The 56,798-nt window shown below is 71.8% G+C and carries 49 protein-coding genes and 2 tRNA genes; 23 read left to right on the top strand and 28 right to left on the bottom strand.

Translation table 11 applies throughout. The features are described 5' to 3' along the window. Positions 1-133: 133 nt before the first annotated feature. A complete protein-coding gene (locus tag GKQ77_RS00005; RefSeq protein WP_219686500.1) occupies positions 134-1,708 on the bottom strand; it encodes a S8 family peptidase in 1,575 nt (524 codons plus the stop codon). 299 nt (positions 1,709-2,007) lie between these two features. On the opposite strand from GKQ77_RS00005, the gene GKQ77_RS00010 reads away from it, so the two are divergent. From GKQ77_RS00010 to GKQ77_RS00020, 3 genes are read left to right on the top strand one after another with little or no spacing between them, the layout of a single operon-like run. Next, positions 2,008-3,156 (top strand): threonine synthase, encoded by a 1,149-nt coding sequence (locus GKQ77_RS00010; protein WP_219686501.1) that lies wholly within the window; start codon positions 2,008-2,010, stop codon positions 3,154-3,156. A gap of 50 nt (positions 3,157-3,206) precedes the next feature. Beyond that, complete coding sequence (locus tag GKQ77_RS00015; protein ID WP_219686502.1) at positions 3,207-3,788, top strand: RNA polymerase sigma factor; 582 nt, start codon at positions 3,207-3,209, stop codon at positions 3,786-3,788. Next, positions 3,785-4,747: a hypothetical protein gene (locus GKQ77_RS00020; RefSeq protein ID WP_219686503.1), complete on the top strand. Its 963-nt coding sequence runs from the start codon at positions 3,785-3,787 to the stop codon at positions 4,745-4,747. The genes GKQ77_RS00015 and GKQ77_RS00020 overlap by 4 nt, the downstream gene beginning before the upstream one ends. Here GKQ77_RS00020 and GKQ77_RS00025 read toward each other — a convergent pair. Continuing rightward, positions 4,669-5,391, bottom strand: coding sequence for an HAD family hydrolase (locus GKQ77_RS00025; protein WP_219686504.1), 723 nt, complete (start codon positions 5,389-5,391; stop codon positions 4,669-4,671). The two genes, GKQ77_RS00020 and GKQ77_RS00025, sit on opposite strands and share 79 nt — an antisense overlap. Then, entirely contained in the window at positions 5,378-6,601 is a 1,224-nt protein-coding gene (locus GKQ77_RS00030; RefSeq protein ID WP_219686505.1) for an acyl-CoA dehydrogenase family protein, read from the bottom strand. Before GKQ77_RS00030 ends, GKQ77_RS00025 begins: the two co-directional genes overlap by 14 nt. Positions 6,602-6,711: 110 nt before the next feature. Between GKQ77_RS00030 and GKQ77_RS00035 the strand changes: the two genes are divergently transcribed. Then, a complete protein-coding gene (locus tag GKQ77_RS00035) occupies positions 6,712-7,314 on the top strand; it encodes a TetR family transcriptional regulator (protein ID WP_308117490.1) in 603 nt (200 codons plus the stop codon). A gap of 53 nt (positions 7,315-7,367) precedes the next feature. On the opposite strand, the gene GKQ77_RS00040 is transcribed toward GKQ77_RS00035, so the two are convergent. Beyond that, positions 7,368-8,390, bottom strand: coding sequence for a ScbA/BarX family gamma-butyrolactone biosynthesis protein (locus tag GKQ77_RS00040; RefSeq protein WP_219686507.1), 1,023 nt, complete (start codon positions 8,388-8,390; stop codon positions 7,368-7,370). Positions 8,391-8,619: 229 nt separating this feature from the next. On the opposite strand from GKQ77_RS00040, the gene GKQ77_RS00045 reads away from it, so the two are divergent. After that, the gene (locus tag GKQ77_RS00045) at positions 8,620-9,273 is read left to right on the top strand and encodes a ScbR family autoregulator-binding transcription factor (RefSeq protein WP_258020631.1); all 654 of its coding nucleotides are present in this window, start codon (positions 8,620-8,622) and stop codon (positions 9,271-9,273) included. Positions 9,274-9,310: 37 nt separating this feature from the next. Here GKQ77_RS00045 and GKQ77_RS00050 read toward each other — a convergent pair whose 3' ends face one another. From GKQ77_RS00050 to GKQ77_RS00095, 10 genes are all read right to left on the bottom strand, one after another. Then, positions 9,311-10,864 carry an MmgE/PrpD family protein gene (locus GKQ77_RS00050; protein ID WP_219686509.1) on the bottom strand — a complete coding sequence of 518 codons (1,554 nt, stop codon included), beginning with the start codon at positions 10,862-10,864 and terminating at the stop codon, positions 9,311-9,313. A gap of 73 nt (positions 10,865-10,937) precedes the next feature. Further along, complete coding sequence (locus GKQ77_RS00055; protein ID WP_219686510.1) at positions 10,938-11,306, bottom strand: nuclear transport factor 2 family protein; 369 nt, start codon at positions 11,304-11,306, stop codon at positions 10,938-10,940. 61 nt (positions 11,307-11,367) lie between these two features. Continuing rightward, a complete protein-coding gene (locus GKQ77_RS00060; protein ID WP_219686511.1) occupies positions 11,368-12,324 on the bottom strand; it encodes a diacylglycerol/lipid kinase family protein in 957 nt (318 codons plus the stop codon). 97 nt (positions 12,325-12,421) lie between these two features. Beyond that, positions 12,422-13,615, bottom strand: a complete 1,194-nt coding sequence (locus tag GKQ77_RS00065; RefSeq protein WP_219686512.1) for a cytochrome P450 — start codon at positions 13,613-13,615, stop codon at positions 12,422-12,424. 233 nt (positions 13,616-13,848) lie between these two features. Further along, the gene (locus GKQ77_RS00070) at positions 13,849-15,357 is read right to left on the bottom strand and encodes an MFS transporter (protein WP_219686513.1); all 1,509 of its coding nucleotides are present in this window, start codon (positions 15,355-15,357) and stop codon (positions 13,849-13,851) included. Continuing rightward, a complete protein-coding gene (locus GKQ77_RS00075) occupies positions 15,354-16,115 on the bottom strand; it encodes a thioesterase II family protein (protein ID WP_219686551.1) in 762 nt (253 codons plus the stop codon). Before GKQ77_RS00075 ends, GKQ77_RS00070 begins: the two co-directional genes overlap by 4 nt. Before the next feature lie 35 nt (positions 16,116-16,150). Continuing rightward, the gene (locus GKQ77_RS00080; RefSeq protein ID WP_219686514.1) at positions 16,151-17,164 is read right to left on the bottom strand and encodes an LLM class flavin-dependent oxidoreductase; all 1,014 of its coding nucleotides are present in this window, start codon (positions 17,162-17,164) and stop codon (positions 16,151-16,153) included. Positions 17,165-17,211: 47 nt separating this feature from the next. Beyond that, positions 17,212-18,876 (bottom strand): long-chain-fatty-acid--CoA ligase, encoded by a 1,665-nt coding sequence (locus tag GKQ77_RS00085; protein ID WP_219686515.1) that lies wholly within the window; start codon positions 18,874-18,876, stop codon positions 17,212-17,214. A 12-nt stretch (positions 18,877-18,888) separates the two neighbouring features. Further along, on the bottom strand, positions 18,889-24,612 hold the full coding sequence (locus GKQ77_RS00090) for a type I polyketide synthase (protein ID WP_219686516.1): 5,724 nt from the start codon (positions 24,610-24,612) through the stop codon (positions 18,889-18,891). A gap of 33 nt (positions 24,613-24,645) precedes the next feature. Beyond that, complete coding sequence (locus GKQ77_RS00095; RefSeq protein ID WP_219686517.1) at positions 24,646-24,981, bottom strand: acyl carrier protein; 336 nt, start codon at positions 24,979-24,981, stop codon at positions 24,646-24,648. A 235-nt stretch (positions 24,982-25,216) separates the two neighbouring features. On the opposite strand from GKQ77_RS00095, the gene GKQ77_RS00100 reads away from it, so the two are divergent. From GKQ77_RS00100 to serS, 11 genes are all read left to right on the top strand, one after another. Then, the gene (locus tag GKQ77_RS00100) at positions 25,217-26,854 is read left to right on the top strand and encodes an aldehyde dehydrogenase family protein (protein ID WP_240659916.1); all 1,638 of its coding nucleotides are present in this window, start codon (positions 25,217-25,219) and stop codon (positions 26,852-26,854) included. Positions 26,855-26,891: 37 nt separating this feature from the next. Further along, positions 26,892-28,031, top strand: a complete 1,140-nt coding sequence (locus tag GKQ77_RS00105) for an acyl-CoA dehydrogenase family protein (RefSeq protein WP_219686518.1) — start codon at positions 26,892-26,894, stop codon at positions 28,029-28,031. A gap of 42 nt (positions 28,032-28,073) precedes the next feature. Further along, on the top strand, positions 28,074-29,396 hold the full coding sequence (locus tag GKQ77_RS00110) for an aspartate aminotransferase family protein (RefSeq protein ID WP_372459811.1): 1,323 nt from the start codon (positions 28,074-28,076) through the stop codon (positions 29,394-29,396). A gap of 2 nt (positions 29,397-29,398) precedes the next feature. Further along, the gene (locus tag GKQ77_RS00115) at positions 29,399-29,881 is read left to right on the top strand and encodes a type II toxin-antitoxin system RatA family toxin (RefSeq protein WP_219686519.1); all 483 of its coding nucleotides are present in this window, start codon (positions 29,399-29,401) and stop codon (positions 29,879-29,881) included. A 21-nt stretch (positions 29,882-29,902) separates the two neighbouring features. Further along, positions 29,903-30,445, top strand: a complete 543-nt coding sequence (locus tag GKQ77_RS00120) for a hypothetical protein (RefSeq protein ID WP_219686520.1) — start codon at positions 29,903-29,905, stop codon at positions 30,443-30,445. Further along, the gene (locus GKQ77_RS00125) at positions 30,442-30,996 is read left to right on the top strand and encodes a flavin reductase family protein (protein WP_219686521.1); all 555 of its coding nucleotides are present in this window, start codon (positions 30,442-30,444) and stop codon (positions 30,994-30,996) included. Before GKQ77_RS00120 ends, GKQ77_RS00125 begins: the two co-directional genes overlap by 4 nt. Beyond that, positions 30,993-31,976, top strand: coding sequence for a ferritin family protein (locus tag GKQ77_RS00130; RefSeq protein WP_219686522.1), 984 nt, complete (start codon positions 30,993-30,995; stop codon positions 31,974-31,976). Before GKQ77_RS00125 ends, GKQ77_RS00130 begins: the two co-directional genes overlap by 4 nt. Further along, positions 31,973-32,995: a beta-ketoacyl-ACP synthase III gene (locus GKQ77_RS00135; RefSeq protein ID WP_219686523.1), complete on the top strand. Its 1,023-nt coding sequence runs from the start codon at positions 31,973-31,975 to the stop codon at positions 32,993-32,995. Before GKQ77_RS00130 ends, GKQ77_RS00135 begins: the two co-directional genes overlap by 4 nt. 76 nt (positions 32,996-33,071) lie before the next feature. Beyond that, a complete protein-coding gene (locus GKQ77_RS00140; protein ID WP_030791443.1) occupies positions 33,072-33,302 on the top strand; it encodes an acyl carrier protein in 231 nt (76 codons plus the stop codon). After that, complete coding sequence (locus GKQ77_RS00145; protein ID WP_219686524.1) at positions 33,302-34,522, top strand: beta-ketoacyl-[acyl-carrier-protein] synthase family protein; 1,221 nt, start codon at positions 33,302-33,304, stop codon at positions 34,520-34,522. Before GKQ77_RS00140 ends, GKQ77_RS00145 begins: the two co-directional genes overlap by 1 nt. 133 nt (positions 34,523-34,655) lie before the next feature. Then, positions 34,656-35,933, top strand: coding sequence for a serine--tRNA ligase (gene serS, locus GKQ77_RS00150; protein ID WP_219686525.1), 1,278 nt, complete (start codon positions 34,656-34,658; stop codon positions 35,931-35,933). 81 nt (positions 35,934-36,014) lie between these two features. Here the strand turns inward: serS and fabI are convergent, their stop codons facing one another. From fabI to GKQ77_RS00180, 6 genes are all read right to left on the bottom strand, one after another. Further along, entirely contained in the window at positions 36,015-36,779 is a 765-nt protein-coding gene (gene fabI / locus GKQ77_RS00155; protein ID WP_219686526.1) for an enoyl-ACP reductase FabI, read from the bottom strand. After that, the gene (gene fdxA / locus GKQ77_RS00160) at positions 36,776-37,099 is read right to left on the bottom strand and encodes a ferredoxin (RefSeq protein ID WP_219686553.1); all 324 of its coding nucleotides are present in this window, start codon (positions 37,097-37,099) and stop codon (positions 36,776-36,778) included. The genes fabI and fdxA overlap by 4 nt, the downstream gene beginning before the upstream one ends. A gap of 37 nt (positions 37,100-37,136) precedes the next feature. Further along, a complete protein-coding gene (locus tag GKQ77_RS00165) occupies positions 37,137-38,537 on the bottom strand; it encodes an MFS transporter (protein WP_219686527.1) in 1,401 nt (466 codons plus the stop codon). Then, a complete protein-coding gene (locus tag GKQ77_RS00170; RefSeq protein ID WP_219686528.1) occupies positions 38,537-39,691 on the bottom strand; it encodes a fatty acid desaturase family protein in 1,155 nt (384 codons plus the stop codon). Before GKQ77_RS00170 ends, GKQ77_RS00165 begins: the two co-directional genes overlap by 1 nt. A 187-nt stretch (positions 39,692-39,878) precedes the next feature. Beyond that, positions 39,879-40,043: a hypothetical protein gene (locus GKQ77_RS00175; RefSeq protein WP_219686529.1), complete on the bottom strand. Its 165-nt coding sequence runs from the start codon at positions 40,041-40,043 to the stop codon at positions 39,879-39,881. A 51-nt stretch (positions 40,044-40,094) separates the two neighbouring features. Then, the gene (locus GKQ77_RS00180) at positions 40,095-41,087 is read right to left on the bottom strand and encodes a DUF2156 domain-containing protein (protein ID WP_219686530.1); all 993 of its coding nucleotides are present in this window, start codon (positions 41,085-41,087) and stop codon (positions 40,095-40,097) included. A 197-nt stretch (positions 41,088-41,284) separates the two neighbouring features. Between GKQ77_RS00180 and GKQ77_RS00185 the strand changes: the two genes are divergently transcribed. From GKQ77_RS00185 to GKQ77_RS00210, 6 genes are all read left to right on the top strand, one after another. After that, positions 41,285-41,379: transfer RNA gene (locus GKQ77_RS00185), tRNA-Val, on the top strand. A gap of 30 nt (positions 41,380-41,409) precedes the next feature. Further along, positions 41,410-41,507: transfer RNA gene (locus GKQ77_RS00190), tRNA-Val, on the top strand. A gap of 409 nt (positions 41,508-41,916) precedes the next feature. Further along, positions 41,917-42,708 carry an AfsR/SARP family transcriptional regulator gene (locus GKQ77_RS00195; RefSeq protein ID WP_219686531.1) on the top strand — a complete coding sequence of 264 codons (792 nt, stop codon included), beginning with the start codon at positions 41,917-41,919 and terminating at the stop codon, positions 42,706-42,708. A gap of 161 nt (positions 42,709-42,869) precedes the next feature. Then, complete coding sequence (locus tag GKQ77_RS00200) at positions 42,870-43,301, top strand: hypothetical protein (protein ID WP_219686532.1); 432 nt, start codon at positions 42,870-42,872, stop codon at positions 43,299-43,301. Positions 43,302-43,345: 44 nt separating this feature from the next. Further along, positions 43,346-44,890 carry an acyl-CoA carboxylase subunit beta gene (locus GKQ77_RS00205; RefSeq protein WP_219686533.1) on the top strand — a complete coding sequence of 515 codons (1,545 nt, stop codon included), beginning with the start codon at positions 43,346-43,348 and terminating at the stop codon, positions 44,888-44,890. A gap of 21 nt (positions 44,891-44,911) precedes the next feature. Further along, a complete protein-coding gene (locus GKQ77_RS00210; protein ID WP_125515311.1) occupies positions 44,912-45,106 on the top strand; it encodes an acyl-CoA carboxylase subunit epsilon in 195 nt (64 codons plus the stop codon). Between the two features lie 135 nt (positions 45,107-45,241). Here GKQ77_RS00210 and GKQ77_RS00215 read toward each other — a convergent pair whose 3' ends face one another. The 8 genes from GKQ77_RS00215 to GKQ77_RS00250 form a co-directional block, all read right to left on the bottom strand. Further along, positions 45,242-45,826, bottom strand: coding sequence for a GTP-binding protein (locus tag GKQ77_RS00215; RefSeq protein ID WP_030361923.1), 585 nt, complete (start codon positions 45,824-45,826; stop codon positions 45,242-45,244). Then, positions 45,807-46,397 (bottom strand): DUF742 domain-containing protein, encoded by a 591-nt coding sequence (locus tag GKQ77_RS00220; protein ID WP_219686534.1) that lies wholly within the window; start codon positions 46,395-46,397, stop codon positions 45,807-45,809. Before GKQ77_RS00220 ends, GKQ77_RS00215 begins: the two co-directional genes overlap by 20 nt. A 95-nt stretch (positions 46,398-46,492) precedes the next feature. Continuing rightward, positions 46,493-46,906: a roadblock/LC7 domain-containing protein gene (locus GKQ77_RS00225; protein WP_030787419.1), complete on the bottom strand. Its 414-nt coding sequence runs from the start codon at positions 46,904-46,906 to the stop codon at positions 46,493-46,495. A gap of 10 nt (positions 46,907-46,916) precedes the next feature. Further along, positions 46,917-50,144: a sensor histidine kinase gene (locus GKQ77_RS00230; RefSeq protein ID WP_219686535.1), complete on the bottom strand. Its 3,228-nt coding sequence runs from the start codon at positions 50,142-50,144 to the stop codon at positions 46,917-46,919. 340 nt (positions 50,145-50,484) lie between these two features. Next, on the bottom strand, positions 50,485-51,084 hold the full coding sequence (locus tag GKQ77_RS00235) for a GTP-binding protein (protein ID WP_125515316.1): 600 nt from the start codon (positions 51,082-51,084) through the stop codon (positions 50,485-50,487). Continuing rightward, positions 51,065-51,466, bottom strand: coding sequence for a DUF742 domain-containing protein (locus GKQ77_RS00240; RefSeq protein ID WP_030787427.1), 402 nt, complete (start codon positions 51,464-51,466; stop codon positions 51,065-51,067). The genes GKQ77_RS00235 and GKQ77_RS00240 overlap by 20 nt, the downstream gene beginning before the upstream one ends. 141 nt (positions 51,467-51,607) lie before the next feature. Further along, on the bottom strand, positions 51,608-52,021 hold the full coding sequence (locus GKQ77_RS00245) for a roadblock/LC7 domain-containing protein (protein ID WP_030787430.1): 414 nt from the start codon (positions 52,019-52,021) through the stop codon (positions 51,608-51,610). 9 nt (positions 52,022-52,030) lie between these two features. Beyond that, positions 52,031-55,924 (bottom strand): sensor histidine kinase, encoded by a 3,894-nt coding sequence (locus tag GKQ77_RS00250; RefSeq protein WP_308117491.1) that lies wholly within the window; start codon positions 55,922-55,924, stop codon positions 52,031-52,033. Positions 55,925-56,498: 574 nt separating this feature from the next. Between GKQ77_RS00250 and GKQ77_RS00255 the strand changes: the two genes are divergently transcribed. Further along, positions 56,499-56,699 (top strand): hypothetical protein, encoded by a 201-nt coding sequence (locus tag GKQ77_RS00255; RefSeq protein WP_030787436.1) that lies wholly within the window; start codon positions 56,499-56,501, stop codon positions 56,697-56,699. Positions 56,700-56,798: the final 99 nt, after the last annotated feature.

Consider the following 56,798-nt stretch of genomic DNA (forward strand, 5'->3'; position numbering starts at 1 on the left):
CCGCCACGCTCCCCCCACGCGTCTGGCCACGCGCCTCGCCACGCGCCCCGCCACGCGCCTCGCCCTCGCGGCCGGTCGGGTCGCTGACCCGGTGCCGTACGCGAGGGCGAGTCACATGCTCACGAGAGGCCGGTCAGAACTGCAGGCTCCACGTGTCGATCTTCCCGGTGTCCTGGGCCGCGTTGTCGCTGACCCGCAGTTTCCACGTGCCGTTGGCCGTCTCCGAGGAGGCGTTCACCGTGTACGTGGTGTTGATGTTGTCCGAACTGCCGCCGGTGCCGTAGCCCTTGAGGGTGTAGGCCGTGCCGTCGGGGGCGATCAGCTGGACCTGGAGGTCGCCGATGTACGTGTGCTGGATGGTCACCGGCACGCTCAGGGCGGCGGGCGCGTTGCCCGGTACGCCGGTCACGGTCACCGGGGACTCGGCGGTGGCGTTGTCCTGGATCGCGTAGTCCGTGTCGTTGGTGAACTTCGGGCCCGGCGGGTTGGTGGTGCCGCCCGTCACGTTCAGCAGGCGGTTGGGCGAGCCCGTGCCGGGGCTGGTGACGACGCCGGTCGAGGAGGCGTTGACGAGGGCGGTGGAGACCTGCGCCGGGGTCGCCGACGGGTTCTGGCCCACGTAGATCGCCGCCGCGCCCGCGACGTGCGGGGACGCCATCGACGTACCGGAGATGGTGTTGGTCGCCGAGTCGCCGGAGTTCCACGCGGAGGTGATCGAGGAGCCCGGGGCGAAGAGGTCGAGGACGCTGCCGTAGTTGGAGTAGCTGGCCCTGGCGTCGGTGCTGGTCGTGGCGCCGACGGTGATGGCCTCCTGGACGCGTGCGGGGGACTTCGTGGACGCGTCGGTCGACTCGTTGCCGGCCGCGACCGCGTAGGTGATGCCGGACGCGATGGAGTTGCGTACGGCCGTGTCGAGCGCGCTGTCGGCGCCGCCGCCGAGCGACATGTTGGCGACGGCGGGCTTGACCGCGTTCTTGGTCACCCAGTCGATGCCCGCGACGACCTGGGCGGTGGTGCCCGAGCCCTGGTTGTTCAGCACGCGGACGCCGACGATCTTGGCCTTCTTGGCGACGCCGTGCAGGGTGCCCGCGACGGTACCGGCGACGTGCGTGCCGTGGCCGTGGCCGTCCTGGGCGGTGTTGTCGTTGTCGATGGCGTCATAGCCGTAGGAGGCGCGGCCGCCGAAGTCGGTGTGGCTGATGCGGACGCCGGTGTCGATGACGTACGCCGTGACGCCCTCGCCCGCGGAGTCCGGGTAGGTGTACTTCTGGTCCAGCGGCAGGTTCTTCTGGTCGATGCGGTCCAGACCCCAGGAGGGCGGGTTGGTCTGGGTCGCGGAGGCAGTGAACGTCCGGTTCTGGACGACCGCGTCGACCGCGGGGTCGGCGGCGAACTTCTTCGCCTCGGCCTCCGTCAGCTCGACCGCGTAGCCGTTGAGGGCCTTGTCGTAGGTCCGCTCGATCTCGGCGCCGTACTCCTTGGCGAGGGCCCGGCCCTCGGCGGAGCGGGCCTTCGGGGCGTCCTTGCCGAGGCTCACGATGTAGCTGTTCTTGATCGTGCCGGGGGCGCCGGCGTTCTCGATCCTGCCTTCCGCACGCTCCGGCTGGGCGTTGGCCGGGAGGGCGGAGACGACGCCGAGGGCGAGGGCCGCGACCGCTGTCGCGCTGATCCCGGCCAGTCTTCGGCGGGTATGACGCATCACTGCCATCTGAGGGGTCCTCCTCAATAGGTGGTGCGCTGGTGGGGGATTGGTGCTGGTGGTGCCCACACATGCGGAGGCGTCGCCCGACAGGGGTACTCGACAGGGACATGTCAATATGTACGTACATCTGTACGCGTACATTCACATGGACGTGCCCTGCCGTACGGGATTCCGCCTCCGTCGGGACGAAAGATTGGCTGATCCATAGGAATCCCACAAGAGTCACGACCGGACGTAACACGACCGCCACACACCCTCCATGGAGTGCGGCCTGCTCGATCCGCCCGTCCGATTAGCCTGCGCGCATGACCGTCACGACCGCCGCCACGAGCGCCCACGCCCTGCCGGACCGCTACTGCCCCGCCGACGGGGCGCGCGTCCCGGCGGGCTCGCTCGAATGGGCCTGCCCCGTCTGCCGAGGCCCCCTCGACCTGGACTTCTCCCCCACTCCCGGACAGCTCAAGTCCCTTGCCGGGCGCGTCAATTCGCTCTGGCGGTACGCGGAGTGCCTGCCGTTGCCCGCCCCCGCGATCTCGCTCGGCGAGGGCCGCACGCCGGTCGTGGAGCTGGCCGACGGCATCCGCGCCAAGCTGGACTTCCTCATGCCGACGCTCTCCTTCAAGGACCGGGGCGCGGTCGTGCTCGCCGCCCTCGCGCAGCGCCTCGGGCCCGCGCGCGTCATCGCCGACAGCAGCGGCAACGCGGGCACGGCCGTCGCCGCGTACTGCGCGCGGGCCGGGCTCCCCTGCACCGTGTACGTACCCGCCGGTACGTCGCCGAAGAAGCTGGAGCAGATCGGCGCGCACGGGGCGCGGCTCGAAGTCGTCGACGGCGGGCGGGAGTCGGCGGCCCGCGCGGCCCGCGCCGCCGCCGACGAGCACGGCACCTTCTACGCCTCGCACGTCCACAACCCCTACTTCCTCCAGGGCACCAAGACGTACGTGTACGAAGTCTGGGAGGACCTGGGCGGCCGGCTGCCCGACGTCCTCGTGGTGCCCGTCGGCAACGGAACGCTGCTGCTCGGCGTGGCCCTCGCGGTGCGCGAGCTGTACGCGGCGGGGCTCATCGCGAAGGCGCCCGCCCTGTACGCGGTGCAGTCCGCGGCGCTCGCCCCGCTCGCCGAGGCCTGGCGGGCGGGCGCGGACGATCTGCTCCCGGCCGGCGGGAGCGAGCCCACGCCCACCCTCGCCGAGGGCATCGCGATCCCTCGCCCGCCCCGCGCGCGGCAGGTCCTGCGGGCGGTACGGGAGTCGGGCGGCGCCTTCCTGACGGTGACGGAGGAGCAGATCGCGGCGGCCCAGCGGGATCTCGCGGGGCGCGGCCTGTACGTCGAGCCGACCGGCGTGGCCTGCTGGGCGGCCGTGCGGGACGGGGCGCTCGGCGAGCGGACCGCGGTGGTTCCGCTGTGCGGGGCGGGGGCGAGGACGGGGCTCGCGAACGGCACGGGCGGCTGATGCCAAGTAGGGGGTGAGACCGCCGTCCGGCGGTCGGAGACGGAGGGCTCGTGACACCGGATGAACGGGACGGCCCCGGTACGGCCGGCGCGGCGACGGACGAGGAACTGCTTGCCCGCGCCGGACGCGACGCGTCGGCGTTCGAGCCGCTGGTGCGCCGCCACTCGGGCGCCCTGCACGGCTACTTCGCCCGGCGGGCGCCCGGCGCCGCGGACGATCTGCTGGCCGAGGCCTGGCTCCAGGCCTACGCCACCCGGCACGGCTTCGACGCGGCCCGCGGGCCCGTGCGGGCCTGGCTGTTCGGAGTGGCCAGAAACGTCCTTTCCGCGCACTGGCGGCGGACCGAGCGGCAGCGCCCCGGACGGCCGGGCGACGGCCGCGAGGACCCGTGGGAGGCGGTGGACGCGCGGCTCGACGCGGCGGCGGTCGCCCCGCGACTGCGCGCCCTTCTGACCGAACTCCCCGACGTGGAGCGCGAGTTGCTGCAGCTCGTCGCCTGGGAGCAGCTGACGCCCGGCGAGGCCGCCGCGGTCGTCGGCATCCCGGCGGGGACGGCCAGATCACGGCTGCATCGCGCCCGCAACCGGCTGCGCGCCGACGCACCCCTCAAGCTGACAGGAGACCTGGCATGACCGAACGCACCGAGCACGGTGGCGCTTCCCGCGCCGAGCACGCCGACCTTCTCGACTTCCCCGGCGCCGCACAGCTGATCACCGCCGGTGACGTGCCGCCGCCCCGGCCGGGCGCGGTGGCCGCGGCACAGGCCGCCGTCGCCTTCGCGGCGCAGGAGGCGCGGGAGACGCGGGAGACGCGGGAGACGCGGGAGCGGACGCGTTCCGTACCGCGCCGCCGCAGGCTGCTCGTCGCCACCGCCGCCGTGGCCGCGATCGCCGCGGGAGCCGTCGCCTACCCCGTCCTCGACCTGGGCGGGAAGCCCGCGGCGACCGCTTCGGCCTCGGCGGGCCGGTTCCTCGACGACATGGCGGGGGTGGCCGCCGAGGCGCCCGCGTCCGATGCCCAGTACTGGAAGGTACGGGTCGAGACGGACAACCAGGACGACGGGAAGCGGACCTTCACCACCTACTACGCCCGCTCGGGCGGGCCGGGCGAGGTCAAGAAGTGGCCGGTGGGCGAGGAGTGGCTGACCTGGCCGCAGCTCGACGAGCTGCCCACCGACGAGAAGGCGCTCGCCGCGCTCTTCCCGAAGGACGCCGAGAGCCGGTCCGAACAGATCCTGATCATGCTGGAGGACTCCCCCGCGAGCCCGCGGCTGCGCGCCGCGCTCTTCCGGATCCTCGCGGACACCCCCGGCATCGAGCTGATCGGTGAGGTGAAGGACAGCAAGGGCAGGCCGGGTGTCGCCGTGGAGATGACGCGCGAGGCGCGGTACTCCACGGGCCCGGGCGAGGACGTGACGTACTGGACGAAGGACCGTTACGTCGTCGACCCCGGCACCGGCCTGCTCCTTGAGAACACCCACAGGATCCGGGGCCAGTCCACCCCGGCGGACCGCTACACCTGGCTGGAGGTGGGCCCGGCCGACAAGCCGACGGGCAAGTCGGCGAACAAATCGGCGGACAAGAAGCGCTGAGGAGTTCCGGCGGACGGCGCCCCGACCAGCACCGCGTGCCCCACCTCGGAGAGCATCGGCAGGTCGGTCGGGTCGTCGCCGTAGCCGTAGCAGTCCGCCGGGTCGATGTGCGCGTACCGAGCCAGCAGTTCGCGCACCAGGCGGCGCTTCTCGTCGCCGATGACGGGGGCGCCGAGGAGCGCGCCGGTGTAGACGCGGCCGCACCGCTCCAGGCGGGCGCAGAGCACGTGCTCGGCGCCGACCGCCTCCGCGAGCGGGGTGAGGAGCGGCCGGAAGGAGCCGGAGACCAGGGCGATGCTCGCGCCCTCGGCCCGGTGCCTGCGCAGCTCCGCGGCGACCTGGCGTACGTAGAAGCCCTCGGCGGCGCTGCGTTCGGCGAACCAGCGGCGGGCCCACTCCTCGACCGCCGCCACCGGTTCGCCCCGCCAGGCGCGGTAGTAGGCGCGGTTCGCCTCGGCCCGCGGCAGGCCCGCGGCCACCCTCGCGCGCAGCTCCTCGCGGATCCCGGCGGCGCGGCGCTCGCCCTCGGAGCCGTACCGGCCCGCCAGGTAGTGGCCGAGGAAGTCGAGGAGGCTCTTGCAGGTGATCAGGGTCTCGTCGACGTCGGAGAAGACCAGACGGGTGGGGCGCTCAGACGTCGGCATGGGGAGCCTCCAGGGCCAGGTCCCGCTCGGTCGCCCGCACTTCGGAGGGCGTCGGTTCACAGAAGGCGGAGAAGACGCTGCGGGCGTAGTCGACCGCGGCCTGCTCCCGGCGCAGCATGCGGTGGCCCGCCACGGTGCGTACGTCGCGGCGGCACCGCCCGACGACGTCCCGGCCCGCCGGATCGGGGCGTACGCCGGTGCGGTGCAGCCGCTCGACCGCGCGCGCGAGCAGCCCGATGGCCGAGGCGGCGATGCGCCGGTTCCGCGCGACGTCCCGCTCGGTCCAGGCGCCGGCGTCGGCGGTCTGCGCGGCGTCCCGCAGCAGGAGCTGGGCGGCCTCGATCTCGTCCGCCGACACGGCGAGGACCCGGTGCAGCCGCAGCGCGTCGGCGTCGGAGAGGTGCGGGGCGCTGCGCGCCGCCCGCCGGGACCACGCCTCAAGGGCGTGGCGGGCGGCGCCCAGGGCGGGGGCGCAGAAGAGGAGGCCGCCGCCGAGCTGGGCGGGGACGGTGTGGCATCGGGAGCGCCCGGGGCCGGGGGTGCCCGCGGTCAGGTCGGCCATGAGGAAGGAGCGGTGGCGGGGCACGAGCACGGAGTCGACGACGACGGTGTGGCTGCCGGTGCCGCGCATCCCGTCGGCCGCCCAGGTGTCGAGGACGGTGACCCGCATGCGGGGGACGGCGAAGACCCGGCAGCGGCCGCCCTGTTCGGCGGGCTCGGTGGAGGTGAGCAGCAGCCAGTCGGCGAAGGCCACCCCGCTCGCGTACGCCCAGGTGCCGCTCAGGAGCCAGCCGTCCCGGGTGGCTCTCGCCTCGCCCGACGCGCTCATCACGGCGGTGATCCGCGTGTCGGGCGAGGCCGCCCAGAGGTCGCGCTGCCCGTCGGGAGGCAGATAGGCGGCGAATCTGCCGTGCGCGCCCCACAGGACGCCGCACCACGCGGCGGACGTGCAGCCCGCGCCGACCGTGGCGGCCGCGTCGATGAGGGCGCCGAAGGTGCCCTCGGTGCCGCCCCAGGCGCGGGGGACGAAGTGCCGGGCGAATCCGGCGCGGGTGAGCAGCCCCACGGTCTCGTCGTGCAGCCGCCGTTCGCGCTCGGCGCCGTCCGCGTGGACGGCCGCCGACCTGGCGGCGCTCGCGACCGCCGCGGGCGGCAGCGCGTGGCCGCCGGTGCGCTGATGTCCTGCGGGTGAACTCTGTGACTGAATCATCTGTGGCATACACCTCTCTCGCCGATTAGAATTCGTTCTTGAACGTATCTTTCTCACCGTCGGTCCCGCGCCGCTCGATCCACAGTGAAGCTCGATCCCCAGTGAAGGAGGTGTGCACCTTGCCGAAGCAAGCACGGGCCTTGCGCACATACGACGCCGTCCTGGACGCCGCCGCGTACGAGTTCGCGCGGTACGGCTACGCGAACACCAACCTGCAGAAGATCGCCGACCAGATCGGCCTGACGAAGGGCGCCCTCTACGGCCACTTCTCCAACAAGGAGGAGCTTGCCGCCGTCCTGTCCTCCCACCTGACCGCCGCGGTCGAACTCCCCCTGGGTGAGGCGAAGGCCGCCACCGGACCGGCGCTCGACCGGCTGCGGACCCTCATGCTCACCCTGGGCGAGCTCTTCCAGTGCGATGTGCGCGCCCGCGCCGCGCTCCGGCTGACGCTGGAGACCGCTCAGGCGTCCGGGGTGACGGCGACCTTGCTGGAGGGCACCCACACGGCCGTGTACGACCTGGTGGGCGAGGTGCAGCAGGAGGGGCACTGGGACGCGTCGGCGTCCGCCAAGGCCGTGGCCGACCTGCTCGTGGCCGCGTTCTTCGGTGTGTTCTGGATGGGCTCCGCCCACGAACGGCCGGAGTCCGGCAGCCGGGTGGCCGCCATGTGGAACGTCCTGTCCCACGCCCTGCGGGGCAGACCAGGGCAGTGAGGCGATGGGGCGGGCCCGCAGGGTGGGCTACGGGGCCGGCCCGCATGGCGGGGTTACGAGGTGAGGCCGGTCAGTGAGGCCGGCTCGGGCAAGTGGCCCGCCGCCTCCCGGAGGCCGGGCGCTCCGGTGCCCGCCCACGTCATGTCGGTCCTGGCCAGCAGGGTGTCTCCCTGGAGGGCCGCGACGCGCAGCCGGTAGGCGTCGGCCGGGGTGAGGCCGGGCACGCTCTGTTCGACGACGAGCCGGATCGGCGCGTTCAGTTCGGCGAAGGCCGCGCACTCCACCTCCATGCCGACCAGCGTGAACGCCCGGTCGCCGAGCGGTTCCTCGACCGTCTCGTGCACACAGAGGTGGCCGAGCTGCCGGAAGCCCTCCATCAGGACCATGAGCGGCACGTGGTCGGTGGGGTGGTCGAAGAGCACGGCGTGGTCGCGGTCGAGGCGCAGCTGCCAGTCCCCGTCCGGCCAGCAGCGCTCCAGGACGCAGTCCTTCCAGCGCAGCCTGCCGACCCGGCGCGGCGGCACGAGCGGCGCGGCGTCCGCGCGGACCACGGCCGGGGCGGGCGGGGTGTCGCCGCCCCACGCCATCCGTCGCAGCAGTCCGTACCGCCTGTCGTCCATGACGTAGACCCGGATCGTGCCGCTGCCGCAGAGCCTGGCGCCCGCGAACAGCCGTACGTCGAGCCGGGCCCCCCTCGGCCGGCCCTCCTCCCAGGTCCACTCGGTCTCGAGGACCACGGGCACGGGGACGCCGACGATCCGCAGCGCGGCCGGGTCGGTGATCTCGAAGGACAGGTCGCGGCCGACGAACCGGTGCCCGATCGGCACCTCGAAGTGCTCGTGTGCCACATAGAGCATGGCCTGGCGGATGGTCTCCGCGAAGAGCATGGGGTCGCTGAACCCCCGCTCGTCGGGGTGGTAGAGCGCGTGGTCGCGCGGCCACTGGGCCGCGACGGAGAAACGGCTGTCGCTTACACGACAGCCGTCCGTGACGAAGACCTCCGCGATCGAGCTGCGGTGCACCAGCTCGCGCGGGACGGGTCTGAGGAACGTGAGGCCGGGCGCGGTGGAGGCCATTGATGAGGCATCCCGGTTTCTGGAATCATCGATGAGCACGACCGAATTCTGAGACAACGCTTCCCCCAAATCAGGACGAACTCTTGCCGGAGATCAGACGTGTGAAGCCTTGCGGCGTGGGAATTAATATACCTGCGAGAAGGTATATTTCAAGAGCCGTAACCACGTGCCATCACCACCAACTCACCCTGCGTACAGTCACGTTGGCGCACAGCACGATATGGAAGCCATGAGCAACGAACGCAAGGCACCGCTGCCCCCTCTGTCGACCGCCACCCCGTCCGACGACACCTCGCACCTCAAGCAGGAGCGGGCCATCCACACCCGCAGGACGATCCTCCGCGCGGCGGCCTCGGTCTTCGCCGAGTCCGGCTTCCCCGCCGTCACCATCAAGGACGTCGCCGACAAGGCGGAGCTGACCAAGGGGGCCGTGTACTTCCACTTCGCCAACAAGGAGGCGATCGCCGCCGCCGTGGCGGACGAGTTCTACCGCAGGCTGAACGAGATCATCGCCCCCGTCCTGGAGGGCGACCAGTCCTCGCCCGCGACGGTCGCGGAGGTCATGACGGCGGTGGCCGGCGGCTTCCGTGACGACGACTTCATCAAGGCGGGCTCCCGGCTCCAGATCGAGCGGCCCTACATCAAGGTCGAGATGCCGGTCCCCTACGTCGCCTTCACCGACCTGCTCACCGAACTCCTGGAGAACTGCCGGAAGGCGGGCACCCTGGAGACCGCCGACCCGGCCGCGCTGGCGCGCGTGCTGCGGTCCGCGCTCTTCGGCGCGCAGCACATCTCCTGGGTCCAGGCCAACCGCCAGGACGTCGTCGAGCGCGTGCAGGAGATCGTGGACGTCTTCCTGCCGGTGTACGGGCAGCCGGGCTGACCAGGGCGGCCGGTCCAGGGCAGCCGGTCCAGGGCGGTCAGTCCAGGAAGGCCGCCTCTATCCACCGCCGCACGCCCCTCGGCCGCATGCGGTGCAGCGCGCCCACGGTGTCGGCCACCTGCTGCGCGCCGCCGACTGCGAGGAACTTCTCCCGCACCATCTCCGAGTGGCGCGCCCGCGTGTCGGGACCGGCGGCGCCGACCGGGATGAGACGGCCGCGCGTCACGGTACGGCCGTCGGTCAGCCGTACGGTGACCCGGGCGCCGGTGGCCTTCGTCGAGCGGGTGAAGTCCTGGCCCGCGGTGCCGAGATCGCCGATGAGGCCGACCAGTTCGTCGCCGCCGAAGCCGCGCAGCCAGGGCGCGGCCAGCGGGCCCGCCTCGCGCACGGCCTCCCCGAACGGCGCGTCGGACAGGAACAGTTCGCGGGTCATGCCCGTGTCGTGCTCCAGGCGTACGCGGCCTGCCAGCTCCCAGCGGTCGGGGTCGTCCAGGCGCGGCGAGGAGAAGTCGTCCACCGAGAACTCCCCGGTCAGCAGCGTGGTGGCGACCGGGTAGGGCACGTCGAGGACGAGGGCGCCGAGCGGGGAGCCGGGGCCGTTGACGTACTGGGCCGCGCGCTCGCCCGCGAAGAGGGTGTAGAGGGACGCCTCGACGACGATCTCCGCCACGTCCCGCGGGCGGAGAGGGCCGAGCTCCCGGTGGATCTCCGCGGCGCAGTCCACCGCCGCGTCGATGCCGGGGCCGCCCGGGTGCATCTTGAAGGAGAGCGTGTCGGTGTGCCAGCGGCGGCCGAGCCCCTTGGCCACCGCCTGGGGCAGCGGCACGGTCGCGAAGCGGGCCAGGAAGCCGTCCTGGTGCTCGATGATGTCGGGGGCGCCGCGCAGCCCGGCGGCCGCCGCGTCACAGGCGTCCATGGCGGTGCGTACGGGCGTGAAGGTGTTGAAGAGCCGGGCGTCACTGGCGAGGAAGGCCCGCATCAGCGGCCAGTTGGGCATGGCGAAGGCCAGGCCGAAGGCGTTCTCCCACTGGGCGGCGGGGGCGCGGTCGCAGTGCAGCCGGCCGGCCACCGCGCCCGCGAGGTGGGTGTGCACGGCGCTCTGCCCGCGCAGCGGACCGAGGGTCGCGGAGGCGGTGATGCGGGCCGCGCACTCGTTGGCGGCGACGACGGCCGTCAGGAGTGAGAGCCCGTCGAGCTTGCGGGCGTACGCGAAGGCGAGGGGCACCGCGACCGTCGAGTTCGACAGATGACCGGCGTACGCGGTGTCGTCGAGGTTGAGCCAGGAGCCGAGGGCGGCGAAGACACCGGCGGCGGCGCGCGGGTCGCGCTGCATGGGGTGGCCGAAGGCGGCGACGAGCTTGCGGCCGAGCGGGTGGGCGAGGCCCGCCCTAATGGAGGCGATCTGCGAGAGGACCTGGCTGGCGGCGAGCTTGAGCACCCGGCAGGGGACGTCCTGGGGGCGCAACCGCGCGGCCCACGCGGACAGTTCGCGCAGCGGGGTGTCCGTGGCGGCGCGGGTCGCCGGGGGCCGGGGCCTCTCCCACTGTTCGCAGAGCGTCCGGGCCACGCGTTCGGCGAGGACTGCCGGCATGTGCCGCACCCTTCCTTTACCGGTGTGGTCCGGGGCGGCGGTACGCCGGTGGCGCACGGCCGCCCCGGGGTGATCAGGCCGCGGGGACCTTGTCGAGGAAGCCGTAGACGCCCTTGATGCGGCCGTCGTCGGCGGTGACCGCGACATCGAAGCCGATGGCGATCGGCTCGGCGCCGGGCTCGGTGACCAGGCCCCACTGGAAGCGGGCGATGTTGTGGTGGGTGTCCACCGTGCCGATCAGTTCGAAGCTGAGGCCCTTGAACTGGTCGCGGGCGCCCGCGATGACCGCGCCGACGCCCTCGTGGCCCTCGACCGCGGCGAGCGGGTCGATGTAGGGGGCGTCCGCGGTGAAGAGTTCGGCGATCGCGGCGGCGCGCTTGTCGGCGTCGGCCTCGTTCCAGATGGCGAGGTAGCGGGTGACGGTGTGGGTGAGGTCGCTCATGAGGGCTCCTTGGCCGTAAGGGTCGTAGCTGTAAGGGTTGTAAGGGTCGTACGGGGGCAGGTCAGGCCGGGTCCACCGGCGCCCAGGCGGCGAGCGCTCCCGCCAGCACCTCGAAGGTGGCCGAGGCGCCGATGGTGTGCTGGTACTCGCCGTCGTGCTCCAGGGGCAGCCGCTCGCCGTCGGTCCGCTCGACGGTGATCGAGCGACCGCGCGCGTAGACGGTCGCCGGATGGCCCATGTGCGCGGCTTCCAGGGTCAGTCCGGGCACCTCGGTGGCGGCGACACCGCCACCGATGACGCAGACGTCGAGCAGTCCGTCGTCGAGCAGCGATTCGGGCAGCACCAGGAACCGGCCGCCCCGGTAGCGGCCGCCCCCGACGTTGGCGAGGACGGTCGGCCCCTCGTGCACCACGCGCCCGTCGACGACGACCCGGCCCGGGTAGGGGACGTAGGTCGCGGCGGTGTCGGTGAACGCCTTGGCGTACCGCTCACGTCCGTGGAGCGGGCTGTCCTTCGCGGTGATGAGCGCGTTGGCGATCACACCGCTGCAGGCGCCCAGGTAGACGCGGTTGCCCGTCTCGGCGAGCCGCGCCAGGTCCAGCCGGCGCACGCGGGCGCTGCCGCCCGCCCCGGAGTCGGCGAGCACCGCCTTGAGCGACTCGGTCCAGGGCCGGTCGCCCCAGAGCATCTTGTATCCGGAGTTCCCGGTGCCGCCGGGGACCACCATGAGCGCGGCCCGCCCCGCGGTCCCGTCGAGGCCCTGGACCACCTCGCGGACGGTGCCGTCGCCTCCGATGGCCACGACGAGGTCGGGCGCCCCCTCGGGCCGTTCCAGGGCGCGGCGCACGTAGGCGGTCGCGTCCCCCCGGGCGGTGGTGAGGTGGAGTTCGGTGCGGGAGAGGTGGGCGGAGCACATCTCCCGTACTTCGCGCACCAGTTCAGGGCTGTGGCTGCCGGATGCGGGATTGGCTATGACCAGGGCCCTGGTGGGGCCCGCGGCGTCGCTGCTGTCGGCCATGTCGGGCGTACTCCTTGATCTGGTAGCACCTGCGGAAGACTCTTCCACCGGGCGCTGACGCCGGTCTGACGTGCGGCTGACTCCGTCGCCGGGTGCGCTACCAGGTCACGAGCAGCGAGTCGAGGCCGTAGTTGATCGTGTTCTCGCGGAACGACACCGCCCCGGGGGCGTCCGCGACGCGCAGGCCGGGGAAGCGGCCCACCAGGGCGCGCAGGGCGACCTCCAGCTCCATGCGGGCCAGCGAGGCGCCGGGACACAGGTGCGGGCCGTGGCCGAAGGCGATGTGCCGGCTCGCGTCCCGGTCCAGGTCGAGGCGGTCGCCGCCGGGGAAGACGGTCTCGTCGTGGTTGGCGCTCGGGTAGGCGAGGATCACGCCGTCGCCCTTCGCGATGCGGGCGCCGCCGATCTCGGCGTCGTCGACGGCGACGCGGACCTGGTTGTCCTGGGTGATGGACCAGTAGCGCAGCAGCTCCTCGACGGCCGGGGCGAACAGGTCCGGCTCACGGCGCAGCCGGTCCCACAGGACCGGCTCGCGCAGCAGGCTGAGGACGCTGAGGCTGAGCTGGTGGGCGGTGGTCTCGTGGCCCGCCACCAGGAAGAGCCTCGCCATCGCCACCAGGTCGTCGTGGGACAGCTCGCCCGTGGCCACGTACCGCGTGGCGAGCCGGCTGAGCATGTCCTCCTGGGGGTCACGGCCCTTCCTGCGGATCAGCTCGTCCAGGTAGCGCGTCATCTCCACGAAGGCCGCGTAGATCTGCTCGGGCGTGGCGTCCTGGGAGAGCACGGCCTGGCTCAGCTCGGTGAAGTCGCACTCGTCGGCCTCCGGGACGCCCAGCATGCGGGCGATCACCAGGGACGGCAGCCGGACGGAGAAGGCGGCCACCAGGTCGACCGGGCGCGGCCCCCGCTCCAGCTCGTCGACGAGGCGCTCCACGAGCAGCTCCACCGAGGGCCGCAGCGCGCGGGTGCGGCGGGCGGTGAACTCGGTCATCGCCATCCGGCGCAGCCGTCCGTGCTCGGGCCCGTCCATGCGCGTGAACGACATCACCCGGGGCGCGGGCGGCAGTTGTATACGGACGGGGAAACCGGGCCGGGTGTCGTCCGAGCTGAAACGCGCGTCGGTCAGGACCGCGCGGACATCGGCATAGCGCGTGATGAGCCATGCTTCGCCTGTCCGGATCCGCACCTTGACGGGCCCGCCCCCGCGGAGCCCGGCGTAGGCGTCCGGCGGCGAATAAGGGCAGGTGCGCGGCATGGGCCAGGCAGCGAGCGACGGTTGAATCTCGGACATGACAGGAGTGACCAGCATGACATTCCCCCCCTGGGATATGGCTGATTCCTTTCCGTCATGCTGGCCGAAAGGCCTGATGCTCCCCTGACGCCCTGCTGATCCTCTCCGCGGCCGTCCGCACCACCTCTGACCAGCGCGGGAAACATGGCCGCCACACGCGAAAAGGCGGGGTCCCCGGAGCTTTTCGCTCCGGGGCACCCGCCGTCCGTGCCGCCCGTCCTCCGGGCCTTCGGTCAGCCCTTTTCGGCCTTGCGTGGCAGGAACTGCACCAGGACCGCGACCAGGAGGCAGATGCCGGCCTGGACGTACAGGCTGAACCCGAACCCGTCGGTGTAGCCCTGTGCGGACGGATGCTCGCCGACCTGGTCGAAGAAGACGACGCCGATGACCGCGATGCCCAGCGCGTTGCCCATCTCCTGCCCGGTGGAGAAGACCCCGGAGGCCGCCGCCGCGTGCCCGGGCGCCACCCCCTCGAGGACCAGTGAGGTGAGCGGGGCGACCACAAGGCCCATGCCGAAGCCGCAGACCACCATCGCAGGGACGCACCAGCCGACCGAGCCCGTGGTGCCGAGGGCGGAGGCCGTCTGGGCGAAGGCGACATCGCCCGCCGCCACCACGAGGGCGCCCAGCGCGAGCGCCTGGCGGCCCAGCTTGGCGGCGAACTTGGGCGCCATCGCCGAGGCCACGAAGAAGCCGAGGCCGAGCGGCACGAAGAGCAGCCCCGACTCCAGGGCCGAAGTGCCGTGCCCCTGCTGGAGGTAGAGCGCGAGGACCAGGAAGAAGGAGGCCATCACCGAGAAGTAGACGAGGATGGTGACGGACCCGATGCCGAACGCCCTGTCGTGGAAGAGCGACGGGCTCACCAGCGGCGACTTGCCGCCCGCCGCGAGCCGCCGCTGGCTGAACCAGAACGCGGCGAGCAGCGGCACCGCGGCCGCCATGCACAGCCAGGTCCAGGCGGGCCAGCCCTCCTCGCGGCCGATGACCAGCGGCAGCACGACGGCGGTGAGCCCGGCGGTGACCAGCAGGACACCGATCAGGTCGAGCCCGGTGCGGCCCTCGGACTTCGACTCCGGCACCAGCTTCGGGGTGAGCACGAGGACGAGCACGCCGATCGGCACATTGATCAGGAAGATCGTCCGCCAGTCCATGCCGAAGACGTCGGCCCTGATCAGCAGGCCGCCGATCAGCTGGCCGAAGACCGCGGCCGCGCCGAGCGCGATGCCGTACGCGTTGAACGCGACCGCCCGGTGCTTGCCCGAGTACGTCGTCGTCAGGATGCCGAGCACCTGCGGGATGACCAGGGCCGCGGCCGCGCCCTGGAAGCCTCGGGCGACGATCAGCTCGCCCATGTTCTGGGCGATGCCGCAGGCCAGCGAGGCGAGCGTGAAGAGCGCCACGCCGATCGAGTAGACCCGGCGCCTGCCGTAGATGTCACCGAGCCGGCCGCCGGTGATGAGCAGCGCGGAGAGGCCGATGGTGAAGGTGACGGCGATCAGCTGGATCTCCGCCGCCGTGGCGTGCATGTTCGTCTGGAGCGAGGGGATCGCCACGTTGACGATGAAGAAGTCGAGGTTGGTGATGAAGAGGCCGGCCAGGACGACGAGCAGCGCCCCGTAGGAGGGCTTGGCCGCCGGGGCCCCGTCCGGCGGCGCGGCCTGCGGCACGCCGGGCGGGACGTCCGCGCCCTTGACGCCGGTGTCCGCTCCGGCCTTGACGTCGAGGTCCGCTTCGGTGGTCATGAGCGGCCCGCCAGTCGTCGCAGCCGCTGGGCGAAGTGCGTGGTGACGGCCTCGGCGTGGCTGTCGATGTAGAAGTGGCCGCCCGGGTACTCGCTGTGGCCCAGGTAGTGCGGGCTGCGTCCGGCCCAGTGCGTCATGGCGTCCGGGCTCTCCATCAGCGGGTCGGACGCGCCGCCGTAGGAGACGAGCGGGCAGGCGGTGCCCGCGCCGTCGTCGACGTACTGGGCGGCGACGCGCAGGTCGGCGCGGAGCGCGGGGACGACGAGGGCGAGCATCTGCGGGTTGTCGTAGATCTCGGCGGGGAACGACCCCAACTTCTTGATCCACTCGACGAGTTCGGCGTCCGGCATCCGGCTCTGCTCCTCCGTCGGCTGGAAGAAGCCCTCGGGCGACCAGCCGGACATCCCGACGAGCACCGGCGAGGGCCCGCCCTCCGCCTCCATGCGGATGGTGAGGCGGAACGCCAGCTGCGCGCCGAGGCAGTGCCCGAAGAACGCGAAGGGCCGCTCGTCCAGGTCGTCGACGACCGCCTCGTGCAGCGCGTCGAGCAGCGGGTCCCAGTCCTCGTACGTCATCTCGTCACGCCGGTTGTGGCGGCCGGGCAGGGTGACGGCCTGCGGGGCGATGTCGCCGGGCAGCAGCCGCTCCCAGTCGCGGTAGATGATGGCGCCGCTGCCCGCGTGCGGCAGCATGAACAGCCGTACGGAGGCGTCCTCGGAGGGCACGGCGGGGTGGAACCACTCGCCCGCGGCGGACATCTCCTGGCCCAGGGCGGCGGTGGCGGTGGCGGTGGTCACGACTGTGTTCTCCCAACGGTTGTCTGCTCCCCGATGGCGCGTACCGCGGGCAGCAGCACCTCGGCGATCTCCTTCAACTGCGGCTCCGGGTCGAGCGATCCGACGCGGATGACCAGATGGCGGGCGCCGGCGCGGACATAGGCGCCCAGCCACTCGGCGCAGCTCTCGGCGCTGCCCCAGCCGTAGGCCTGGATGGCCGACATCTGCTCCAGGGAGCGCCCGTAGTAGTGCTCGATGTAGTGCTCGAGTTCGGCCTTGGCCGCCGCCTCGTCGCGGTCGACGGTGACCGTCGCGTACAGCGCGGGGGTCACCGCGCCGGGGGCGCGGCCCGCCGCATCGGCGAGTTCGGCGATACGGGCGCGGGCCCTGCCGTACGCCTCGGCGTCGGGCAGGAACGGCAGCCAGCCGTCGTACTTCTCGGCGGCCCTGGCGAGCACCTTCGGGGTGTCGCTGCCGGCCAGCCAGAGCGGCGGGCCGCCGGGCGAGGCGGGCTTGGGCAGCCGCTCGAGGCGTTCGGCCTGCCAGAACTTTCCCTGGAAGTGGGTGGGTTGGTCCTCCTCACCGGAGCGCCAGGCGGTGCGCCACAGCGCGGTGATCTCGTCGAGCCGCCCCACCCGCCCGGCGAAGGACGCGCCGACGGAGGCGAACTCCTCCTCCGTCTCGGGCATCGGGAAGCCGGAGCCGAGCCCGAGGACGAGACGGCCGGCGGCCACGTGGTCCAGGCTCGCGATCATGTGGGAGCCGATCAGCGGGTGGCGCAGGGCGGGTGTGAACGCGGCTGTGCCGACGGTGATGCGCTCGGTGGCGGCGGCGGCCGCGGAGAGCACCACCAGCGGGTCGAGGCGCGGCCGGGCGGTCAGCGAGTCGCCCGCCCACAGCGAGTCAAAGCCGAGCGCCTCGGCCTGCCGGGCGAAGTCGAGCAGCGGGGCGGCCGCGTAGGTGCCGTTGATGGCCTGTTCCCGGGTGGGCAACAGGATGCCGATGCGCAGGGGCCCGGCAGAGGGCTGCATGGGGTGCTCCGTTTCGTCTGGCGGAGAGGCGGGTCGGATGGCGTGCGTCAGGCGTGCTGGCGCTGCGGCGGCAGCGAGGCCGTCCGTGCCGAGTCGCGGCGCTGGACGGGCAGGGTCAGGCGCTCGGCCGACGGGGGCGCGTCGGCGGTCAGCCGGTCCCGCACCTCGCGGCGCAGGATCTTCCCCGAGGGGTTGCGCGGCAGCTCGTCGGCGAAGTGGAAGGCGCTCGGGATCTTGTAGTCGGCGAGGTGGGCGCGGAGGGCGACGAGCAGTTCGCGGGGCTTGACGGTGGCGCCGGGCCGCAGGACGACGACGGCGTGCACGGCCTCGCCCCAGTGCGGGTCGGGCACTCCGACGACGGCGGCGTCGGCGACGGCCGGGTGGGCGGCGAGCGCCTTCTCGACCTCGGCGGGGTAGATGTTCTGCCCGGCCACGATGATCGTGTCGTTCATGCGGTCGCGCAGGTACACATAGCCGTCCTCGTCGAGGTAGCCGGCGTCGCCCATGTGCAGCCACTCCCCCACGACGGTCCGCTCGGTGGCCTCGGGGAGGTTCCAGTAGCCGAGCATGCGGGAGGGGGTGCGGACGCAGATCTGGCCGGTCTCGCCGGGCGGCAGGCTCTCGCCGTCCGGGCCGATGACCTTGACCTCGTTGCCGGGGCAGGGCCTGCCGACCGACTTCAGGAGGCCGGTGCCGGGGCGGTGGGCCTCGGGCGGCAGGCAGACCGCGACGCTGCCGGTCTCCGTACTGGCGTAGATCTGCGCGAACTGGCAGCCGAACACCGCCAGGCAGCGCTCCAGCAGCGTCTCCGACATCGGCGCCGCCCCGTAGGCGATCTTGCGTAGTGAGGCGAACGCGTCCGGTCCGGCGCCGCGTTCGGCCATCAGCATCTGGAGCATGGCGGGCGCGGCGAAGGTGATGGTGACGCGGTGCTCCCGGATGAGGCGTACCGCCTCCTGGGGGATGAACTGCGGCATGACCACATTGGTGGCCCCGGCGTTGAAGGTGTGCATGAACCAGCCGATGCCCGCGATGCCGAAGCCCGGCAGGGAGATCAGGCTGACGTCGTCCGGCAGCCAGTCGAGCCAGTCGGCGCTGTGTTCGCGCATCGCGGCGGGCAGCGTGAAGAAGCTGCGGTGGGCGAGGACCGCGCCCTTGGGGAGCCCGGTGGTGCCGCTGGTGTAGATCTGGACGACCGCGTCGTCGGGTCCGGTGCCCGGCTCCAGGTCGGTGTTGGGGTGGTTGGCGTACCAGGCGGGCAGGCCGGTGCCGCGCGCCGGTTCGCCCTCGCTGTCGGTGCCGTCGACGCGGACGACCGTACGCAGCCCCGGGAGCAGCGGTTTGACGCGGTCCGCGGTCTCCCAGAACTCGTCGTCGACGAAGAGGAGCACGGCGCCGGAGTCGCGCAGGATGTGGTCCACCTCGCCCTGGGTGAGGCGCCAGTTGACCGGGACGAGGACGGCACCGGCCTTGGCGCAGGCGAGGATCGTGAGGTAGTAGTTCTCCGATTCGCGGCCCAGGTAGGCGACGCGGTCGCCGAGCTTGATCCCGGCGTCGCGCAGGGCGTGGGCCGCGCGGTTGCTGTCCCTGTGCAGCTTCCCGTACGTGGTGGTGCGGCCCTCGCAGATGATCGCCGCGTGCTCCGCCCGGCCTCCGGCGTGCGCCCTGGAGGTGCGGGTCAGCGTCCAGTTGGTGGTCGTGTGGTTCTCCACTGTGGTCTCCCGTCAGGGGTGCTGCTGGGTGGCCGGGGCGAGGCGCCCGTCGAGGAACTCGGTGAGCCTGCGGACCGTCGGGTGGTCGAAGGTCAGCGAGGCGGGCAGCGGCAGCCGGAACAGCGTCTCCAGGCCGCCCTTGACGGTCTGGGCCATCAGCGAGTCCAGGCCGAGCGAGACGAACTCGGCGTTCGGGTCGAGGTCGTCCTCGGCGTCCATGTGCAGGGCGTCGGCGACCTTCTCCCGCACGGCCGCGGCGATCAGGGCCGTACGCTCCGGCTTCGGCAGGGCGGTGAGCGCGGCGAGGTCGAGGCCGGTGCCGTCCGCGCCGCCCTGGTCGTGCCGGGCGAGCCGGTCGTAGAACGCGTCGTCCACGCCGCCGCCCGCCACATACCGCGCCCAGTCGAACTCGCCCACCACCCGGCGGCTGCCGGGCCGCTGCCAGAGCCGCGCGAGGGTGTCGAGCGCCCGGGTGGGCGAGAAGAAGCGGACGCCGCTGCGGTCGATCTCCTGGGCGAGCTGCTCGTCGAGCCTGGCGGACATGCCGACCCTGGCCCAGGCGCCCCAGTTGACCGAGAGGCCGGGCAGCCCGCGCAGGCCGCGCCACTCGGCGAGGCCGTCGAGTCCGGCGCTCGCCGCGGCGTAGTGGCCCTGGGTGGCGCCGCCGAGCACGGAGGCGATCGAGGAGTACGTCACGAAGAAGTCGAGGTCGGGGAAGAACTCCTCGGCGGCCTCGTGCAGCAGCCAGCCGCCGTACGCCTTGGGGGCGAGCTGGGCGTCGATGGACTCCCAGGTCAGCTCGGCGATCAGCTTCTTGTCGAAGGAGCCGGCCGCGTGCACGACACCACCGACCGGGTGCGGTCCTGCCGCGAGGCCGGCGGCCAGTCGGCGCACGTCGTCGGCGCTGCTCACATCGGCCCGTATGACGGTGACCTCGGCCCGCTCGGACAGTTCGGCGAGGACCGGCGCCGCCTCCTCGGTGGCGCGTCCGCCGCGGCTGACCAGGGTGAGGTGCCGGGCGCCGAGCGAGACCAGTTTGCGGGCGGTGACCAGGCCGAGGCCGCCGAGACCGCCGGTGACCAGGTACGTGCGGTCGGGGCGGACGCGGGCCGGGGCGGGCTCGGCCTCCGGTCCGCCGGGCACGTCCACCCACACCTCGCGGGCTCCGGAGGCGGCGGTGCGCAGCGCCTCCCCGATCTCCTCAAGGCGGAACGCCGTGGCCCCGCCCCTCCCCTTGCCGCCTGCCCTGCCGCTCGCCGCGCCGGGGGCGAGGGCCACCTCGGTGGCGGGGACGGTGAGGGTGGCGCACAGGGCGCCGTCATGACGTACGTACACCTCGTCGCCCGCCGTGAACGCGGCCTCGGCGCCTGCCGCGAGGACTGTTCCCGCGGCCAGTGAGCCGAGCACGGGGCCCGCCCCTGCGGGCTGCTCGCCGTCCAGGGCGGCCCGGGCGTCGGCGGCGGTGAGGGCGACCGACGCGACCCGCACCTGGACCTCGCCGGCCGCGGGGGCGCGGTCGTCGGCGGGGGCGAGGGCGAGGTCGGAGAGGTCGCCGGAGTCCGGGGTGCGCAGGGCGAAGCCGCCGGGCCAGGTGCGGGCGGCGTCGCCGGGCAGCAGCCTGCGGACGTGGCGCCGGCCCGCGCGCAGGGCGACCTGGTACTCGCCGGGTGCCTCGGCGCGGACCTCGTCGAGCAGCGCCGAGAGGTCGCCGCCGGGCTCGATGTCGACGAGCGTCGCGCGGTACTGGGGCGACTCGGTGAGCAGCACCCGGCCGAAGCCCCACAGGGTGGCGGCGCCGAGGTGCGCGCCGGTGCCCGCCCCGTCGCCGGGCAGCCGCTGGGCGCCCTCGGTGACCAGCCACAGCCGGGGCGGGCGCTGCTGGGCGGCGGCGTCCAGGACGGTCAGCAGGCCGAGCAGGTCGCGGTAGTTGTGCTCGCACTCGGCGCGCATCAGCTCGGCGGACATGGCGCCGGGCAGCTGCCGCCAGCTCCAGCAGACGTCGGTGACGGAGGTGTCCTCCAGGGCGGCCTTGAGGGCGGCGGAGTCGGCGACCGGGGTGACGCGCGGGCCGCCGTCCGCCGTGGGGGCGCTGTCGGTGCGGCCGAGGAGCAGGAGGTGCCGGGGTGCCGTGCCGGAGGCGAGGGCGGGCAGGGCGCGGCGCACCCACTCCGGGCGGTGCAGGAACTGGCGGCGGCCCGAGGGGACTTCGGGGCGGGCGAGGGTGACGCCGCCGAGTTCGAGTACCGGGTTGCCGTCCTCCAGGACCAGGATGTCGGCGAGGCGCCGGTCCCGTTCCGTGGCGACGCGGGCGACGACGGTCAGCCGCTCGGCGCGGGGCTTCTTGAAGTGCCGTACGGAGGCGATCTCCCGGGCGAGGAAGACGGGGCCCTCGGGGTCGAGGGCGATGGCCGCCGCCACGGCCGCCTCGATCAGCTCGGCGGGCATCTGCTCGACGGCGGTGGTGCCCCGGCAGCTCAACTCAGCGCTGTGGCACCCGTCTTGGTGGCGGGCGGCGCTCACCAGGGCGCGGGCGCGCGGGCCGTGCGGGCGGCCCACCGAGGCGAGGTCGGTGTAGAGGTCCTCGGCGTCGCTCTCCAGCACGACGGGCCCGAGACCGAGCCCGGCCAGCACCGGGTCGTCCTGGGTCTGGCCGGTACCGGCGGCGAACACGGCGGTGGCGTGCACCAGTTCGGTGCCGTCCTCGCCGTCGGCGGCCTTCTCCGGCACGCTCAGGACCGTCACGTCTGCGCCGCCGTCCGCGCGCGGCCGCAGCCGGGTGGTCAGCGTGCAGGGCGTGTCGGCGGTCAGGGTGAGCGGTTCGCGGAGCCGCAGCTCCTGGAGGGCGGTGCGGGTGTGGCCGTGCACGGCGTCCTGGAGCGCGAGCAGCAGGTCCACATAGGCGCTGGCGGGCAGTGTCGTACGGTCGCCGTCGGCGAAGTCGGCAAGCGCGCCCAGCTCTTCGGCGGTGAACTCGGCCGTGAACTCCCGTACGTCGCCGACCGGTTGGCTCTCGGTGCCGAGCATCGGGTGGTGCGCCACGCCGCCCCGCGCGCCGCCCTTGCGGGGGGTCGCGGTGGGCAGCCAGTAGCGCTTGCGCTGGAAGGCGTACGTGGGCAGCGCCGTCTTGGCGGGGACGATACGGTCCTCGTGGTAGCCGGACCACGAGACCGGCAGGCCCGCGGTGTAGTACTCCGCGAGCGCCCGCAGCGTGGTGTCGCCGCCCCGGTCGCGCCGCCGCAGGCTGGCCAGCCAGAGGTGGTCGGCGACGGGCAGCGAGCGCTGGGCGAGGGCGGTCAGCGCGGTGGAGGGGCCGATCTCGACGAGGGCGTGGCGGCCGCGCCGGGCGACCGCGCGGATCCCGGAGAGGAACTGCACGGGCTCGCCGATGTGCCGCACCCAGTAGTCGGGGGTGCCGATCTCGGCGAAGCGGGCGAGCTTGCCGGTGACGTTGGAGATGAGGCTGATGGACGGCTCGCGGAAGGTGAGGCCGTCCAGGGCGGCACGGAAGTCGTCGTACACCTCGGCCATGAGCGGCGAGTGGAAGGCGTGCGAGACGGCCAGCTGGTCGACGCGCAGCCCCTGGGCGCGCAGTTCCTCGGTGACCTGCGCGAGCGCTTCCGCGCCGCCGGAGATCACGCACTGGTCGGGGGCGTTCGATGCGGCGAGCGCCAGGTCGGGGTGGGGCTCGAGGAGCGGCAGGACGTCCTCGGCGGGGGCGCCGATCGCGGCCATGCCGCCCTCGGCGCGCACGGCCTGCATGAGGCGGGCGCGGGCGGCCACCAGCGTCACGGCGTCCGGGAGGCTGAACAGGCCCGCCACGGCGGCGGCCGAGACCTCGCCGATGCTGTGGCCGATGAGCACGTTCGGGCGCACGCCCCAGGCCATCCAGAGCTGGGCGAGCGCGTACTCCAGGGTGAAGAGGGCGGGCTGGGTGTACTCGGTGCGGTCGATCGCCTCGGGGTCGTCGGCGGTGCCGAGCACCAGGTCCCGTATGGAGCGCCCCAGATGCTCCGCGAAGAGGCGGTCGCATTCGTCGACGTGGCGGCGGAAGACCGGGAAGCGCTCGTACAGGTGGGCGCCCATGCCCGCGTACTGCGAGCCCTGCCCGCTGAACATGAACGCGACCTTGCGGATGCCGGCCGGGCCCTGGTGGTCGTGGTCGGCGGCCTTGTCCAGAAGCTTGGTGAGCGCGGCGCGGTCGGTGACCGGGCCCGCGACGCGGTAGGGGTGGTGGGTGCGCGAGACGTTGCCGGTGTAGCAGAGGGCGTCGACCGGCAGGTCCGGGTCCTCGTCGAGCAACCGCCGGTAGTTCGCCACCTGTTCGCGGAGGGCGGCGGCGGTCTTGGCGGAGAGCGTGAACATGGGGGTCGCGGGCGCCTCGCCGGTCGCGGTCTCCCGCTCCTCGGCGGCCGGGGGCTGCTCCAGGACGACCGCGCCGATCGTGCCCGCGAAGCCGAAGCTGTTGACGACCGCGCGCCGCACCGGCGCCTTCCACGGCTCGCAGGCGGTGGGCACCCGCACCGGGTACAGGTCCCAGGGGATGCGGCCGGAGGGCGTGTCGAGGTTGAGGTGCGGGTAGATCGTGGCGGACCGGATCTGCAGGACCGCCTTGATGACGCCGACGATGCCGGAGGCGGGCTCCATGTGGCCGAGGTTGGTCTTCACCGAGCCGACGAGCAGCGGGTCGCTCTTGGTGTGCGAGTCGGCGAAGGTGTCCCCGATGGCGCCGAACTCGATGGGGTCGCCCAGCGGGGTGCCGGTGCCGTGCGCCTCCACGTACTGGATGTCCTCGGGCGCGAGCGCGGCGGCGGCGAGCGCGGAGCGGATCACCTTCTCCTGCGCGGGGCCGTTGGGCACGGTCAGGCCCGCGCTGTCGCCGTCCTGGCCGACGGCGGTGCCCCGGACGAGGGCGAGGACGGTGTCGCCGTCGCGGGTGGCGTCCGAGAGCCGCTTCAGTACGAGGATGCCGCACCCCTCCGCGCGGGCGTACCCGTCGGCGGACTCGTCGAAGGTCTTGCACTGCCCGTCGGGGGACAGCATCTGCGCGTTGGAGAACATCACCGGGATGCGCGGGTGGTGCAGGGCGTTGACGCCGCCGCACAGCGCGATGTCGGTCTCGCCCGCGCGCAGCCCCTGGACGGCGACGTGCAGGGCGGCGAGCGAGGAGGAGCAGGCGGTGTCGACGCTCATGCTCGGGCCGCGCCAGCCGAGGAAGTACGACAGGCGTCCCGAGAGCGGGAACATGGTGATGCCGGAGGCGAGCAGGCCGTCCAGTTCCTCGTAGGGCAGGGAGTCCAGTTCGAGGGCGTAGTCGATGGAGCTGGCGCCGATGTAGACGCCGCCGTTGCCCCGGCGCAGCGGCGCGGGGTCGATGTTGGCGTGTTCGAGGGCCTGCCAGGCGGTCTCCAGCAGCATGCGCTGCTGGGGGTCCATGTACTGGGCCTCCTTCGGGGAGATGTTGAAGAAGGCCGCGTCGAAACGGTCGATGCGGTCGAGGAATCCGCCGGACGTCGTATGGATCTTCCCCTTGTCGTCCGGGCTCTGCGGGGTGAACGCCTCGACGTCCCACCGGTCGCCGGGAATGGGTCCGATCCCGGACCGTCCTTCGCGCAGGAAGGCGTCGAATTCATCCAGGGAATTGCTGCCGCCGGGGAATCGCAGGCCCACGCCGACGATCGCGATCGGCTCCGGCGTCCGGTCGGACACCTGATTCTTCTCTGATTCCTCGCGCGGCATACCGCGTCTCCTTCTGTCCGGGACCCTGGTGGATCAGTTGGTGCTGGGTATCGCGCCGGTCACTGCGTGGGACGGGTCGGAGACCGCGTCGACGAGATAGTCGAGGAGCCGGCCGACCGTGGGCTCGTTGAAGAGCACGTTCGCGTTGATGGAGAGGTCGAGGATCCCCTCCAGGGTCCGCCTCATCTCGGTGAGCTTCAGCGAGGTGAGGCCGAGGTCGAAGTAGCTGATGTCGAGCGGCAGTTCCTCCGCGTCGTCCATGAGCAGGGTCGCCCTGAACTGGCTGACGAGGAGCTGCTCCATTTCCTCGGCGAGTTCCGCCCTCGGAAGTTCGCGAAATTGCTGAAGAGTCATGTGTTCGGGAGACATGCGGCCATGAAAGCAATGCGGGCTGACGCCTCACTGACATCGCGCGCGTACCCTGCGGGCGCGCCACTCAGTCACCTCTTTCCGTAACTTGCCGCGGGGTTGTCTCAATCAATTCGTCCGGGCCAATCAGTACGGCGTCAGCGCCGGGTCAGATCCCGCTGTCAGGATCGAGATGCTTCGCAAGGGCTCACCAGATCGGAATCCACTCGGAGATACCCCACCCGAAAGGCTGATAATGCGCGGCGCCATACAGGAGGAAAGTGCTCCGGCACATTCCGGACTCAAGAGCTACGACCTCTACATCGCTGGCAAGGACGTCGCGGGTGACGGGTGGGTCTACACCGTCAGCGGGCGCTCCCTGCTGGAGGACGTCTTCACCAGCGTGAGCCTCAAGCGCACGCTGGAGCAGGACCCCGAATCCGACGCGGCCAACCACCCCTATGTCGTGGGGCGGTGCGCGATCGCCGACGACTCCGCCATCGACCTCGCCACGCAGGCCGCCGCCGCGGCCGCCCCCGACTGGGCGGCGGTGCCGCAGGAGCGGCGGATGCGGCTCGGCACCCGGTTCCGCGAGGAACTGATCAAGCACCAGGACGAGTTCCTGGAGATGCTGGTCGCCGAGTCCCACCCGGTGAAGCTGGCCCGCTGGGAGCTGAGCTGCCTGCTCCAGATCTACGCCCCCGGCTCCCTGCGCTGGTACACGAAGCAGATGCGGGTCGAGAAGGAGTACGGCGGCCGCAAGCTGATCCTGCAGCGCCAGCCGGACGGCGTGGTGGCCTTCAACCCGCCGCAGAACGCCCCGCTGCCCAGCGCCGCGCTCTCCGTCCTCGCCCTGATGGCGGGCAACGCCGTCGTCGTCCGGGCACCGCGCAGCATCGCCCTGTCCACCATGTGGCTGCTGCGGGACATCGTGGCGCCGCTCCTGGAGGAGTTCGACGCCCCCGCCGGTGTCCTGAACGCGGTGTGCAGCAATCCCAAGCAGACCCTGGACCGCTGGGTCGCCGATCCGCTGATCAACGACATCTTCTACATCGGCGGCAGCCAGGAGGGCCTGCGCTTCGAGCAGGCGTGCGTGGCCAACGGCAAGAAGCCGATCCTGGAACTCGCCGGCAACGACGGCATCGTGGTGTGGAAGGACGCCGACGTGAAGTGGGCGGCCGAGGCGATCACCGAGTCGTTCTTCGGCTCCGGCCAGATCTGCATGGTCCCCAACTACGTGCTGGTCCACCCGGCGGTCGCGGACGCGCTCATCGCCGAGGTCAAGGAGCAGGTCAAGGCGATCAAGCCGGGCTTCCCCGAGGAGGAGGACGTCCTGCTCTCGCCGGTCCGCCGCAGCGAGCGCTTCTTCCGCCTCCTGCGCCAGGCCCTGGACAACGGCGCCGAGCTGGTCACCGGCGGCCACCGCACCGAACTCGACGGCACCCCCTCCGAGACCGGTGTCTTCCTCCAGCCCACCGTCGTACGCGTCGACGGCCTCGACCGGGCCCGCACCTACGACGTGGTGCGCGAGGAGACGTTCTTCCCGCTGATCCCCGTCATCGTGCCGGAGGCCGACAACGACGACGCGCTCCTCGAGGACTTCCTGCGCTTCGTCAACTCCAACGAGTACGGGCTGCGCAACTCCCTCTGGTCGCGCTCCGACCACGTCATCGACACCTTCGTGCGCCGCGTCGTCAACGGCGGCCTTCTGAAGGTCAACGACTCCCACATCGGCTTCCTGCCCTATCTGCCCAGCCACGGCGGCACCGGCCGGACCGGCGGCGCCTTCGGCGAGGCCAACTACCCGATGCTCAAGACCTCCCACGTGCAGGGCGTCAGCATCGCCCGTGACGTCAGCCCCTACGACGCGGTCTTCGGCGCCTTCGACGACTGAGCCGCACCCATCCCCACGGACCCACGGAGGTTCTGACGTGCGTTCCCTCGATGCCGCTCGGGCCGTCTGCGAGCGCTACCACCCCGGCCTGCTCAAGGAGCTCGAACAACTCCCCTACACCGAGCGGGAGAAGCCCGGCAGCCCGATCATCGACCTCTTCCGCATCCACGGCGGGGTCGGCCTGCTGATCCCCGAGAGGTTCGGCGGCCACGGCGCGGCCCCGCTCGACGCGCTCCACACCCAGCTGGCCCTCGGCGCGCTCTCGCCGTCCCTCGTCGCGGCCGTCTCCATGCACCACTTCACCGTCGCCATGCTCTACTCGCTGGCCACCGAGAAGGGCCGGCTCACCGACGCCCAGACCGAGCTGCTGCGCCGGGCCGTCCCCGAGCAGCAGGTGATGGCATCCGGCTGGGCCGAGGGCCGCACCGAGCAGAACATCCTCACCCCGGCGGTGACCGCACGCCCGGTCGAGGGCGGCTATCTGCTCTCCGGCTCCAAGAAGCCGTGCAGCCTCTCCCGCTCCATGAGCCTGCTCACCGCGAGCATCGCCATCCACGGCCTGGAGGGCGACCCCGAACTGGCGCTCGCCCTGGTGCCCGCCGACGCGCCCGGCCTGACCGTCCACCCCTTCTGGGGCAACGAACTGCTCGCCGCCGCCGAGAGCGACGAGGTGCGCCTGGAGGACGTCTTCGTACCGAAGGACATGGTCGTCCGCGCCGGGGCCGACGATCCGCGCCGCCTGGACGACCTGCAGACCGCCGGGTTCGTCTGGTTCGAGATGCTCATCACCGCCGGGTATCTGGGCGGCGCGGCGGCCCTTGTCGAGCAGGTCCAGGAGCGCGAGCGCGGCAGCGTCCATGAGCGGGCCGCCCTCGCGGTCGAACTGGAGGCCTCCCTGGCGCTGCTCGAAGGAGTGGCCCGCGCGATCGGCCCCGAGCCGGGCGACGAGGCCTCGGTGGCCCGGGTGCTCGTCGCCCGCTACGCCGTGCAGAACGCGCTGCCCCGCATCACCGCGCGCTCCCTGGAACTCCTCGGCGGCCTGGACTTCATCCGCTCGTCCGCCCACGCCCTCGAGGCCGCCGCGTCCACCGCGCTCGCCTTCCACCCGCCGGGCCGCGGCGCCGCCGCCGAGCCGCTCCTTCGCTACTTCGACGGAGGCCCGCTGGTCCTCGCCTGACCACCGGCCCCGACCGCACCGCTTCTTTGGAGTGAGAAAACCGTGACCGTAACCCAGGAAACCCCGGCAGCGACCGGGGCGCCGGCGGCCTCCGGCGCCTCCGCGGCCGACACCGAGGCGGAGATCCTCGGCCTGTACCGCGCCCACCTGAGCAAGGGCAGGGCCACCCTCGCCGAACTCTTCGGCAGCCACATGGAGGTGGCATCCGAAGGCGCCTGGCTCACCACGAGCGACGGCGAGCGCTTCCTCAACACCGGCGGCTACGGCGTCTTCATCATGGGCGCCCGCCACCCCATCGTGATGGAGGAGGTGGAGCGCCAGCTGCGTACGCACCCCACCGCCACCCGCATCCTCCTCGAACCGACCGTGGCCCGCGCCGCCGAGGCGCTGGTCTCCGTGATGCCGGAGGGCCTTGACCGAGTGCACTTCGCGCTGTCCGGCGCCGAGGCCGTGGAGACCGGCCTGAAGCTGGCCCGCGCCGGCGGCTTCAAGCGGACCGTCTCGATGCGGGGCGGCTACCACGGCAAGACGCTCGGCGCGCTGTCCGCCACCGCGAAGGAGGTCTACCAGAAGCCGTTCCGGCCGCTGATCCCCGACTTCCAGCACCTGCCGTTCGGTGACGCCGACGCCCTGGAGGCGGAGTTGTCCGCCCACCCCGGCGAGGTCTGCGTCATCCTGGAGCCCGTCCAGGGCGAGGGCGGCGTCATCCTGCCGCCCAAGGGCTATCTGAAGCGGGTCGAGGAACTGGTCCGCGAGCACGACGGGTTCCTCATCCTCGACGAGGTGCAGTCCGGCTTCGGCCGCCTCGGCGAATGGTGGGGCGCCGACATCGAGGGCGTACGCCCCGACGTGCTGCTCGCGGGCAAGGCGCTCGGCGGCGGTGTGCTGCCGGTCTCCGCGGCGATCGCCACCCGCAAGGCGTTCCGCCCCTTCGACAAGGACCCCTACGTCCACACCGCCACCTTCTCCGGCCAGCCCGTCCTGATGGCCGCGGTCCAGGGCGCGGTGCGGGCGATGAAGGAGGAGCGCCTGGTCACCCGGGCCACCGACCTGGGCGCCGTGCTGCTGCCGCGGATCGCCGAGATCGCCTACCGCAACATCCCCGAACTCGTCGTCGACGTACGCGGCCAGGGGCTGCTCATCGGAGTGGAGCTGGTCGAGGCCGGTCTCGCCGGCGAGCTGCTGATCGAACTGTTCAACCACGGGGTGGTCGCGAACCACTCCATGAACGGCAGCTCGGTGGTGCGGTTCACGCCGCCCGCCGTCCTCAGCGACACCGACGTGGAGTTCCTCCTCAACTCCTTCGACCTGGCCACCCGCGACCTCGTGCGCGGCGCGGCCACCATGCCGGAAGGCGGTAACTGATCGTGCGGCACGTAGAACTGGAAGCAGTGGTCCCCGCGGTGCAGGTCTCCACGGTCTTCGACGCCGTGATGCGCTGGGAGAAGTACCCGGACCTGGCCCCCCACGTGAACTCCACCACCGTCCACGCCTCGCTGCCCGAACCCCGGTGCAGTTCCAGCTGGGAGCTGCACTTCCGCAGCGGCCTGCTGCGCTGGACCGAGGACGACACCTTCCTGCCGGAGCAGGGCGAGATCCGCTTCGAGCAGTCCGAAGGGGACTTCGACTCCTTCACCGGCACCTGGGCGCTGACGCAGGCCGGTGAGGACGTCGCCGTCCGCTTCGACGCCGAGTTCGACTTCGGCATCCCGAGCCTCGAGGGCATCCTCGACCCGATCGCCGAGCGGGTCATCAAGGAGACCGTCGCCTGGGCGCTGACCGGTCTGTTCCCCCAGACGCGGATCGCGGGCGGCATCGAACTGTCGCAGCCCGCCGCCGTCGGCGCCTGAGACCTTAGCCAGGAGCTGACCATGGACCAGGCCAATCCTTTCGAGACGCCGAAGACGTTCTCCCTGCACCGCGCCGAGTACCTGGTGGGCTTCGCGGTCTCCACCGGGCTGCTCCTCGCGCACATCGACGAGATCCGCTGGATCCCGGCGGTCGCCCTCTTCCTCTACATCGACCTGATCGGCTACATCCCCGGCGCGATCGCCTTCAAGCGCAGCGGCGGGAAACCGATCTCCAAGGTGTACTACGTCCTCTACAACGTGATGCACAGCCTCATCACCCAGGCCGCCGTGGCCGCGCTGTGGTGCTGGCTGATCGGTCCCGAGTGGGCGCTGCTCGTGCTGCCCTTCCACCTCTTCGGCGACCGGGGCCTGTTCGGCAACTTCATGAAGTCGTTCGCGCTGCCCTTCGAGCCCGTGCGGCAGACCGGCTATCTGCGGCTCCTGGACGACCTCGGGGTCGCCCACCCCAAGCCGGTCGGCCACGCGCAGGACCCGGAGCCGGTCGGGCACATCGCCGAGGCGCCGCGCCCCGCGGCCCGGGCCCGCGAGGAGGCGCTGCGATGAGCACGCTCACCCCGCTGCGCCGCCCGGTGCGCCAGGACCCGGCGGAGCGGCGCCGGGCGCTGTACCACCTGGCCTCGCCCGTGTCGGTGCTGACCGTCGGCCACGCCGGGCTGCTGCACGGCACCACGGCGAGCACGGTGACGCTGGTCTCGCGCGAGCCGCTGCTGATCGGGGTGGCGCTGCGGCCCGGATCGTCGTTCGCGCGGCTCGCCGCCGCCGAGGGGCGGTTCGTCGTCAACGTGCTGGACGGCGGGCAGGGCGATCTGGCGCGGTGGTTCGCGGACAGCTCACGGCCCGACGGCAGCGCCCAGTTCGACGGGGTGCCCTGGACGGCCGACGCCTACGCCGGTGCCCCGCGGCTGACCGAGGCGCTCGCCCACTACTCGTGCCGGCTCCACTCCTCGCACCGGGCGGGCGACGGCGAGGTGCTGCTCGGCTATGTCGTGCGCGCCACCGCCGAGAGCGGCCCGCCGCTGTTCAGCTACGCGGGCGGCCTCTTCGCAGGCTCCCTGCATCCCGCCCGCACCACGAAGGAGACATCGGCATCATGACCGGTTCTGTGGCCCCCGAGGCCGACTGGGACAAGGCACCAGGACTGCTCGACGGCGCGAAGGAGCTCACCCTCGGCCCCGACGACTGCGACCTCGCCTACTGGTTCACCTCCGTCGCCCAGGGCACCCTGCGCGACCGAGGAGCGACCGGCCACCACGAGAACGCGACCGTCCCCGACTTCCTGAAGGCACCGGGGCCGCTGCGCGACGCGCTGGTCCTGGAGTTCGGCTTCCGCGGGCTGTCCGAGGAGATCGCCACCCGGCTGCTCGGCCACTATGTGGCGCTCGCCCCGGGCGTGCCCGAGATGGAGTTCTACGCCACCCAGCTCATCGACGAGGCCCGGCACGCCCGCGTCTTCCGCAACCACCTGGTGGAGCTGGGCCACCCCGCGGACACGCTCCTGAAGGACATCGACGAGATGGCCGCGGACTACCGCGAGCGGGTCCTGAACCCGGTCGTCGACTTCACCCTCGACATCGTCCGCGACCAGGGCGACTTCGCGGGCGGCGTCGCCGTCTTCGCCATCGTCATCGAGGGCGTCCTCGCCCCGGCCGCCGAGCTGAGCGAGCGCAAGTGGACCCCGCTCTCCCCGGCCACCGGGGAGATCTCGCGCGGCACCGCCATCGACGAGATCCGCCATCTGACGGTGGCCAGCACCATCCTGCGCGACCACGTCGTCGCCCACCCCGAGTACCGCCCGCGTCTGCTGGAGATCCTGCGGGCCGGGGTGAAGCTGTGGGACGAGATCCCCGACAGGGAGTTCGTCATCCACCGCGAGGAGCTGTTCCAGAAGGGCATGGCCGACCACGCGGACAAGATCGGCGACTACGAGATCTGGCCGGGCGTACGGATGCTCGACACCACGCCCGAGCAGCGCTACGACATGGCCGAGCGGTGGACCGACGAGATGGCCGAGTCCCGTATGGCGTACATGGGGCTGCCCGTCGAGGTCCTGAGCAGTCCGGAGCCGGGCGCATGAGCGGCGCGGCCCGGCCGCTCGGCCGGTCGGCGGTGGTCTGCGGCATCGGCTCCTACGTGCCGCCGAACAAGGTGACCAACGACGAGCTGTCGCGGCGCCTCGACACCTCCGACGCGTGGATACGCTCCCGCACCGGAATCGCCGAGCGCTACATGGTCTCGCCCGGCACCGCCACCTCCGACCTGGCGGTCCAGGCCGGTCTGCGCGCGCTGAAGTCGGCGGACACCGAAGAGGTGGACGCCGTCGTCCTGGCCACCACCACCCCCGACCAGCCGTGCCCGGCGACCGCGCCGACGGTGGCGGCGCGGCTCGGCCTCGGCCAGGTCGCGGCGTTCGACGTGGCCGCCGTCTGCTCCGGCTTCCTCTACGGGCTGGCCACGGCCTCGGGGCTGATCGCCTCGGGGGTGGCCGGGCGGGTGCTGCTGGTGGCGGCCGACGCCTTCACCACGATCATCGACCCGGAGGACCGCACCACCGCGGTGATCTTCGCGGACGGCGCGGGCGCCGTGGTCCTGCGGGCCGGGCGGGCGGACGAGCCGGGCGCGGTGGGCCCGCTCGTCCTCGGCAGCGACGGCGAGCTGAGCCATCTCATCGAGGTGCCCGCGGGCGGCTCCCGGCAGCGCTCGGCGGGCACCGCGCCCGAGCCGGGCGACCAGTACTTCCGGATGCTCGGCCGCGACACCTACCGGCACGCGGTGGAGCGGATGACCGCCACCTCGCGGGAGGCGGCCGAGCGGTCCGGCTGGCGGCTCGACGACATCGACAGGTTCGCCGCCCACCAGGCGAACGCCCGCATCCTCGACTCGGTCGCGGAGCGGCTCGGCATCCCCGCCGAGCGGCAGCTCAGCAACATCGAGCAGGTCGGCAACACCGGTGCCGCCTCGCTCCCCCTGCTTCTGTCCCAGTCCGCCGCCGACGGCCGGCTCACCGCCGGGCACCGGGTGCTGCTCACCGCGTTCGGCGGCGGGCTCTCCTGGGGGGCCACCACGCTCGTCTGGCCCGAAGTGCACTCCGTCTGACGCCCGCGGGCGCCCGGCGGTACCTCCTCAAGACCCGTACGCCGAACGGCGCGTACGCCTTCCGAAAGGGATCGTCATGCTGGAGCAGCTCAAGGAAATCCTGTCCAACAAGCTCAAGGTGTCCCCCGAGGCCATCACCCCGGAGGCCACCAGGGACGACATCGAGCTGGACTCGCTGGCCGTGGTCGAGCTGTCGCTGCTGCTCAAGTCCGAACTGGACATCGACGTCAGCGACGACGACCTCCTGGAGGCCGAGACCGTGGCCGACATGGTGGAACTCATGGAGAAGAGGAGCGCGAAGGTCTGATGGCCGGCATCGACATCGCCGTCACCGGGCTCGGCCTCGTCACCCCGGGCGGCATCGGGGTGGGGCCGAGCTGGGCGGCGGTCTGCGAGGGCCGGTCGGGCGCGGCGTTCGATCCCGTACTGGCGGACAATCCGGTACGGATCTCCTGCCGTGTGCCCGGCTTCGACCCCGAAGCGCTGTTGTCCGCCCGCAGGGCCCACCGTCTCGACCGGTTCGTCCAGTTCGCCCTCGTCGCCGCGCGCGAGGCCATCGCCGACGCCGGGCTCGACCCGCTGACCTGGGACGGCGCCCGGGTCGGGGTGGTGCTCGGCTGCGCGGACGGCGGCCCCGGCACGGTCGAGGAACAGCACCACGCGCTACGGGAGAAGGGCGCCGACCGGGTCTCGCCGCTGCTGCTGCCCATGCAGCTGCCGAACATGCTGGCCGGTCAGACGGCCATCGAGTTCGGGGCGACGGGACCCAACCTGGTGGTGGCCACCGCCTGCGCCTCCGGGGCGACGGCCATCGGCACCGCCAGGGACCTGCTCGCGCTCGGCCGCTGTGACGTCGTCCTCGCGGGCGGCAGTGAGGCCATGATCACCCCGCTGGTGATGGCCGGGTTCGCGCAGATGGGCGCCTTGTCCCGGCGCGAGGACGACCCCGCCCACGCCTCGCGTCCCTTCGACGCGGAGCGGGACGGGTTCGTCGCGGGTGAGGGCGCCGGGATCCTCGTCATGGAACGCGTCGAGGACGCCCGGGCCCGCGGGGCGCACCAGCACGGCCGGATCATCGGCTACGGCGCCACCGCGGACGCCCACCACATGACGTCGCCGCATCCGGACGGCGCCGGGGTGGAGGCGGCGGTCCGCGCGGCCCTCGCCGACGCCGGCGCGGATCCGGACGACGTACAGCATGTGAACGCCCACGGCACCTCGACGCCGCTCAACGACGTCGCCGAGGCGAGGATGATCAAACGGACCCTCCAGGGGGATCCGCTGGTCACCTCGACCAAGGGCGTGACCGGGCATCTGCTCGGCGCGGCGGGCGCGGTGGAGGCGGCGTTCACGCTGCTGAGCATCGAGCACGAGCTGGTGCCGCCCATCGCCAACCTCGTCATGCCGGACGCGGAGGTCGACATCAAGCTGGCGTACTCGGCGACCTCCATGCCCATCGATCTGGCGCTCAGCAATTCCTGCGGGTTCGGCGGCCAGAACACCGTCCTGGCCCTCGCCCCCGCGTGAGCACCGGAGCGGACCCGCTCCCAGCCTCGCGCCCATCCCCCCGACCCTGCCCCGGCAGGAGCCGCAGCCGCCCCTCGCCAGAGGGGCGGCTCGGCGCATCTCCCCCGCCCCGCCGCAGACCCCAGGAGAAGCCATGCACGATCCGCGCGAACTGATCGCCTCCGGCCCCGACGCGGTACGGCGGCTCGCCCGCCGCCGCCACGACCTCGACGTGGCCGCGCTCGACGCGGCCCACCGCGGCCGGGCCGACGCCCAGGCCGAGGTGACCCGGCTGCGCACCGAGATGAACCGCGCGGCCCGCGAGCGCAAGGCCGGGCCGCCCTCCGAGCAGGACAAGGAGGCGGCCCGCGCGCTGCGGGCCGAGGTCCAGCGGGCCGAGGCCGCCGCCAAGGAGGCGGGCAGGAACCTCGCCGACCTGGTCCTCGCCATCCCCAACATCCCCCTCGACTCGGTGCCGGACGGCGACTCCGAGAAGGAGGCGGTGGAGGTGCGCCGGGGCGGCCCGCCGCCGTGCGAGGCGGCCGACGAGCGCCACCACGCCGACATCGGCGAGCGGCTCGGCCTCTTCGACGGCAAGGCCGCAGCCCGGCTCTCCGGCGCCCGCTTCACCGTGAGCCGCGGCCCCGGCGCCCGCCTGGAGCGGGCGCTCGCCGACTTCTTCCTCGACCTGCACACGGCCGAGCACGGCTACACCGAGCACTCCGTGCCGTTCCTGGTCAACCGCGACACCATGACCGGCACCGGCCAGCTGCCGAAGTTCGCGGAGGATCTGTTCGCCACCCAGGTCGGCGACCGCGAGCTGTTCCTGATCCCCACGGCGGAGGTCCCGCTCACCAACCTGCTCGCGCAGCAGACCCTGGACGCCCGCGAGCTGCCGTACGCGTTCACGGCCCGCACCCCGTGCTTCCGCGCGGAGGCCGGGGCGTACGGCAGGGACACCCGGGGGATCCTGCGGCTGCACCAGTTCGAGAAGGTGGAGCTGGTCCGCGTCTGCGCGCCCGAGGACGCGCCCGCGCAGCTGGAGCTGATGCTGGGGCACGCCGAGGAGAGCCTGCGGCGCCTGGAACTCTCCTACCGTGTGGTGCTGCTGCCCGCCGGTGATCTCGGGTTCTCGGCCCGGACGACGTACGACATCGAGGTGTGGCTGCCGGGCAGCGGCTCCTACCGCGAGATCTCCTCGGTCTCCGACTGCGGCACCTTCCAGGCCCGCCGCGCCGGCATCCGGTGCCGCACGGCGGACGGCCGCAAGGAGTACGCGGCGACGCTGAACGGCTCGGCGCTGCCGGTCGGGCGCACGGTCGCCGCGCTCCTGGAGCAGGGCGCGCGGCCGGACGGTTCGGTGGAGCTGCCCGAGGCGCTGATCTCGTACACCGGGTTCCGCCGGATCCTGCCGGACGGCACGACGGAGTGACCGAGTACAGCCGCCGGGCGCACGACGAGGGGGAGTTCGGGTGACGCCACCCGGACTCCCCCTCGGTCATCGCCTCGCGGGTCACGCGCCCATCATGTGGGCCCCGCCGTCGACGTGGACGATCTCGCCGGTCGTGCGCGGGAAGAGGTCCGAGAGCAGGGCGACGATGCCGCGCGCCGCCGGGTCGGGGTCGGTGAGGTCCCAGCCCGCCGGGGCGCGGGTGTGCCAGTCGTCCGCGAGTTCGGAGAAGCCGGGGATGGACTTGGCGGCCATGGAGCGCAGCGGGCCCGCGGCGACGAGGTTGCAGCGGATGCCGCGCGGGCCGAGGTCGCGGGCGAGGTAGCGGCTCGTCGACTCCAGGGCGGCCTTGGCGACGCCCATCCAGTCGTACTTGGGCCAGGCGACGGTCGCGTCGAAGGTGACGCCGACGACCGAGCCGCCGCGCGGTTCGAGGAGCGGCAGACAGGCGGTGGTCAGGGACTTCAGGGAGTACGCGGAGACGTGCACGGCGCTCGACACGTCCTGCCAGGTGCCGTCGAGGAAGTGGAAGGCGCCGGGCGGGCCGTAGGCGATGGAGTGCACGACTCCGTCGAGGCCGTCGACGTGCTCACGCAGACGGTCGGCGAGGCCGTCCAGGTGCGCCGGGTCGGTGACGTCCAGCTCGACGACCGGGGCGGGCTTGGGCAGCAGGCCCGCGGTGCGTTCGATCAGGGAGAGCCGCCCGAAGCCGGTCAGCACGACCTCGGCGCCCTCCAGTTGGGCGATGCGGGCCGCGTGGAAGGCGATGGACGCCTCGGTGAGGACGCCGGTCACCAGCACACGCTTGCCCGCGAGCAGCCCGCTCATGACGCCACCGCCTGCGGCAGGGCGGCGACCAGGGCGGAGTCGTGCGGCAGCGCGCCGAGCGCGGTGGCGCCGCCGGGCGAGCCGATCTCCGCGAAGAAGGCGGCGTTCGAGCCGCGGTGGTCGCCCCACTCGCCGGGCACGTCGTCCTCGAAGTAGATGGCCTCGACGGGGCAGACGGGCTCGCAGGCGCCGCAGTCCACGCATTCATCGGGGTGGATGTAGAGGGCGCGGCCGCCTTCGTAGATGCAGTCCACGGGGCATTCGTCGACGCAGGACTTGTCCTTCACGTCGGCGCAGGGCTGAGCGATGACGTAGGCCATGCGGGATACCTCATTCACGTCGGTGGGGACGGTGGGGTCAGCCGGCGCTCACGCGGTCGACCGAGACGCCGGTGGTGCGTTCGCCCAGGGTGAGGACGGTGACGGCGAGCGCGGCCATCACGGCGGCGATGACGCCGAACAGCGCCCCTGGCCCGTACGACTGGAGGACCGGGAGCAGGGCGAAGGGCAGCGCGGCGGCGCTGAGTTTGGACAGGGAGTACGCCGCGCCGGACGCGGCCGCGCGGATGGCGGTCGGGTACTGCTCGGCGAGGTAGACGTGCGAGACGCTGGAGAAGAGGTTGCTGAAGACCGTGTAGGCGAAGCCGAAGACCATGATGACGGCCGGCGAACCCGCGTAGCTGAAGCCGAGCCCGGCCGCGACCATGGCGCCCGCCGACGCGACCACCAGCCTCTTGCGCTCGACGCGGTCGATGATCGGCAGCGCGAGCGCGGAGCCCACGGGGTAGCCGAGGAAGCAGACCGCGGTGAAGCCGATGCCCGCGACGATCCCGTACCCCTTGGCGGCGAGGATCTGCGGGGCGAGCGTGCCGAAGCCGTAGTAGCCGACGGTCGACAGGGCGCAGAAGATCCACAGCATGGTGGTGCGCCGCCGCAGGTGGGGCTGGAAGATGTCCCGCAGCCGGGGGGCGGGGGCCGCTGCCTTGGCGGCGGCGTCCGCGAGCTCGGCGGCGGGCACCGCGGGGGCGCCGCCGGGAACTTCCGCCTCCATGCGGGCGACCAGCGCCTCCGCCTCGTCCTCGCGGCCGACCGTCGCCAGCCAGCGCGGGGACTCGATGAGCCGCCTGCGCAGCACCCACACCACGGCGGAGCCCAGCGCGCCGATCACGAAGAGCCAGCGCCAGCCGTCGATGCCGAGCGGGGTCAGCGGGACGAGCCACAGGGCGGCGAAGCCCACGGCGGGCACTCCGCAGAAGGCGAGCGTGTAGGCCCAGGCGATGTACCGGCCGCGCTTCTTGGCGGGAAGTACGTCCGACAAGTAGCAGTCGGAAAGGGACTGTTCGGCGCCGATGCCGATGCCGGCGAAGAACCGGGTCGCGATCAGCCAGGCCGCGTTCGGCGAGAAGGCGCCGAGCAGCGAGAAGCCGGAGTAGATCGCCAGGTTGATCAGGAACGCCCGGCGCCGCCCGTACCGGTCCGCGACCTTGCCGAGCACCAGCGAGCCGATGAACTGGCCGATGAAGGCGGAGGCGAGGACGAGCTTCAGCTCGGTGGCGCCGAACGCGAAGTCGTTCTGGAGGACCTTGGCGATGGTGCCGGAGAGGTTGTTCTCGAACGTGTCGAAGAGCAGCCCGACCCCGATGACCGCGGTGACGCTGCGGTGGGTCGGGGTGATCGGCATCCGGTCGAGCCGGACGCCGATCGAGGCGCGCGCGGTGGCCGTGGCCCCGGCCGCCGGTCTGGAGAGGGTGTCGGCCATCAGGCGGTCCGTTCCAGGTGCGCGTCGACGTCACCGCGGCGGACCGGGGCGCTGACCTCGTGCAGGTAGGAGGCGACCTCGCGGTACGAGGCCCAGAAGCCGACCTCGTGGTACGGGACGCCGCGCTCGGCGCAGTACTCGCGGGTCAGTTCGCGGGCGCGGCCGAGGTTCTTCTGCGGCATGGCGGGGAACAGGTGATGCTCGACCTGGTAGTTGAGGCCCCCGTAGAGGAAGTCGATGAACCACGAGGGGCGGATGTTGCGGGAGGTGAGGACCTGGCGCTCCAGCCAGTCCAGGGTCTCCTCGTCGCCGTCGCGCACGTCCATGCCCTTGTGGTTCGGGGCGAAGATCATGCCGAAGTAGACGCCGAGGGTGGCCTGCTGGACGAGGATGAAGGTGACCGCGAGCACCGGCGACAGGACGGTGAAGACGCAGGTCAGATAGATCGCGGCGCGCAGCAGGAGCAGAGTGGACTCCAGGACGGGGTGCTTGGTGAGGCCCTGCGCGATCGACTTCACGGCCGTCTTGTGCATCTTGAACGACTCGAGGACGAGCAGGACGAAGAAGAGCACGCTCTGGTAGCGCACGATGAAGCGCTGCACGCCGGTCCGGGTGGCGTACTGCTTGATGTCGAAGATCGCGGTGCGCCGGCCGATGTCCGGGTCCATGTCCAGGTGGTTGGGGTTGCTGTGGTGGCGGTTGTGGTGGTTGACCCACCAGCCGAAGCTGACGCCGTTGACGAAGTTGGCGTGGAAGTAGCCGACGGCGGAGGCGGCCCGCTTGTCGCGGAACATCGCCTTGTGGCCCGCGTCGTGCCACATGAAGGAGGACTGGCCGCCGCAGAGGCCCATCCACACCGCCACGGCGAGCTGCCACCACGAGTCGCCCAGCAGGAAGAAGGCGGTGAGTCCGGCGACCAGCAGCGTGGTGTTCCGGGTCAGCCGCCCTATGTAGTACCGCGGGTCGAGGTCGAGCAGCCCCTCCGCCTTGACGCGTTTGAGCAGCTCGGAAAAGGTGGCGGAGGCCCCGGTGCGCTGCGGGGCTGTGCTGTGCTGAGGGACAGCGGGGCGCTGCGGGGTTGCGGTGTGCTGCGGGGCAGCAGGGCGTTGCGGGTCGACGGCGACACCGGTCTCTTGGACGTGCGGACGCTGCATACGAAGCTCTCCTCGGAAGAAGTGCCCGAACCGGGCGGCGGCGGCGCCCGCCCGGCGCACGGGATCCGCTGGAGCACAGTGCGGCGAGCGCGTGCGGTGCCCCACCGGCCGGACGCCGGGCGAACGTGGGTGCAGCGTTCCGTGGAGCGCTGATGTGGCGCTGATGCTGGGCTGATCGGGGTCCGGCTCAGGCCGCGGGGTCCTGCTCGGCGCGGAGCAGGGCGTCCAGCTCCCGGACCACGGCGTCCGCGGCGCGGGCCACGTCCTCGTCGTCGGGGGCGGCGATGACGCCCATGAGCTGTTCCACCATGGCGTGCTTGAGCGCGTCGGTCGTCTCGGTGCTGCCGCTCATCGTCTTTCACTCCTGTGGGTCGAATGCGGTTGACGAGTGCCTGATGTGTCGTCAGAAGGCGTTGCAGGCGCGGAAGATGTGCGCGAAGGACGCCAGCGACGCGGGCCCGTCGAAGGCGACGTACTCCGGGATGGTCGCGTCGGGCGCCCACTTGTGTTTGTACGAGAGCTGCGTCTGGGCCGGGTAGAGCGCGGCGCCCTCCGCCCACAGGGCGTGCATCAGCCACTGGAACGCGGGGCTGTGGCCCTCCAGTTCGTGGTCGGCGTCGAGTCCGGTGAAGGGCGTGAAGCCGAAGTGCAGCCACTGGACGCCCTCGCCGCGGAAGACCTCGATGGCGTGGGCGTTGATGGCCTCCATCAGGCCCGGTGAGCCGTCCGGCACGCGCCGGCTCAGGTCGTGCATCCACCCGGCGCGGCTGCCGAAGACCGGGGAGTAAGAGATGTACGCCACCGGGTCCCCGTTGATCGTGCCGACGAACAGGCGCCGGTGCTCCTGCGCCTCGCCGCCGATCTCGCCGACCAGGAACTCCAGAGGGCGGGCCGCGCCCTTGCTGGAGAGCCAGGCGCCGTCGATCGTCTCCAGCGCGTCCCGCCAGGCGTCGGCCTTGACCTCCTGGATCTGGAGGCCGTTGCGGTAGGCGCGGGAGATCTTGTTGCGCAGCTGCATGAAGCGGGTGCCGCGCAGCGTGAACTCGGCGAGGCTCACCGCCCAGGAGGCGCCGATCTGGTTGACGGTGAACCCGCGCGCCGCGTAGCGCTCGGCGTCGTCGCGCTGGAGCTGGACGCCTACGTGCGTCAGCCCCCGCTCCTTCAGGTGGTGCCGGAAGCCGTCGAGGAGGGTGTCGTAGTCGTCCGGGGCGGCGAAGGGCCCGCCGAACTGGACGGCGAACCGGCCGGTCGCGCGGTAGACGACGACGCCGTCCGTGCCCGGCAGCGTGAAGGTGCTGTTGCCGCTGTTGAGCGCGAGGAACGCGCTGGGATTCTCGGCCCGCGTATGGGTGCGGACCGCCTTGAGAATCGGGTTTTCCACTACGGTCACGGTCATGATCCGTTTCCCTTTCGGAAGCCGTTGCGGTCGAGGAGAGTAGAGCACCGCCGCCCCTTTGATGGGAAGGGCGTAAAGCTTTCGGGGCAGGTGGTCGCCGTATGCGGGACAGCACGTCAGGGAAGTGTCAGCGGCCCGTCAGAAGTGCCTGGCAATGTTCTTCTCGTGAACGGCACGGGAAACCGGGCCGGGAACACGGAGAGGTGCCCGGAGTGGTTTATCGGGGATCTCGGGCTCACGCTCAAGGTCGGGTCGTTCGCGGCCCACGCAGGTTCGAATCCTGCCCTCTCCGCAGGCACCGCACATGGTGCCCGCACCACCAGGAGAGGTGCCCGGAGTGGCTTATCGGGGATCTCGGGCTCACGCTCAAGGTCGGGTCGTACGCGGCCCACGCAGGTTCGAATCCTGCCCTCTCCGCCAACGGAACACCGGCTTCCACATCCACTTCCCCGGGCCTCCCCCGCCCCGGTGAAGCGACCGCCCCGGCGCCCCGCGAGAGCGGCAAGGCCTGCCGGGGCGGGTCTGCGTTCGAGGGACGCACCTTTCCCTGTCGACCTCCTGCCAGAGGAACCCGCAGGTCAAACCCGCAATCAGCCGCCCCATCCGGCTCGTTCAAAAAAATACCTTCCCAAAGGAATGATACCGTGAGAGGGTCTTCGCTGGAAGGGAGTCAGGGGTCGTGCCCGCTGCCTCCCCCGGTCGAGGACGCCCAGAGATCGCCACGCCGACCTCCACCCGCGGGCCCCCACACCGCAGCACCGATGGCTCTGGCGACCCGGAAGGTGAACCACCCCGACGTTGCAGCAACGAAAGCCAAGGGGGAAACGGCATGCTGAGCTTTTCGATTCTCGGAGCACTGCAGATCCGCACCGCGACAGGATTCGCGGAGATCTCGGGAGATCTCCAGCGGAACCTGATCCAGACCCTGCTCGTCAGCGAGGGCCGCCCGATCTCGGGCGAGAGCCTCGTCGAGGAAATGTGGGGCGATTCCGTCCCGGACAAGCAGGCCAATGCTCTGCAGGCTCACATCAGCCGGCTCCGCCGCAAACTGAAGAGCCTGGAACCCGATCTCGCGGTGTCCCGGGTCACCATTCACCCTTCCGGATACCGGCTGACCATCCACGAAGGCGAATTCGACGCGGCGGAATTCACCAAATCGGTCAGACAGGCCGAGGCGGCGGGCGCCGCCGACGCCGCCGGCACGGCGGAACTGCTCGGCCGGGCGCTCGCCCTGTGGCGCGGCCCCGTCTTCGGCGACTTCCCCGGCGGCACCATCTGCCAGCTCGCCTGCGCGCGCTACGAGGAGTACCGCATGCGGGCCATGGAACTGCGCTTCGAGGCGGAGCTGCGCCTCGGCCACCACGCCGCGATGCTCGCCGAACTCCACGAGGCACACAGCAACCACCCGCTGCGGGAACGGTTCTGTGAGCAGCTGATGGTCGCCCTGTACCGCTCGGGCCGCCAGGCCGACGCCCTCAACGTCTACCGCGCCATGCGCCGGCACCTCTCGGACGAGCTGGGCATCGACCCCTCCCCCGCACTGCGCCACGTCGAACACGCCATCCTCGCGCACGACCCGGCCCTGACCGGCGGCGCCCGGACCCTGCTCCAGCCCGCCTGAGGTCCCGCGCCGCCCGCGCACGCGGGATGTCAGCGTCCGGTCAGCGCCAGTTGCCACCATCGGAACGGAAAAAAGCGGGCCCCCGCACTCCGCGCGGACCCCCCGTACGCGTCCCGCGCGGCGCGCAGGAAATCCAACCACCGTACGCACCTGGAGATTTCATGACCACGAGCCAGACCTCCGCACGCTTTGGAACCGCGGCCACGAACTCGTCCGCCGCGCGCCCGCTGCGTCTCTTCCTCGGTCTCGACGCCGCCGTCACGGCCGGCAACGGCCTCATCTACCTCATCGCCGCGGGCCCCGTCGGGGACCTCCTCGACATGAACACCGGGCTGCTGCGCGGGATCGGCGCCTTCCTCACCGTCTACGGCATCCTCGTCGGCGTCCTCGCCTCCCAGCAGGTGCCGTCCGCCGCCGCCACGAAGGTCGTCATCGAGGCGAACCTGCTGTGGGCCGTCGCCAGCGTCGCCACCGCGCTCTTCGGCTGGTTCGACCCGAACACGGTCGGCACGGTGTGGATCCTCATGCAGGCCGCCACCGTCGGCGGGTTCGCCGTGCTCCAGATCAACGGCCTGCGCAAGCTCACCAACTGAACCACTCGCAGCGTCCCCGGTGACGGCAATCGGTAAGGGGAGAGATGAGACGCCACGTCGCGGAGCTGACGGCGATTCGGGAGCGGGTCCTCGCGGGCCCCTCCGAACCGGCCACCGCCGCTCAGAAGGCCAAGGGCAAGCTCACCGTCCGCGAGCGGATCGAACTGCTCCTGGACGAGGGCTCGTTCCGCGAGGTCGAACCCCTGCGCCGGCACCGGGCGACCGGCTTCGGCCTGGAGGCGAAGCGGCCGTACACGGACGGTGTCGTCACCGGTTGGGGCACGGTAGAGGGCCGTACGGTCTTCGTCTACGCGCACGACTTCCGCATCTTCGGCGGCGCGCTGGGTGAGGCGCACGCCACGAAGATCCACAAGATCATGGACATGGCCATCGCGGCGGGCGCCCCGCTGGTCTCGCTGAACGACGGCGCGGGCGCCCGTATCCAGGAGGGTGTGACGGCTCTCGCGGGTTACGGCGACATCTTCCAGCGCAACACCAAGGCGTCCGGTGTCATCCCGCAGATCAGCGTGATGCTCGGCCCGTGCGCGGGCGGCGCGGCCTACAGCCCGGCCCTGACCGACTTCGTCTTCATGGTCCGTGAGACCTCGCAGATGTTCATCACCGGGCCGGACGTGGTCCGCGCGGTGACCGGCGAGGAGATCACGCAGAACGGTCTGGGCGGCGCGGACGTGCACGCCGAGACCTCGGGCGTCGCGCACTTCGCGTACGACGACGAGGAGACCTGCCTCGAAGAAGTGCGCTATCTGCTGTCGATGCTGCCCTCCAACAACCGCGAGACGCCCCCGGCGCACACCTGCGACGACCCGGCCGACCGCACCTGCCAGGCCCTGCTCGACCTGGTCCCCGTCGACGGCAACCGCCCCTACGACATGCACCGGGTGATCGAGGAGCTTGTCGACGACGGCGACTTCCTTGAGGTGCATGAGCGGTGGGCGCGGAACATCATCTGTGCGCTGGCCCGTCTTGACGGCAAGGTCGTCGGGATCGTCGCGAACCAGCCGCAGGCGCTGGCGGGCGTCCTTGACATCGAGGCCTCCGAGAAGGCCGCGCGTTTCGTGCAGATGTGCGACGCGTTCAACATCCCCATCGTGACGCTGCTCGATGTGCCGGGCTTCCTGCCGGGCGTCGACCAGGAGCACGGCGGCATCATCCGCCACGGCGCCAAGCTCCTGTACGCGTACTGCAACGCCACCGTGCCCCGCATCTCCCTGATCCTGCGCAAGGCCTACGGCGGCGCCTACATCGTCATGGACTCCCAGTCCATCGGCGCCGACCTCACCTACGCCTGGCCCACCAACGAGATCGCGGTGATGGGCGCCGAAGGCGCCGCCAACGTCATCTTCCGCCGCCAGATCGCCGCCGCCGAGGACCCCGAAGCCATGCGCACCCGCATGGTCAAGGAGTACAAGGCCGAGCTGATGCACCCCTACTACGCCGCCGAACGCGGCCTGGTCGACGACGTCATCGACCCCGCGCACACCCGCGAGGTCCTCATCGACTCCCTCGCCATGCTCGCGGGCAAACACGCCGACCTGCCCTCGCGCAAGCACGGCAACCCTCCGCAGTAGCCCACAAGGAGAACGCTGCAGATGACTCCCCCCGACATCCGAGTGGAAAAGGGCCACGCCGAGCCCGAGGAAGTCGCGGCCATCACCGCGATCCTGCTGGCCCGCGCCGCCGCCCAGCCCGCCGCCGCCCCGGCCCGCCGAGGCCGCGCGAAGGCCGGCTGGCGCCGCCTGGAGCGCACCCCGGGCTTCCGCGCCCCGCACAGCTGGCAGGGCTGACCCTCAGCAACACAAAAACCCCGCTCTCCTCCAGGAGGGCGGGGTTTTACGCGCCCTGTAGGGGCGCGGGGAACTGCGCGCTCAGCCCCACAGGGCCGCACAGTTCCCGCACCCCCACGGGGCGCCACAGATGCGCTAACGCAGCCGTGCCATCAACGCGTGCTCGACCAGCGTGATCAGCGCGCTCTTCGCGTCCGCGCGGTGCCGCGCGTCCGTGGTGATGATCGGCGTGTCCGGCCCGATCTGGAGCGCTTCACGGACCTCGTCCGGGGTATACGGCTGGTGGCCGTCGAAGCCGTTGAGGGCGATCACGAAGGGAAGCCCGGAGTTCTCGAAGTAGTCGACGGCGGGGAAGCAGTCGGCGAGCCGCCTCGTGTCGACCAGGACGACCGCTCCGATGGCGCCACGGACCAGGTCGTCCCACATGAACCAGAAGCGGTCCTGACCGGGCGTACCGAAGAGGTACAGGATCAGGTCCTGGTCCAGGGTGATGCGGCCGAAGTCCATGGCCACCGTCGTGGTGGTCTTGTCCCCGGTGTGGGTGAGGTCGTCGATGCCCGCGGACGCGGACGTCATGACGGCCTCGGTGCGCAGCGGGTTGATCTCAGAGACCGCCCCGACGAACGTGGTCTTGCCCACGCCGAAGCCGCCCGCCACCACGATTTTCGCGCTGGTGGTGGAGCGGGCTGTTGCTCCTCCGCTAGAGCTTGCGAAGTCCACTGAGCACCCTTTCGAGCAGTGTCACGTCTGGCTGGCCGCCGGCGGACTCGTCGCCGCCGGGCTGGTGGATGGCGACAAGTCCGGCCTCCGCCAGGTCGGCTACGAGGATTCGGGCGACGCCGAGGGGGATGGAGAGCAGTGCCGAGATCTCAGCGACTGACTTGATCTCGTGGCACAGGTTGCAGATCCGCTGATGCTCGGGCAACTGGCCCTGCAGCTGGTGCGGTTGTGCGGTGGTGTGCACCAGCGCCTCGATGGCGAGCTGGTAGCGCGGCCTGGTGCGGCCGCCCGTCATGGCGTACGGGCGCACCAAGGGGTTGTGCGCCGCCCCGGAGGGCGCCGGTGCGGGGGCGCGCCGCTGGGACTGGACCGGCTCGACACGGGGCGCGTGCGCCGGCGTGCCTTGGTCGTAGGGGCGCGGACCCGGCTGCTGGGGCTGCGCGTACGGCTGGCGGCGGTGGCTCGGCGCGGAGGGGAAGTTGTACCGGTTCGCTCCGCCGTCGTGCTGACCACCCTGGCCGTGACCAGGGGACCAGTTCGCCGAGGACGAACCGTCTGGGGGTGTTGCCACGTTGCTTCCTCCTCCAACTGTGCCGGGCACCATCACTCTGGAGCCGCGTCCCGAAACCTTACGGGCACGGGCCGTGAAAACGCACCGTCTGTCTGTTAGTTGAGAAGGCTCCCCTGGAGCTCCGCGCGCAGGTCCGGCGTGAGGACGGTGCCCGCGCGGTCGACAAGGAGTGCCATCTCGTACCCAATGAGACCGATGTCCGCATCCGGGTGGGCGAGTACGGCGAGCGAGGAACCGTCGGAAATGGACATGATGAAGAGAAATCCTCGCTCCATCTCCACAACGGTCTGGGTCACGGAGCCGCCCTCGAAGATCCGGGAGGCCCCGGCGGTGAGGGAGGTCAGACCCGAGGCGACGGCCGCGAGCTGGTCGGCACGGTCGCGGGGGAAGCCTTCGGACATCGCCAGAAGGAGTCCGTCGGCGGAGACCACCACCGTGTGGGACACCCCGGGGGTGTTGTCCACGAAGTTGGTGATCAACCAGTTCAGGTTCTGCGCCGCCTGGCTCATCGGGCTCACACTAACGCTCCTGGTTGTAGGTGCTATCAGGGCTGAAGCCCTGGCCATTCGTGTCACTTGAGTTGCGGCCCCGCTGGACGCCGCGGCGCAGGTTGCTCAGCCTGCCCCGCACTTCCTCGGGGTCGCGGGAGACCTGGGGGCCGCCCTGTGGGGTCTGTTCCGCCGTGCCCTCGACCAGGTTGGCCTTGGGCACGCGCCGGGGGAGCCCGGACGAGGTGACCCCGCCCGCCTTCGGCTCCTTGAGGCGCTCGGCCCGCTGCCAGCGCTCGTCGTTGGACGAGCGCCAGTCGGGACCGCCCTGGCCCTCGTTCGCGGCCAGAGCACCCCCGGCGGGAGCGTTCCCGGCGGGCGCGTTCCCGTTCGGGGCCGAGGAGCCCCGGCGGGGGAGACCCGCGTCGGTCGTGTCGTGCACGACGGACGGCGTCGGCCCCGGCCGGTCGAAGCCTACGCTCCCGGCGTCGCCCGCGGGGGCCTGAGCGGATTCCGCTTCCTGGCCGTACTCGGGCTGGTAGCCGTCCCCGCTTGGCCAGTCATCCTGACGGGACCGCTCCGGATAGGAGATCTGGGGGTCCTGGTCCTGGTAGCCGTCCTGCGTCGGGTAGTACTGCTCGTCGTACGCGGGGGCCTGCTGCTGCTCGTCGCCGTAACCGCCCTCGGCGTACTGCCCGTTGCCGTACTGGTCGGCGGGGTACTGCTCACCGGCGTACTGGTCACGGGCGTACTGGCCGTGCGGGGACTGGCCGTGCGCGGACTGCTCACCGGCGTACTGCTCGTTCTCGTACGCGGGGCGGCCCTGGTCGTACCCGGACTGCCCCTGGTCGTAGCCGCCCTGCTGCTCGTCGTAGGCGGGCGCGTGCTGCTCGTACGAGTCCTGCCGCGCGCCCTGCTGCGGATCGACCTCGTCACGGAAGAGCGGACGCCCGGCGCCCGGCTGCTGGGCCTGTGCCTCAAGGGCGGCCCTGCGCTCCTCACGCATCAGCGAGCGGCCGACGGGGTCGAGGCCCGCCTCGGCGCCGTCACCGTGGTAGCGGCTGTCGTCGAAGCCCAGCTCCGCGGCGGTGCGCAGCGGCTCGGCCTCCAGGACCTGCTGCTCCGGGATGATCGAGGAGACCGTGAACTCGGAGTCCTGCCCGTGCTGTTCGCCACCGCCACCGTGGGTGATCCCGTCCGGCAGCATGACCAGCGAGGTCGTGCCCGCCTGCTCGCCCGAGGGGCGCAGCTGGACGCGGATGCCGTGCCGGTCGGCGAGGCGCCCGACCACGAACAGGCCCATGCGCTGGGAGATCGCGGCGTCCACGGTCGGCGGGTTGGCCAGCTTGTGGTTGATGTCCGCGAAGTCCTCGGCGGTGAGGCCGATGCCCTTGTCGTGGATCTCGACCATGACGCGGCCGTCGGGCAGCCGGGTCGCGGTGACGCGGACCTTGGTCTGCGGGGAGGAGAACGTGGTGGCGTTCTCAAGGAGCTCGGCGAGCAGGTGCACGAGGTCGGTCACGGCGAGGCCGTGGATCTCGGCCTCCGGGACGCCGGCCAGCTCGATGCGCTCGTACTGCTCCACCTCGGAGGAGGCGGCGCGGAGCACGTCGACCAGCGGAACCGGCTGGTCCCAGCGGCGGCCGGGCTCCTCGCCGGAGAGGACCAGAAGGTTCTCGCCGTTGCGGCGCATACGGGTCGCCAGGTGGTCCAGGCGGAAGAGGTTCTCCAGCTGGTCGGGGTCGGCCTCGTTGTTCTCCAGGTCGGTGATGAGGGTCAGCTGGCCCTCGATCAGCGACTGGTTGCGGCGCGAGAGGTTGGTGAAGATCGCGTTGATGTTGCCCCGCAGCAGCGCCTGCTCGGCGGCGAGCCGCACGGCCTCGCGGTGCACCTGGTCGAAGGCGCGGGCGACCTCGCCGATCTCGTCCGTGGTGGTGATCGGTATGGGCTGTACGCGGGTGTCGACCCGGCCCGGGTCGGTGCGCGACAGCTGGTCGACCAGCATCGGCAGCCGCTGCTCGGCGATGCCGAAGGCGGCGGTACGCAGCTGGCGCATCGCCTTGGACATCTGGCGGGCCATCATCCCGGCCAGGATGAAGGCGGCGAGCAGCGCGATGACCACGATGGCGCCGGTGATGTAGGCGTTGCGCTGGGCGTCGGAGGCGATCTGGGAGGCCTCGTCCACGGCCTTGTCGGCGAGGTCGGACTCGATCGTGCGGTACGCGTCGAACTTGGCGGAGGTGGTGTCCCACCAGGCCTGCCGGTTGATGCCCTTGCCGGCGAGCTCGACCCGTGCGCTCGGCTGCGTGCTCTCCATGGTGGCGATGGCCGCGACCATCTGGTCCTGCGTGGGCGGCGGGTTGGCCTGCTTCTCGGCCTCGGCCGCCAGCTTCTTCTTCGCCTCCTCCAGCTTGGCCACGTCCTGGGGGGTGCCGCCGCCGGTGTACTCCTCGATGGCGACGCGCTCCAGGTAGGCGTACGAGGAGAAGGAGGTGCGCTGGAGGGTGAACGAACCGGTGCCGGGGCCCGGCTTGACCAGCAGGTGCGTACCGATGGACCGCTGCAGCGAGAGCGCGGCCTTGGAGAGCGAGATCGCGTAGACGGTGCGGCCGTAGCTGGTGATGTTGCCGGTGCCCAGACCGAGTTCGTTGGCGAACTCCATCAGGGGGTGCTGGATGGCGACGTAGCCCTCTTCGGTCTTCACGCCGGGGAGCTTGGTGGTGTACGCGGCCTGACGCAGCGGGATCAGCTTCGGCTCGACCTTGCGGAAGGCCGCGAGACGACGGGTGAGCCCTTCCTTGTCCGGCATGTCCTCGGCGGCGGCCTTGAACGCGGCCGCGGCCTCGTCGGTGGCCTTGCGGGCCTTGACGACGGCCGGGTCGGTCCGCTTGCCGTTCAGCAGCGGGGCGGCGGAGATGTCACGCTCCTCGACGAGGCGGTTGCCGTAGTCGAGGGAGGCCCGCACCAGGCGGGCCGTGCTCTCGGCGTCCCGGGCCTCGCTCCAGGTGTCGATGGAGCCCTTCACCTGGAAGCCGCCCATGACGAGGCCGACGAGCACGGGTATGAGCAGGATCGCGTTCAGCTTGGTCGGTACGCGCCAGTTGCGGGGGGACATCCGTCCGCCGGAGGGAGCGGGGGGCTCGTTGCCGGGGCCGGAGCTCACGTCAACGGGGGACGCCGCTGTGCGCGGCGGCGGGGTGAAGTTGCCCCGCGCGTCCCCGGTGGGGGGTGCCGCGGGGCTCGTCTTGCTTCGCCTCACTCGACCAACAACCTCTCGGCGGCGGCACTCACTCTCGTGCCGCTGTCGTCTCCAAGGCCCGTGCTACTGGGCAGTTCAGCGCATTCCAGCACGTCAGGCACTGCTCTTCCAAACAGTGGGAAGCGGAAGTTCCGAGTGGTGTAGGCCTCAGATAAATCGGTCATAAAGAGCGAGCCCCGCCAAAAGGCGGGGCTCTTGTGAGCACAGTGGCACCAGGCGACCGCGACGCGTGGCGGTCCCCCGGTAATTCTCTGTCGAAACGTTATGAACACGGCGCGCGGCCGTGTCAAAGGACACAGGCCGCTCCGTGCGGTCTACGACAACTGCCGTATACACCTGCCTACTTGAGACGTGCCATAAGTGCGTGCTCGACCAGCGTGATCAAGCCACTCTTTGCGTCTGCACGGTGTCGTGCGTCGGTGGTGATGATCGGCGTACCCGGACCGATCTGGAGCGCCTCGCGCACCTCGTCCGGAGTGTAGGGCTGGTGGCCGTCGAAGCCGTTGAGGGCGATGACGAACGGCAGGCCGCTGTTCTCGAAGTAGTCGACGGCCGGGAAGCAGTCGGCGAGCCGTCGCGTGTCCACGAGCACGACCGCTCCGATCGCGCCACGGACCAGGTCGTCCCACATGAACCAGAAGCGGTCCTGACCGGGCGTACCGAAGAGGTACAGGATCAGGTCCTGGTCCAGGGTGATGCGGCCGAAGTCCATCGCGACGGTGGTCGTCGTCTTGTCCCCGGTGTGGGTCAGGTCGTCGATGCCCGCGGACGCGGACGTCATGACGGCCTCGGTGCGCAGCGGGTTGATCTCCGAGACGGCCCCGACGAACGTGGTCTTGCCCACGCCGAAGCCGCCCGCCACCACGATCTTGGCGGAGGTGGTGGAACGGCCCGAGCCGGAGCCTGAGCCGCCCGAGCCGTTAGAGCTTGCGAAGTCCACTGAGCACCCTTTCGAGCAGTGTCACGTCAGGCTGACCGCCGGCGGACTCGTCGCCGCCGGGCTGATGGATGGCGACGAGCCCGGCCTCGGCCAGGTCCGCCACGAGGATCCGGGCCACACCGAGCGGCATCGACAGGAGCGCCGAGACCTCGGCCACCGACTTGACCTCGCGGCACAGGTGGCAGATCCGCTGGTGCTCGGGGAGCAGCCCCATCAGCTGGGCCGGATCGGCCGTGGTGCTCACCAGCGCCTCGATGGCGAGCTGGTAGCGGGGCCGGGTCCGGCCGCCGGTCATCGCGTAGGGACGCACCAGCGGCTGGTCGCCCTCCATTCCGTACGAGGGGTCACCGTACGGGTTGTGAGAGGCGGTGGGCGGGGTCATGGATCCTCCGGGCGGGACAGCAGGTCATCTGCGTGTGCCGTCTGACAGAGCCGGTGGGGGCGTATGGCGGCCGGACGGTTGGTCAGTACGTTCGGTCGGTGGGGCGGCCGAAGGGGCGGAAGCTTTCGAGCCGGCTTCGGGCTAGTGGAGCAGGCTGCCCTGCAACTCGGCGCGGAGGTCCGGGGTGAGGACCGCCCCCGCGCGGTCGACGAGCAGCGCCATCTCGTAGCCGACGAGGCCGATGTCGCACTCGGGGTGCGCGAGCACGGCCAGCGACGAGCCGTCGGAGACGGACATGATGAAGAGGAACCCCCGCTCCATCTCCACCACGGTCTGCGTGACGGTGCCGCCCTCGAAGATCCGGGACGCCCCGGCGGTGAGGGAGGTGAGGCCCGAGGCGACCGCGGCGAGCTGGTCGGCTCGATCGCGCGGGAACCCCTCGGACATGGCCAGAAGGAGGCCGTCGGCGGAGACCACGACCGTGTGGGACACCCCTGGGGTGTTGTCCACGAAGTTGGTGATCAACCAGTTCAGATTCTGTGCCGCCTGGCTCATCGGACTCAACTAACGCTCCTGCTGGTGAGTGGGGCGAGGGAAACTGCCGGTCTGGCCGGTACCGGCCTGGCGACCCTGCTGAATGCCCCGACGGAGATTCGTCAGCCGGCCGCGTACCTCTTCGGGCGCACGCGAGACCTGCGGACCTGTGCTGTCCTGCTGCTGCTGGGCCGTGCCCGCGACCAAGTTGGCCCGCGGGACGCGGCGCGGCAGTCCGGATGTGGTGACCCCGCCCGCGGTGGGCTGCCGGACGCGCTCGGCCTGGCGGCCCAGCTCGTCGTTGGGGGAGGAGCGCCAGCCGGCGGGGGCACCGGGGCCCGCGCCGTTCTGGCCGTTGCCGTTCCCGCTGCCGGCCGCGGGTGCGGATCCGGCGGGCGGGGCGTGGCGCGGGCCGCGCGACGGCAGCGGGCGCTGCGGGCCGGGGGCCTGCGGTGCCTGACGCTGGGCGGGCTCGGCGGGGTGGCCACCGGTCTGGTGGCCGTGCGGAGCCTGCTGCTGGTTCTGGTGCTGGCTCTGCTGGTCCTGCTGACGGCTCTGCTGCTCGGCCTGCGCGCGCTGGTTCTGCTGCTGCTGGAACCAGTTGGTCTCCAGCGTGTCGTACAGCGGCGTACGTCCGTCACCGGGACCGGCGGCGGGCAGCAGGTCGTCGGGCTGCGCGGAGCCGGGCAGCTGGTCGGCCTGCGGCTGCGGGGGGAGGCCCTGGTGGGGGTCGCCCTGGCTGCGGCGCGGGGCCGGCGGACGCGGCACCGTGTAGTCGGTCAGCTCCCGGCCGGCCTGCTGCGCGGAGCCGTTGCCCTGGTCCTGCCGCTGGCCCTGCTGGTTCCGCGGCTGATCGCGCTGCGGGGCCTGCTGCTGGTTCTGGTGCTGGTTCTGCTGCGGCGCCTGACCCTGCCCGCGGCCCTGCTGGGCCTCGCCCTGGCCGCCGAAGACGTCCGAGCGGACGAACTTGCCGGTGCCCTGGTCCTGCGGGGCGGGCGTGCCGGGCGGCGGCGCGTTGAAGTCCGGGCGGGGGAACTCGGCGGTGGAGCCGGGACCCTGCCGGTCGTCGGGGGCGGTGGCCTGCGGGAACTGGCCGGTGGCCTCGTGCTCCTCGTGGCCGCGCGGGGTGTCGAAGGGCTCGCGCGAGACCTGCGGCTGCGCGTTCTCGTCGCTCCAACTGGGCACGCGGGGCTGCGGGTTGCCCCCGGGAAGCTCGGCGCGCGGCCCGCCCCGAGGCGGCAGCTGAGGCCTGCGCCCCTGGTCACCGGAGTCGGCGGGCGGCTGCATGGCGTTCGTACGCTGCTGGGGGACCGGAGGCTGCTTGGCACCGCCGCCACGGCCGCCCTGCGGCGCCTGCGGCTGCTGGGCCTGCTGTCCGGGCTGGCCCTGCTGGCCCCGCTGGCCCTGCTGTCCCTGAGGACCGGCGGGCGGACGCTGCTGGCCGGTGTCCCGGGAGGGCAGCGCGGCGCGCGGACCCGAACCGGCGACCTGCTGGCGCGGCGCACTGGCACCGAGCCGTCCCGCGCCACCCGGACCACCGGCACCGGGCGCACCCGCGCCGGGCCCGCCGCCGAGCGCCGGACCGCCACGGCCGGGACCACCGGCCGGACCGGAACCACTGCCGAGCGCGGGACCGTTGTTGCCCGCGCCGACCCCGCGGCGCGCGGCCGCGGCACCGGCGGCGGCCGCAGCCGCGGCGGGACCACCGGTCGGGCCGGGGCCACCGGGCTTGCCGGGAACCTTCTTGCCGCCCTGGGCGACATCGACGGGCAGCATGACCAGCGCGGTCGTACCACCGGAGTCGGAGGGACGGAGCTGGATGCGGATGCCGTGGCGCTGCGAGAGGCGGCCGACCACGAACAGACCCATGCGGCGCGAGACGGAGACGTCCACGGTGGGCGGCGAGGCGAGCCGCTCGTTGATCGCGGCCAGGTCCTCGGGGGAGAGGCCGATGCCGGTGTCGTGGATCTCGATCAGTACGCGGCCGTCGGGCAGCGCGTGACCGGTGACCTTGACCTTCGTCTGCGGCGAGGAGAACGACGTCGCGTTCTCCAGCAGCTCGGCGAGGAGGTGCACGAGGTCGTTGACCACGCGGCCCGCGACCTCGGTGGCGGGCACGGCGGACAGTTCGATGCGCTCGTACTGCTCCACCTCGGACGCGGCGGCACGCAGCACGTCGACGAGCGGCACGGGCCGCGTCCAGCGACGGCCGGGCTCCTCACCGGCGAGGACGAGGAGGTTCTCGCCGTTACGGCGCATGCGGGTCGCGAGGTGGTCGAGCTTGAAGAGCGAGGAGAGCTGGTCCGGGTCGGCCTCGCGGGACTCCAGCTCGGAGATGAGCGAGAGCTGGCGCTGGATGAGGCCCTGGGAGCGGCGCGAGAGGTTGGTGAACATCGCGTTGACGTTGCCTCGCAGGAGGGCCTGCTCGGCGGCGAGGCGGACGGCCTCGCGGTGCACGTCGTCGAAGGCCGCGGCCACCTGGCCGATCTCGTCCCGGGAGTGCACACCGACGGACTCGACGGAGGTGTCGACGTCCTGCGGGTCCGACTCGGAGAGCTGCTTGACCAGCTCGGGCAGGCGGTCCTGGGCGACCTTGGTCGCGGTGTCCTGGAGCCGGCGCAGCGAGCGGATCATGGAGCGGGCCACGACGAACGCGCCGACGAGCGAGACGCCGAGCACGAGCAGGATCAGCGCACCGTTGAGGATGGCCGACTGCTCCGACTCGTTGCGCAGCTCGCGCGCCTTCTGCTCCATCTCGCCGAGCAGCGTCAGCTCGATCTTGGACATCGCGTCGATCTTGGTGGTGTCGGCGTCGACCCAGTCCCTGTAGGACCGCTTGTCCTGGAGCTTGATGCCGCCCTCCTGCTCGAGGACGCGCTTGGCGTATTCGTTGGCGGCCTTGATCGAGGCGTTGCCGCCGTCGATGGGCTTGGTCAGCTCCTGCGCGTTGCCGGCGTAGATCTTGCTGAACGTCTGGAGCTGCGAGCGCTCCTTGTCGTTGGCGCTGAGACCGAAGGTGCGGTCGGTCTCGCTGATCTTGCCGTACTCGCTGTCGTTGGCGGGCAGGGCGGCGGCGATGATCGCCCGCTGCACCGACGCGTACTCCTTGGCCGAGGAGAAGGCGGCCAGGGCGCGGGTGCGCTGGATCATGTCCGGGTTGCTGGTCGCCTGCGCCATGTCCTGCGACAGCGCGAGCAGCTGCTCGACGAGCTGGCTGTAGGCCTCGACGGTCTGCGAGGTGGACGCGCCGTCCTTGTAGGCGTCCTTGCGGACCTTGTTGATGCCCTGGAGCTGCTGGGTGATCTGGACCGCGCTGTGCCGGACGCCGAGAAGACCCTTCTCGCCGTCCGTGTCGTTCAGGTCCTGGGTGCCCTGGAGGAAGTTGCGGTAGACCCGGTCGGTCTTGGCGCGGGCGCCCTTGACCGTGTAGTCCGAGGCCGTCGCGCCGTGCGAGAGGGGGCCGGCCGACTTGTCGCGCTCCTCCTGGAGCGCCACGGCGAGCGCGGTGGCCTGCTTGGTCATGTCGGTCAGCAGCTTCATGTTGTCGAGCTGCTGGATCTCGTCCATGGACGAGTTGATGCGGAGCGCGCCGAGTGAGGTCGCGGTGATCACGGGGAGCGCGAGCAGCGAGACCAGGCGGGTCGAGATGCGCCAGTTGCGCAGGGCTATTCGTGAGCCCGTGTTGCTGGGCGAGGCGGCTGTGGACGCACCCTTGCCCTTGGCCGGGGCGGCCGCGGGGCCGCTGCCCGGCGCACCCTGGCGCGCGGCACCGGCCTTGTCGCCGGGCGCACCGGGTCCCGGGTTCTGGGCGTGCTGGGGCGAGGAGCCGCGGTCGCCGCCGCGCTCCGGCTCCGCCGCGGCATCCCCTCGGCCGCGACCGGCCTGGGGAGACCCCTTGCCATCCCTCTTGAAACGTCCCTGCACTAGCGTCGCAACCTCTGGACCAGGCGTCCTGCCGCTGAACGGCGGGACGGTGTCGGCGTCGTGGGGCGCCAAGCGCCCCATGGGTGGTCGTTGAGTGACCGGCGCTGCTTCCCCTTCCGGCCGCCACTCGGCGCTGCGTTGCGCCCTGCGCGCCGGTTCGATCCCGCGGCGGTCCCGGGAATTCCAGCACAGTGCAGGATCTCCAACAAGGCCCGCGTGTCGCGCCGGGACAGCGGTGACACGGCGTGAGTGGGGGGTCACGAGACGTAGAAGGTGATCCGGGGGAAAGCGGACACATCCCCTCAAAGTGGCTACGGGGAGGGGGTGTCCCAGTCTTCATGATCAGGAGCGGAATGGTGCCTTCAGTGGGGCAATGTCCGTTTCCAAGTAGCGGAAGCGGGGCCTGATTTGACCTTTTTGCCCGCTCCTTCGTGAGCAAACTCACATGAAGATCATGGCCTCTTCCGGACTTTGGCCGGGAATTGGATGTTTAGCCTGACGCTTTACAGGGATGGCGAATCCGACAAGCCGCGTCCGTCAGACGACGCCTCAACCGACAGGGTCCGAACAGCAGATGAAGACTGTGAAGCCGACGATGTTCCGCAACATAGCCAACCCGCGCCGCACCACCCTCGCGCATCTCGAGGACGCCGCCGACGTCCAGCGCGCGGCCGACCTGCCGGAGCACGCCGTCGACCTCCCGACCCAGACCGCCAACCCGAAGCGCACGATCCTGATGACCGCGCCGGAGACATTCGTCCCGTCCGGCGCTTGAGGGCTATTCACCCGCCCGCACGGGATTAACCGGCCGCCCGCACGGGATTACCGGCCGCCCGCACGTGACTACCGGCCGCCCGCACGGGATTCCAGCCCG

The sequence above is a fragment of the Streptomyces anatolicus genome, from assembly GCF_019400875.1.
Lineage (GTDB): Bacteria > Actinomycetota > Actinomycetes > Streptomycetales > Streptomycetaceae > Streptomyces > Streptomyces anatolicus.

Coding starts and splice junctions, on each gene's coding strand:
- GKQ77_RS00005 (WP_219686500.1), bottom strand. CDS start 1,708: ATGGCAGTGATGCGTCATACCCGCCGAAGACTGGCCGGGATCAGCGCG.
- GKQ77_RS00010 (WP_219686501.1), top strand. CDS start 2,008: ATGACCGTCACGACCGCCGCCACGAGCGCCCACGCCCTGCCGGACCGC.
- GKQ77_RS00020 (WP_219686503.1), top strand. CDS start 3,785: ATGACCGAACGCACCGAGCACGGTGGCGCTTCCCGCGCCGAGCACGCC.
- GKQ77_RS00025 (WP_219686504.1), bottom strand. CDS start 5,391: ATGCCGACGTCTGAGCGCCCCACCCGTCTGGTCTTCTCCGACGTCGAC.
- GKQ77_RS00030 (WP_219686505.1), bottom strand. CDS start 6,601: ATGATTCAGTCACAGAGTTCACCCGCAGGACATCAGCGCACCGGCGGC.
- GKQ77_RS00040 (WP_219686507.1), bottom strand. CDS start 8,390: ATGGCCTCCACCGCGCCCGGCCTCACGTTCCTCAGACCCGTCCCGCGC.
- GKQ77_RS00045 (WP_258020631.1), top strand. CDS start 8,620: ATGAGCAACGAACGCAAGGCACCGCTGCCCCCTCTGTCGACCGCCACC.
- GKQ77_RS00050 (WP_219686509.1), bottom strand. CDS start 10,864: ATGCCGGCAGTCCTCGCCGAACGCGTGGCCCGGACGCTCTGCGAACAG.
- GKQ77_RS00055 (WP_219686510.1), bottom strand. CDS start 11,306: ATGAGCGACCTCACCCACACCGTCACCCGCTACCTCGCCATCTGGAAC.
- GKQ77_RS00060 (WP_219686511.1), bottom strand. CDS start 12,324: ATGGCCGACAGCAGCGACGCCGCGGGCCCCACCAGGGCCCTGGTCATA.
- GKQ77_RS00065 (WP_219686512.1), bottom strand. CDS start 13,615: ATGTCCGAGATTCAACCGTCGCTCGCTGCCTGGCCCATGCCGCGCACC.
- GKQ77_RS00070 (WP_219686513.1), bottom strand. CDS start 15,357: ATGACCACCGAAGCGGACCTCGACGTCAAGGCCGGAGCGGACACCGGC.
- GKQ77_RS00075 (WP_219686551.1), bottom strand. CDS start 16,115: ATGTCCGCCGCGGGCGAGTGGTTCCACCCCGCCGTGCCCTCCGAGGAC.
- GKQ77_RS00080 (WP_219686514.1), bottom strand. CDS start 17,164: ATGCAGCCCTCTGCCGGGCCCCTGCGCATCGGCATCCTGTTGCCCACC.
- GKQ77_RS00090 (WP_219686516.1), bottom strand. CDS start 24,612: ATGCCGCGCGAGGAATCAGAGAAGAATCAGGTGTCCGACCGGACGCCG.
- GKQ77_RS00095 (WP_219686517.1), bottom strand. CDS start 24,981: ATGTCTCCCGAACACATGACTCTTCAGCAATTTCGCGAACTTCCGAGG.
- GKQ77_RS00100 (WP_240659916.1), top strand. CDS start 25,217: ATGCGCGGCGCCATACAGGAGGAAAGTGCTCCGGCACATTCCGGACTC.
- GKQ77_RS00120 (WP_219686520.1), top strand. CDS start 29,903: ATGGACCAGGCCAATCCTTTCGAGACGCCGAAGACGTTCTCCCTGCAC.
- GKQ77_RS00125 (WP_219686521.1), top strand. CDS start 30,442: ATGAGCACGCTCACCCCGCTGCGCCGCCCGGTGCGCCAGGACCCGGCG.
- GKQ77_RS00130 (WP_219686522.1), top strand. CDS start 30,993: ATGACCGGTTCTGTGGCCCCCGAGGCCGACTGGGACAAGGCACCAGGA.
- GKQ77_RS00135 (WP_219686523.1), top strand. CDS start 31,973: ATGAGCGGCGCGGCCCGGCCGCTCGGCCGGTCGGCGGTGGTCTGCGGC.
- GKQ77_RS00140 (WP_030791443.1), top strand. CDS start 33,072: ATGCTGGAGCAGCTCAAGGAAATCCTGTCCAACAAGCTCAAGGTGTCC.
- GKQ77_RS00145 (WP_219686524.1), top strand. CDS start 33,302: ATGGCCGGCATCGACATCGCCGTCACCGGGCTCGGCCTCGTCACCCCG.
- serS (WP_219686525.1), top strand. CDS start 34,656: ATGCACGATCCGCGCGAACTGATCGCCTCCGGCCCCGACGCGGTACGG.
- fabI (WP_219686526.1), bottom strand. CDS start 36,779: ATGAGCGGGCTGCTCGCGGGCAAGCGTGTGCTGGTGACCGGCGTCCTC.
- fdxA (WP_219686553.1), bottom strand. CDS start 37,099: ATGGCCTACGTCATCGCTCAGCCCTGCGCCGACGTGAAGGACAAGTCC.
- GKQ77_RS00165 (WP_219686527.1), bottom strand. CDS start 38,537: ATGGCCGACACCCTCTCCAGACCGGCGGCCGGGGCCACGGCCACCGCG.
- GKQ77_RS00170 (WP_219686528.1), bottom strand. CDS start 39,691: ATGCAGCGTCCGCACGTCCAAGAGACCGGTGTCGCCGTCGACCCGCAA.
- GKQ77_RS00175 (WP_219686529.1), bottom strand. CDS start 40,043: ATGAGCGGCAGCACCGAGACGACCGACGCGCTCAAGCACGCCATGGTG.
- GKQ77_RS00180 (WP_219686530.1), bottom strand. CDS start 41,087: ATGACCGTGACCGTAGTGGAAAACCCGATTCTCAAGGCGGTCCGCACC.
- GKQ77_RS00195 (WP_219686531.1), top strand. CDS start 41,917: ATGCTGAGCTTTTCGATTCTCGGAGCACTGCAGATCCGCACCGCGACA.
- GKQ77_RS00200 (WP_219686532.1), top strand. CDS start 42,870: ATGACCACGAGCCAGACCTCCGCACGCTTTGGAACCGCGGCCACGAAC.
- GKQ77_RS00205 (WP_219686533.1), top strand. CDS start 43,346: ATGAGACGCCACGTCGCGGAGCTGACGGCGATTCGGGAGCGGGTCCTC.
- GKQ77_RS00210 (WP_125515311.1), top strand. CDS start 44,912: ATGACTCCCCCCGACATCCGAGTGGAAAAGGGCCACGCCGAGCCCGAG.
- GKQ77_RS00225 (WP_030787419.1), bottom strand. CDS start 46,906: ATGAGCCAGGCGGCGCAGAACCTGAACTGGTTGATCACCAACTTCGTG.
- GKQ77_RS00240 (WP_030787427.1), bottom strand. CDS start 51,466: ATGACCCCGCCCACCGCCTCTCACAACCCGTACGGTGACCCCTCGTAC.
- GKQ77_RS00245 (WP_030787430.1), bottom strand. CDS start 52,021: ATGAGCCAGGCGGCACAGAATCTGAACTGGTTGATCACCAACTTCGTG.
- GKQ77_RS00255 (WP_030787436.1), top strand. CDS start 56,499: ATGAAGACTGTGAAGCCGACGATGTTCCGCAACATAGCCAACCCGCGC.